This is a genomic window from Sphingomonas sp. SRS2 (assembly GCF_000971055.1).
In the GTDB taxonomy this organism is placed as follows: Bacteria; Pseudomonadota; Alphaproteobacteria; order Sphingomonadales; family Sphingomonadaceae; genus Rhizorhabdus.
The window spans coordinates 1-52,148 of sequence record NZ_LARW01000063.1 but is presented as its reverse complement, the minus strand read 5'-3'; the positions used below and the strand labels follow the sequence as shown (position 1 = coordinate 52,148).

Annotated in this window: 70 protein-coding genes and 5 pseudogenes; 17 read left to right on the top strand and 58 right to left on the bottom strand. The window is 64.5% G+C overall.

From position 1 onward, the window contains the following. Positions 1-49: 49 nt before the first annotated feature. The 4 genes and pseudogenes from WP12_RS25755 to WP12_RS06635 form a co-directional block, all read right to left on the bottom strand. A complete protein-coding gene (locus tag WP12_RS25755) occupies positions 50-193 on the bottom strand; it encodes a hypothetical protein (RefSeq protein WP_007015568.1) in 144 nt (47 codons plus the stop codon). Positions 194-199: 6 nt separating this feature from the next. After that, positions 200-730: a DUF2726 domain-containing protein gene (locus WP12_RS06645; RefSeq protein ID WP_007015567.1), complete on the bottom strand. Its 531-nt coding sequence runs from the start codon at positions 728-730 to the stop codon at positions 200-202. Positions 731-740: 10 nt separating this feature from the next. Then, positions 741-941, bottom strand: a complete 201-nt coding sequence (locus tag WP12_RS06640) for a hypothetical protein (protein WP_007015566.1) — start codon at positions 939-941, stop codon at positions 741-743. A gap of 50 nt (positions 942-991) precedes the next feature. Next, a pseudogene (locus WP12_RS06635) lies at positions 992-1,375 on the bottom strand (MobF family relaxase); the annotation flags it as partial. A 3-nt stretch (positions 1,376-1,378) separates the two neighbouring features. Here WP12_RS06635 and WP12_RS06630 point away from each other — a divergent pair. Together WP12_RS06630 and WP12_RS06625 are read left to right on the top strand one after the other, a co-directional pair. Further along, positions 1,379-2,014 (top strand): annotated as a pseudogene (locus tag WP12_RS06630) (AAA family ATPase); the annotation flags it as partial. 891 nt (positions 2,015-2,905) lie between these two features. Continuing rightward, positions 2,906-3,097: a hypothetical protein gene (locus WP12_RS06625; protein WP_007015559.1), complete on the top strand. Its 192-nt coding sequence runs from the start codon at positions 2,906-2,908 to the stop codon at positions 3,095-3,097. A 14-nt stretch (positions 3,098-3,111) separates the two neighbouring features. On the opposite strand, the gene WP12_RS06620 is transcribed toward WP12_RS06625, so the two are convergent. From WP12_RS06620 to WP12_RS06595, 6 genes are all read right to left on the bottom strand, one after another. After that, entirely contained in the window at positions 3,112-3,678 is a 567-nt protein-coding gene (locus tag WP12_RS06620; protein WP_007015558.1) for a hypothetical protein, read from the bottom strand. A 194-nt stretch (positions 3,679-3,872) separates the two neighbouring features. Beyond that, complete coding sequence (locus WP12_RS06615; RefSeq protein WP_039858629.1) at positions 3,873-4,874, bottom strand: DUF2493 domain-containing protein; 1,002 nt, start codon at positions 4,872-4,874, stop codon at positions 3,873-3,875. A gap of 679 nt (positions 4,875-5,553) precedes the next feature. Then, positions 5,554-5,775 carry a hypothetical protein gene (locus WP12_RS06610; RefSeq protein WP_039858624.1) on the bottom strand — a complete coding sequence of 74 codons (222 nt, stop codon included), beginning with the start codon at positions 5,773-5,775 and terminating at the stop codon, positions 5,554-5,556. A gap of 126 nt (positions 5,776-5,901) precedes the next feature. Beyond that, positions 5,902-6,504, bottom strand: coding sequence for a hypothetical protein (locus WP12_RS06605; protein ID WP_046192925.1), 603 nt, complete (start codon positions 6,502-6,504; stop codon positions 5,902-5,904). Positions 6,505-6,536: 32 nt separating this feature from the next. After that, entirely contained in the window at positions 6,537-6,866 is a 330-nt protein-coding gene (locus WP12_RS06600) for a hypothetical protein (protein ID WP_007015554.1), read from the bottom strand. A 53-nt stretch (positions 6,867-6,919) separates the two neighbouring features. Beyond that, positions 6,920-7,249 (bottom strand): single-stranded DNA-binding protein, encoded by a 330-nt coding sequence (locus WP12_RS06595; RefSeq protein WP_007015553.1) that lies wholly within the window; start codon positions 7,247-7,249, stop codon positions 6,920-6,922. Positions 7,250-7,966: 717 nt separating this feature from the next. On the opposite strand from WP12_RS06595, the gene sciP reads away from it, so the two are divergent. Next, positions 7,967-8,266: a CtrA inhibitor SciP gene (sciP, locus tag WP12_RS06590; protein ID WP_007015551.1), complete on the top strand. Its 300-nt coding sequence runs from the start codon at positions 7,967-7,969 to the stop codon at positions 8,264-8,266. A gap of 268 nt (positions 8,267-8,534) precedes the next feature. Further along, positions 8,535-8,795, top strand: coding sequence for a tyrosine-protein phosphatase (locus WP12_RS23395; protein WP_007015550.1), 261 nt, complete (start codon positions 8,535-8,537; stop codon positions 8,793-8,795). 485 nt (positions 8,796-9,280) lie between these two features. Here the strand turns inward: WP12_RS23395 and WP12_RS06580 are convergent, their stop codons facing one another. From WP12_RS06580 to WP12_RS06540, 9 genes are all read right to left on the bottom strand, one after another. After that, entirely contained in the window at positions 9,281-9,823 is a 543-nt protein-coding gene (locus tag WP12_RS06580) for a DUF736 domain-containing protein (RefSeq protein WP_041565059.1), read from the bottom strand. Positions 9,824-10,028: 205 nt separating this feature from the next. Continuing rightward, positions 10,029-10,442 (bottom strand): type II toxin-antitoxin system VapC family toxin, encoded by a 414-nt coding sequence (locus WP12_RS06575; protein WP_007015549.1) that lies wholly within the window; start codon positions 10,440-10,442, stop codon positions 10,029-10,031. After that, on the bottom strand, positions 10,439-10,699 hold the full coding sequence (locus WP12_RS06570; RefSeq protein ID WP_007015548.1) for an AbrB/MazE/SpoVT family DNA-binding domain-containing protein: 261 nt from the start codon (positions 10,697-10,699) through the stop codon (positions 10,439-10,441). The genes WP12_RS06575 and WP12_RS06570 overlap by 4 nt, the downstream gene beginning before the upstream one ends. Positions 10,700-10,784: 85 nt before the next feature. After that, positions 10,785-11,786 carry a hypothetical protein gene (locus WP12_RS06565; protein WP_235399008.1) on the bottom strand — a complete coding sequence of 334 codons (1,002 nt, stop codon included), beginning with the start codon at positions 11,784-11,786 and terminating at the stop codon, positions 10,785-10,787. After that, positions 11,783-12,478, bottom strand: coding sequence for a hypothetical protein (locus WP12_RS06560; protein WP_007015546.1), 696 nt, complete (start codon positions 12,476-12,478; stop codon positions 11,783-11,785). Before WP12_RS06560 ends, WP12_RS06565 begins: the two co-directional genes overlap by 4 nt. 157 nt (positions 12,479-12,635) lie before the next feature. Then, positions 12,636-12,944: a DUF7673 family protein gene (locus WP12_RS06555; protein ID WP_007015545.1), complete on the bottom strand. Its 309-nt coding sequence runs from the start codon at positions 12,942-12,944 to the stop codon at positions 12,636-12,638. Positions 12,945-12,948: 4 nt separating this feature from the next. After that, positions 12,949-13,350, bottom strand: a complete 402-nt coding sequence (locus WP12_RS06550) for a DUF6915 family protein (RefSeq protein ID WP_007015544.1) — start codon at positions 13,348-13,350, stop codon at positions 12,949-12,951. A 2-nt stretch (positions 13,351-13,352) separates the two neighbouring features. Further along, on the bottom strand, positions 13,353-13,823 hold the full coding sequence (locus tag WP12_RS06545) for a DUF6878 family protein (RefSeq protein ID WP_007015543.1): 471 nt from the start codon (positions 13,821-13,823) through the stop codon (positions 13,353-13,355). Between the two features lie 2 nt (positions 13,824-13,825). Continuing rightward, positions 13,826-14,338, bottom strand: a complete 513-nt coding sequence (locus WP12_RS06540; RefSeq protein ID WP_007015542.1) for a hypothetical protein — start codon at positions 14,336-14,338, stop codon at positions 13,826-13,828. Between the two features lie 240 nt (positions 14,339-14,578). On the opposite strand from WP12_RS06540, the gene WP12_RS26330 reads away from it, so the two are divergent. Beyond that, positions 14,579-14,932 carry a hypothetical protein gene (locus tag WP12_RS26330; RefSeq protein ID WP_039858622.1) on the top strand — a complete coding sequence of 118 codons (354 nt, stop codon included), beginning with the start codon at positions 14,579-14,581 and terminating at the stop codon, positions 14,930-14,932. Positions 14,933-15,419: 487 nt separating this feature from the next. Here the strand turns inward: WP12_RS26330 and vapC are convergent, their stop codons facing one another. The 16 genes from vapC to WP12_RS06450 all read right to left on the bottom strand — a co-directional run bounded on the left by vapC (position 15,420) and on the right by WP12_RS06450 (position 26,063). Continuing rightward, positions 15,420-15,812 (bottom strand): type II toxin-antitoxin system VapC family toxin, encoded by a 393-nt coding sequence (gene vapC, locus WP12_RS06530; protein ID WP_039858621.1) that lies wholly within the window; start codon positions 15,810-15,812, stop codon positions 15,420-15,422. Next, complete coding sequence (locus WP12_RS06525; RefSeq protein ID WP_235399011.1) at positions 15,809-15,970, bottom strand: type II toxin-antitoxin system VapB family antitoxin; 162 nt, start codon at positions 15,968-15,970, stop codon at positions 15,809-15,811. The genes vapC and WP12_RS06525 overlap by 4 nt, the downstream gene beginning before the upstream one ends. Positions 15,971-16,151: 181 nt before the next feature. Beyond that, the gene (locus tag WP12_RS06520) at positions 16,152-16,613 is read right to left on the bottom strand and encodes a DUF736 domain-containing protein (RefSeq protein WP_041565060.1); all 462 of its coding nucleotides are present in this window, start codon (positions 16,611-16,613) and stop codon (positions 16,152-16,154) included. Positions 16,614-16,904: 291 nt separating this feature from the next. Beyond that, the gene (locus tag WP12_RS06510) at positions 16,905-17,231 is read right to left on the bottom strand and encodes a hypothetical protein (RefSeq protein ID WP_007015539.1); all 327 of its coding nucleotides are present in this window, start codon (positions 17,229-17,231) and stop codon (positions 16,905-16,907) included. Next, positions 17,228-17,422: a hypothetical protein gene (locus WP12_RS06505; RefSeq protein WP_007015538.1), complete on the bottom strand. Its 195-nt coding sequence runs from the start codon at positions 17,420-17,422 to the stop codon at positions 17,228-17,230. Before WP12_RS06505 ends, WP12_RS06510 begins: the two co-directional genes overlap by 4 nt. A gap of 25 nt (positions 17,423-17,447) precedes the next feature. After that, positions 17,448-19,109 carry an ATP-binding protein gene (locus WP12_RS06500; RefSeq protein ID WP_039858617.1) on the bottom strand — a complete coding sequence of 554 codons (1,662 nt, stop codon included), beginning with the start codon at positions 19,107-19,109 and terminating at the stop codon, positions 17,448-17,450. A gap of 122 nt (positions 19,110-19,231) precedes the next feature. Further along, complete coding sequence (locus WP12_RS06495; protein ID WP_007015536.1) at positions 19,232-19,711, bottom strand: hypothetical protein; 480 nt, start codon at positions 19,709-19,711, stop codon at positions 19,232-19,234. 77 nt (positions 19,712-19,788) lie between these two features. Beyond that, complete coding sequence (locus WP12_RS06490) at positions 19,789-20,547, bottom strand: PRTRC system ThiF family protein (RefSeq protein ID WP_039858611.1); 759 nt, start codon at positions 20,545-20,547, stop codon at positions 19,789-19,791. After that, on the bottom strand, positions 20,442-21,197 hold the full coding sequence (locus WP12_RS06485) for a PRTRC system protein A (protein WP_007015534.1): 756 nt from the start codon (positions 21,195-21,197) through the stop codon (positions 20,442-20,444). The genes WP12_RS06490 and WP12_RS06485 overlap by 106 nt, the downstream gene beginning before the upstream one ends. Then, positions 21,194-22,018 (bottom strand): PRTRC system protein B, encoded by an 825-nt coding sequence (locus WP12_RS06480; protein ID WP_007015533.1) that lies wholly within the window; start codon positions 22,016-22,018, stop codon positions 21,194-21,196. The genes WP12_RS06485 and WP12_RS06480 overlap by 4 nt, the downstream gene beginning before the upstream one ends. A 7-nt stretch (positions 22,019-22,025) precedes the next feature. Continuing rightward, positions 22,026-22,874, bottom strand: coding sequence for a hypothetical protein (locus WP12_RS06475; protein ID WP_007015532.1), 849 nt, complete (start codon positions 22,872-22,874; stop codon positions 22,026-22,028). Between the two features lie 91 nt (positions 22,875-22,965). Beyond that, positions 22,966-23,187: a hypothetical protein gene (locus WP12_RS25750; protein WP_081474089.1), complete on the bottom strand. Its 222-nt coding sequence runs from the start codon at positions 23,185-23,187 to the stop codon at positions 22,966-22,968. Positions 23,188-23,190: 3 nt separating this feature from the next. Beyond that, the gene (locus WP12_RS06470) at positions 23,191-23,397 is read right to left on the bottom strand and encodes a PRTRC system protein C (protein ID WP_007015531.1); all 207 of its coding nucleotides are present in this window, start codon (positions 23,395-23,397) and stop codon (positions 23,191-23,193) included. Between the two features lie 45 nt (positions 23,398-23,442). Continuing rightward, on the bottom strand, positions 23,443-23,868 hold the full coding sequence (locus WP12_RS06465) for a PRTRC system protein E (RefSeq protein WP_007015530.1): 426 nt from the start codon (positions 23,866-23,868) through the stop codon (positions 23,443-23,445). A gap of 35 nt (positions 23,869-23,903) precedes the next feature. Then, positions 23,904-25,547, bottom strand: a complete 1,644-nt coding sequence (locus WP12_RS06460) for a PRTRC system ParB family protein (protein ID WP_007015529.1) — start codon at positions 25,545-25,547, stop codon at positions 23,904-23,906. A gap of 162 nt (positions 25,548-25,709) precedes the next feature. Next, entirely contained in the window at positions 25,710-26,063 is a 354-nt protein-coding gene (locus tag WP12_RS06450; RefSeq protein ID WP_007015528.1) for a DUF3768 domain-containing protein, read from the bottom strand. Positions 26,064-26,449: 386 nt separating this feature from the next. On the opposite strand from WP12_RS06450, the gene WP12_RS06445 reads away from it, so the two are divergent. The 5 genes from WP12_RS06445 (at position 26,450) to WP12_RS06425 (ending at position 31,574) form a co-directional block, all read left to right on the top strand. After that, entirely contained in the window at positions 26,450-26,905 is a 456-nt protein-coding gene (locus WP12_RS06445; protein WP_007015527.1) for a DUF2442 domain-containing protein, read from the top strand. Between the two features lie 428 nt (positions 26,906-27,333). Then, on the top strand, positions 27,334-29,247 hold the full coding sequence (locus tag WP12_RS06440; RefSeq protein WP_084691000.1) for an FxsB family cyclophane-forming radical SAM/SPASM peptide maturase: 1,914 nt from the start codon (positions 27,334-27,336) through the stop codon (positions 29,245-29,247). Then, a complete protein-coding gene (locus WP12_RS06435) occupies positions 29,247-30,254 on the top strand; it encodes a hypothetical protein (protein WP_007015517.1) in 1,008 nt (335 codons plus the stop codon). The genes WP12_RS06440 and WP12_RS06435 overlap by 1 nt, the downstream gene beginning before the upstream one ends. Positions 30,255-30,366: 112 nt before the next feature. Then, entirely contained in the window at positions 30,367-30,735 is a 369-nt protein-coding gene (locus tag WP12_RS06430; RefSeq protein WP_007015516.1) for a GNAT family N-acetyltransferase, read from the top strand. Between the two features lie 32 nt (positions 30,736-30,767). Beyond that, positions 30,768-31,574 (top strand): glycosyltransferase family 2 protein, encoded by an 807-nt coding sequence (locus WP12_RS06425; protein WP_046192922.1) that lies wholly within the window; start codon positions 30,768-30,770, stop codon positions 31,572-31,574. A 259-nt stretch (positions 31,575-31,833) separates the two neighbouring features. Here the strand turns inward: WP12_RS06425 and WP12_RS06420 are convergent. From WP12_RS06420 to WP12_RS06410, 3 genes and pseudogenes are all read right to left on the bottom strand, one after another. Continuing rightward, a pseudogene (locus WP12_RS06420) lies at positions 31,834-32,208 on the bottom strand (hypothetical protein); the annotation flags it as partial. A gap of 97 nt (positions 32,209-32,305) precedes the next feature. Beyond that, entirely contained in the window at positions 32,306-32,548 is a 243-nt protein-coding gene (locus WP12_RS06415) for a hypothetical protein (protein ID WP_007015513.1), read from the bottom strand. A 31-nt stretch (positions 32,549-32,579) separates the two neighbouring features. After that, positions 32,580-33,359, bottom strand: coding sequence for a Mom family adenine methylcarbamoylation protein (locus tag WP12_RS06410; RefSeq protein WP_041565062.1), 780 nt, complete (start codon positions 33,357-33,359; stop codon positions 32,580-32,582). A 262-nt stretch (positions 33,360-33,621) separates the two neighbouring features. On the opposite strand from WP12_RS06410, the gene WP12_RS06405 reads away from it, so the two are divergent. Continuing rightward, positions 33,622-34,119, top strand: coding sequence for a MucR family transcriptional regulator (locus tag WP12_RS06405; RefSeq protein WP_007015511.1), 498 nt, complete (start codon positions 33,622-33,624; stop codon positions 34,117-34,119). Between the two features lie 426 nt (positions 34,120-34,545). Here WP12_RS06405 and WP12_RS06400 read toward each other — a convergent pair whose 3' ends face one another. From WP12_RS06400 to WP12_RS06345, 12 genes are all read right to left on the bottom strand, one after another. Continuing rightward, positions 34,546-35,349 (bottom strand): N-6 DNA methylase, encoded by an 804-nt coding sequence (locus WP12_RS06400; protein ID WP_007015509.1) that lies wholly within the window; start codon positions 35,347-35,349, stop codon positions 34,546-34,548. Positions 35,350-35,437: 88 nt separating this feature from the next. Then, positions 35,438-36,649 carry a hypothetical protein gene (locus tag WP12_RS06395; RefSeq protein WP_046192921.1) on the bottom strand — a complete coding sequence of 404 codons (1,212 nt, stop codon included), beginning with the start codon at positions 36,647-36,649 and terminating at the stop codon, positions 35,438-35,440. Next, positions 36,646-37,857 (bottom strand): helicase HerA domain-containing protein, encoded by a 1,212-nt coding sequence (locus tag WP12_RS06390; RefSeq protein ID WP_007015507.1) that lies wholly within the window; start codon positions 37,855-37,857, stop codon positions 36,646-36,648. The genes WP12_RS06395 and WP12_RS06390 overlap by 4 nt, the downstream gene beginning before the upstream one ends. A 101-nt stretch (positions 37,858-37,958) precedes the next feature. After that, positions 37,959-38,798, bottom strand: a complete 840-nt coding sequence (locus WP12_RS06385) for an NYN domain-containing protein (protein ID WP_007015506.1) — start codon at positions 38,796-38,798, stop codon at positions 37,959-37,961. A gap of 467 nt (positions 38,799-39,265) precedes the next feature. Next, positions 39,266-39,538 (bottom strand): type II toxin-antitoxin system Phd/YefM family antitoxin, encoded by a 273-nt coding sequence (locus WP12_RS06380; protein WP_007015504.1) that lies wholly within the window; start codon positions 39,536-39,538, stop codon positions 39,266-39,268. A 286-nt stretch (positions 39,539-39,824) separates the two neighbouring features. Then, positions 39,825-40,118: a hypothetical protein gene (locus WP12_RS06375; protein WP_007015503.1), complete on the bottom strand. Its 294-nt coding sequence runs from the start codon at positions 40,116-40,118 to the stop codon at positions 39,825-39,827. 91 nt (positions 40,119-40,209) lie between these two features. Then, positions 40,210-40,536 carry a hypothetical protein gene (locus tag WP12_RS06370; protein ID WP_007015502.1) on the bottom strand — a complete coding sequence of 109 codons (327 nt, stop codon included), beginning with the start codon at positions 40,534-40,536 and terminating at the stop codon, positions 40,210-40,212. A gap of 80 nt (positions 40,537-40,616) precedes the next feature. Next, a complete protein-coding gene (locus WP12_RS06365; protein WP_007015501.1) occupies positions 40,617-41,051 on the bottom strand; it encodes a DUF4262 domain-containing protein in 435 nt (144 codons plus the stop codon). A 28-nt stretch (positions 41,052-41,079) separates the two neighbouring features. Then, positions 41,080-41,616: a hypothetical protein gene (locus tag WP12_RS06360; protein ID WP_007015500.1), complete on the bottom strand. Its 537-nt coding sequence runs from the start codon at positions 41,614-41,616 to the stop codon at positions 41,080-41,082. A 98-nt stretch (positions 41,617-41,714) separates the two neighbouring features. Beyond that, the gene (locus WP12_RS06355; RefSeq protein WP_007015499.1) at positions 41,715-43,049 is read right to left on the bottom strand and encodes a hypothetical protein; all 1,335 of its coding nucleotides are present in this window, start codon (positions 43,047-43,049) and stop codon (positions 41,715-41,717) included. Further along, positions 43,046-43,498 (bottom strand): hypothetical protein, encoded by a 453-nt coding sequence (locus tag WP12_RS06350; protein ID WP_007015498.1) that lies wholly within the window; start codon positions 43,496-43,498, stop codon positions 43,046-43,048. Before WP12_RS06350 ends, WP12_RS06355 begins: the two co-directional genes overlap by 4 nt. Before the next feature lie 11 nt (positions 43,499-43,509). Continuing rightward, positions 43,510-44,154, bottom strand: a complete 645-nt coding sequence (locus WP12_RS06345) for a hypothetical protein (RefSeq protein ID WP_007015497.1) — start codon at positions 44,152-44,154, stop codon at positions 43,510-43,512. Positions 44,155-44,321: 167 nt separating this feature from the next. On the opposite strand from WP12_RS06345, the gene WP12_RS26325 reads away from it, so the two are divergent. Both WP12_RS26325 and WP12_RS26320 read left to right on the top strand, forming a co-directional pair. Continuing rightward, positions 44,322-44,720: a hypothetical protein gene (locus WP12_RS26325; protein ID WP_007015496.1), complete on the top strand. Its 399-nt coding sequence runs from the start codon at positions 44,322-44,324 to the stop codon at positions 44,718-44,720. 5 nt (positions 44,721-44,725) lie between these two features. Next, positions 44,726-44,932 carry a hypothetical protein gene (locus tag WP12_RS26320; protein ID WP_327196194.1) on the top strand — a complete coding sequence of 69 codons (207 nt, stop codon included), beginning with the start codon at positions 44,726-44,728 and terminating at the stop codon, positions 44,930-44,932. 26 nt (positions 44,933-44,958) lie between these two features. On the opposite strand, the gene WP12_RS23970 is transcribed toward WP12_RS26320, so the two are convergent. From WP12_RS23970 to WP12_RS06330, 3 genes are all read right to left on the bottom strand, one after another. Continuing rightward, positions 44,959-45,264, bottom strand: coding sequence for a hypothetical protein (locus WP12_RS23970; protein ID WP_007015495.1), 306 nt, complete (start codon positions 45,262-45,264; stop codon positions 44,959-44,961). 167 nt (positions 45,265-45,431) lie between these two features. Beyond that, the gene (locus WP12_RS23965; RefSeq protein ID WP_039858586.1) at positions 45,432-45,686 is read right to left on the bottom strand and encodes a type II toxin-antitoxin system Phd/YefM family antitoxin; all 255 of its coding nucleotides are present in this window, start codon (positions 45,684-45,686) and stop codon (positions 45,432-45,434) included. A gap of 63 nt (positions 45,687-45,749) precedes the next feature. Continuing rightward, positions 45,750-46,784 carry a deazapurine DNA modification protein DpdA family protein gene (locus WP12_RS06330; RefSeq protein ID WP_039858583.1) on the bottom strand — a complete coding sequence of 345 codons (1,035 nt, stop codon included), beginning with the start codon at positions 46,782-46,784 and terminating at the stop codon, positions 45,750-45,752. 29 nt (positions 46,785-46,813) lie between these two features. Here WP12_RS06330 and WP12_RS06325 point away from each other — a divergent pair, with 29 nt between their 5' ends. The 3 genes and pseudogenes from WP12_RS06325 to WP12_RS25740 form a co-directional block, all read left to right on the top strand. Beyond that, positions 46,814-47,308 carry a hypothetical protein gene (locus WP12_RS06325; RefSeq protein WP_007015493.1) on the top strand — a complete coding sequence of 165 codons (495 nt, stop codon included), beginning with the start codon at positions 46,814-46,816 and terminating at the stop codon, positions 47,306-47,308. Between the two features lie 171 nt (positions 47,309-47,479). After that, complete coding sequence (locus tag WP12_RS26435; protein ID WP_153811645.1) at positions 47,480-47,650, top strand: hypothetical protein; 171 nt, start codon at positions 47,480-47,482, stop codon at positions 47,648-47,650. Positions 47,651-48,054: 404 nt separating this feature from the next. Next, positions 48,055-48,174, top strand: a pseudogene (locus tag WP12_RS25740) (integrase); the annotation flags it as partial. Between the two features lie 706 nt (positions 48,175-48,880). Here WP12_RS25740 and WP12_RS26315 read toward each other — a convergent pair. Together WP12_RS26315 and WP12_RS26310 are read right to left on the bottom strand one after the other, a co-directional pair. After that, on the bottom strand, positions 48,881-49,444 hold the full coding sequence (locus tag WP12_RS26315; RefSeq protein WP_052730253.1) for a hypothetical protein: 564 nt from the start codon (positions 49,442-49,444) through the stop codon (positions 48,881-48,883). A gap of 149 nt (positions 49,445-49,593) precedes the next feature. Continuing rightward, positions 49,594-49,938, bottom strand: coding sequence for a hypothetical protein (locus WP12_RS26310; protein ID WP_007015488.1), 345 nt, complete (start codon positions 49,936-49,938; stop codon positions 49,594-49,596). Positions 49,939-50,115: 177 nt separating this feature from the next. On the opposite strand from WP12_RS26310, the gene WP12_RS06310 reads away from it, so the two are divergent. Then, the gene (locus WP12_RS06310) at positions 50,116-50,574 is read left to right on the top strand and encodes a GNAT family N-acetyltransferase (protein ID WP_007015487.1); all 459 of its coding nucleotides are present in this window, start codon (positions 50,116-50,118) and stop codon (positions 50,572-50,574) included. Positions 50,575-50,932: 358 nt separating this feature from the next. Here the strand turns inward: WP12_RS06310 and WP12_RS06305 are convergent, their stop codons facing one another. From WP12_RS06305 to WP12_RS06295, 3 genes and pseudogenes are all read right to left on the bottom strand, one after another. Further along, entirely contained in the window at positions 50,933-51,439 is a 507-nt protein-coding gene (locus WP12_RS06305) for a thermonuclease family protein (protein ID WP_007015486.1), read from the bottom strand. Beyond that, positions 51,436-51,642 (bottom strand): hypothetical protein, encoded by a 207-nt coding sequence (locus WP12_RS06300; protein WP_041565064.1) that lies wholly within the window; start codon positions 51,640-51,642, stop codon positions 51,436-51,438. The genes WP12_RS06305 and WP12_RS06300 overlap by 4 nt, the downstream gene beginning before the upstream one ends. 40 nt (positions 51,643-51,682) lie before the next feature. Then, positions 51,683-52,024: pseudogene (locus WP12_RS06295) on the bottom strand (DUF6927 domain-containing protein); the annotation flags it as partial. Positions 52,025-52,148: the final 124 nt, after the last annotated feature.

Genomic DNA, 52,148 nt, shown 5'->3' with positions numbered 1-52,148 from the left:
GAACGGCAGCCAGCGAAATATGCCACGACGCTGAGGGCGGGAACTGCCATTACCGGCTGCGCTGCTGTTCGAAGCCATGGTTGACGGGATCGAACCAGGCTCCCTCGACCCGTCCGGCGCGGTCATTCCATCTGGTGTCTCTGGAGCGAGCACGGTAGCGCTCGCGCATATAATCCCGGTCATCCAGTCCCATCGCCGATTATCCTTCGAAGGCGATCTGAAGTGACTCTTCCCGAAGCGGGCCAACCACCCGAAGCACCGCCGGGATGGTGGGCCGAGCCGATGCGGGAATGCGAAAGGTGCGATAGCCCGCACCAGATGTCATGGCGTCGCGGATGCGGTTCCTCGCCGCGCTATGCGACCAGTCATCGACTTCGATGAGAGCAACCACCTTGCCAGTGGTCGGGTCTTGAACCACGAAGTCGACGATCTTTTGCGAGAACGCATTGCGATCGGCTGGCGAAGATCGTCGGCCAGGCCGTGCCGGCGCTTTCAGAAGCGCGCCCATCGCCACCTGCGCATGGAAACGATACATGGGGAAGATCTCCTCGAGCACGACGAGCATGGCCTCCTCGCGCCGGGTCATGAGGGGTTTGGCAACAGGTGCTGGTGGACCGGACAGTCCAAGGGCTCCGCCCAGGATCGCGAACAGGATCGCAGCCGAGCCCACAAGGACGAGCACCGGCACGATCGAACCCAGCATCGAGCCAACGATATTCAGCTTTTCCATGGCCGCGCTCTCAGCCCCAGCCGTCCCGCCTGCCTTCGCCATTGTCTCGCAGGTTTCGCCTGTCGAGCGCCGAGCGGCGAATGTTGAGCTCGATCTCTTCGCCCTTGCGGGTAATCTGGACGTCGCGCGGGTCGATATTGTTTCGTCGGGCATAGTCGTCCGCCGCCTTCTCACTGCCGAACTTACCGGCCTGCTCGAAGTCCCAACCCATTGTTCGTCTCCTTCTCTTCGCCGCGGGCACCACGCCGGCGGTATGTCCATTCACAAGTCGAGCCCCAGGCTGCGCTCCGGCAGCGGCGGCAGTGGATCGCTGCGATCGGACTTCACGTCCGGCGGCGCCTTCGGATTTTTGGCAGCTGACGCCGAGGCCGAGTTGTCGGGCAATGGCGGCAGGTCGGTTACAAGCGGCGGGAGATCCGAGAGGTCGACGCCGTCGATCGGTCCTGGGTCGAATTTCTCGCGGGGCTGAGCGCCGGGTCCCTTTTTGCCGTCGATATCGAGACGGCCGAGCGTCTCGAGCGCGGAGGTCTTATTGCCCGGATTCATGTCGAGCTGACGCTCGAGCTTCTCCTTGTCGTCCACGATCATGGTCAGCTCGTCGCGCACGCGGGTGACGCCGACGTTGAAAAGGCGCTGGTTCGAGAGGTTGACCGCTCGCTCTCTGTCCAGGGCGTCGCGGGTGCAGGCAAGTCGACGATGCTCCAGGCGGTGGCGCGGGTCGCGGAAGCGGAGGGGCAGACGATCACCGGCCTCGCCTTCCAGAACAAGATGGTGGCCGACCTCGCCGAAGGGGCCGGCATCAAGGCGCAAACGATCGCGTCGTTCGTGCTCGCGAACGAGCGCTTCATCAGCGAACGGGACACACCTCGCTACGAGGCAGCGCGCGAGAAGCTCGCCGGCACCATGTTGCTGGTCGACGAGACGTCGATGGTCTCGAGCAACGACATGCTCAAGCTCCACCTGATCACCGCGGCCCTGGGCGTTGACAAGCTTGTGCTGGTCGGTGATCGCCAGCAGCTTTCCTCGATCGATGCCGGCAAGGCCTTCGCCATGATCCAGGCGGGCGGCGGCACCACGGCCCGCATGGACCAGAATATCCGTCAGCGCACCGACCAGCTGCGCACGGTCGCCGCGCTCGCCAATATCGGCAAGGCCGGTGCGGCGATGAAGGTGCTGGGGGATCGAGTGGTCGAGGCGGCCGAGCCAGCCGCCGCCGCCGCCGACATGTGGCTTGGGCTTGACCCGCAAGAGCGCGAGGCGACTGGCGCATCATGTCTTTCGAGATGCGATCCACCTCCTCGCGAAACTGCGCCAGAGCATCCGTTTGTGCGGGTTCTGACAGCGGCGCTTCCTGTGGAGAGTCCGGCTGTGATGGACGCTGTTCGGCTGCGACCTGGTATGTCCTGCCGCAGTTCGAACAGCGGGCGCATTCATCGACCTCGTCATATTGCTCGGGATCGTAGAGCGTCGCGCAGTACGGGCACATCGGAGCGTTGAACAGCGCCCGGAGATCGTCGGAAAGTTTGTCCATAAGAGCCTCCATCAGGATGATGCCGTGCTCCCCATCTCTCATCGATGAGGATGGGCTCATCGGGACGCGGTGTTGAGGCGGTCAGGGACGGCTTGGCCGCCGCGAAGCGGGCAGCGGGGGAACCGATTTTGTTGCCGGGTAGCGGAGCGAAGCGGCGGCAAAATTGGGGGGACCGCTGGTCCTTGACGGGCGAGAAACACCCAGCGTCATGCTTTGGCGATGAAGCTTCGTCTGATGCCGAGATGTGAGAGCGCGCGTGCTTTGTTCTCCTGCCCCACGAGGGTGTTCGGGGTCAACGGCAAAGCACCTTGGTCGAACGTCCGCGAGGTCAAAGTAGCAGGGATATCGGACTTCCCAGTCGAAGGCTTCTTGGTGGGAATCGTGGTCTGTGATAGGGGCCGGGCCGCGCTGCGAAAACGGTGGTGCCGGGGCTCGAAAACCCTGTCGAAGGCGGTACTCGGTGTGAGCTTCACGCCGGGGTGCCTGCGCATATGTCCAGGTACCCGGGTACTAAAAGCGTAGGCGCACTGTTTCGACTGTGTTTTCGAGCCCCGGCTCCCGCGCCCAGTGCGCGGGAGTTTCCGGGGTTTCATATGGTCCCCGTCCCGATGGCCCACGGCTTTTTGACGTATGTCGGAGGGGATATGATCGAGCGGATCGAAGACTTATCGAAGGCTGATCAGACCACGAGGCGAGCGCTCGCTATCGTCCTGATGCGGGAGGTGCTTCCGCTACTCGATATGTTGGGGGAGAATATCGCGGCCGGGCATCTCCAGCTGGCGATCGACACCGTCATGCGGGATGGCGAAAGCGTGCACACGGAAGGATCATGCTAGGCTGACGATGCCTGTCAGGCCCAGGCCAGCCGTGCACCTTCGCCGTCGTTGACGCTTGCGAGGAGACGCTCGATCCGGGGAAGATAGTGATCAACGCCTCGTGCCACCGCGCGGACCGAGGTTTCAGGGTCGGCAAGCCGGTTGCGGAGTTGGTCGAGAGGGATTTCACCGACGCTATCCACGCCGATATCGAGCGCTTCGAGAAGAGCATAGGCGTTTCCGTAAGCGAGATCGAGTTCGAGCCCGCAATCGGATGTAAGCGCGACTCTGATCGTTATTTCGCCCGCGCTCGAACTGTGATGGACGGCGATCCGGCGTCCCCGAAACTGGGCCTCTTCGACGACGCTGATCACAGCCGGATCATGATCGAACTGCGCTGTCACGGCCGCAAGCGCCAGTGGACAGATGCGTGCCTCGAAGCTGTCCCCGAGATATTCGTCGGGTTCGATCAGGGCGATGCCGATCCGTTCTCCCTCGGTGCGTAGATAGCGCCGGAAGGAGGCGAGCTGACGCGCGGTGATGACCGCGTGCGGATCGGTCGTGTCGTCGGCGGGAACAGTGATGCGGAAGAGGACGGACATGGCCTTTGACTCCTTGAGCAAACCGCATGGCTTCACCCCTCTTTTCTTTGGTCGGAGGGGTGCTGCTGAGCGTCTGTCCTGTCGGGCAGCGTCAAGGCGGTGCGCGGGGGGTCGATGCCCCCGCGCACCGCACCGCGCCAAGAAAGGGAAGAGAGGCCCCGGCGGATGCCGGAGCCTCTCGGAATGCACAGAGGTCAGCCCCTGCGCGCCATGCGCTGCGACGAGTGCGGTGCCGGGCGCTGCTGGTCGAGTTTCACGACATGGAGGGGAACGCCTGCCTGCCGCAGCTTCTGTGCGAGGTTCATCTGGATGCCGGAGCCGTCGCAGACCACCGCTTCGACCGGCTTCAGGGCAAGCAGACGGTCGTTGCGAACGAAGGCGGCCTTGGCCCCCAGCCGGCGGTCGAGGCGGAACATGATGACCTTGACGCCGCGCGCTGCCGCCCAAGCCTGGGCGATCGCATCGCACCCTTTGGTCTGGGCGGTGGTGGCGAGGATCATTTCGGGAATGCGGGCCTTGATCGTGTCGAGGCCCTTCCAGAGCATGTCGTGATCTTCCCAGACCTGCCCCCCCGAAAAGGCGACAACGGGGCCTTCGGGCGTGAACTGCTCGCGGCGCTCGCGTCCCCTTGCGGCCAGATAGTCGCGGGCGTCGATCATCGATGCGGTGACGCCGTGAGAGACCCGGCTTCCCCGGGTCGGCGAATAGGGCCGTCCGGTCTCGACGCGATAGACTTCGGCGGCATGGTCGCGCATGCATTCCATCGCATCGCGGCACCCTTGCAGCGTCTGGCAGAGCAGCTGCGCGTCTTCGACCTGCGTGGCGTAGATCTCGCTGGGATCGAAGCTGCGCGCGAGTTCGCCAAGCTCCTTGGCCGCGTCGTCCTCGCGGTCGCTGATCCGCTTCGCGACGACATGGAAGCTGTTGACGAAGCCCCAGGCGAGATCGCTGGCGAAGGGTTCGAGGCGGGTATCGCGGAACACGTCGAACAGCGTCGCCATCACCATCTCGACAGCAGCTCGGGCCTGCTCCGGATCGGGCATTTCGAGCTGTTCGCTCTCGTCGACCGGCGACAGCTTGGCGCGCTCGTCATACTCGATGAATGCGCTCTCGTAGAGCGGGCTGCGCTCGTCGGTTCCGGTTTCGCTGGCGATGAAGCTGGCGAAATCGGCGAAGTTCGAGAAAGACTTGGTCATGTTGGCCTCCATGGCTTTTGAATGTCTCATCCACGCGATGAGGCCTTGCTCAGGGCATGCGGTGGTCAGGGAGGTCGGGCACGTTAACCGGGAAGCCGGCCGCCTGCGGCCGGACCCCGGTTAACGCCGCCGCGCGGGGAGCGGGGGAACCGATTTTTTCGGGTGGGCGCGCCAGCGGCCGCGCGCAAAAATTGGGGGGGACCGCTCATGCTCGACGGACCGCCAACCCCGCATGCCACACTAGGCAGACACAAGAGAGGAATAGGGGTGTACAACCCTCAGCGGGGAGTAACCACGCAAGCGGGATCGTGACCCGGACGGGCGGAGACAGGCCAGGGGCCTGGCTCCGTGAGCTTGGCCGGGGTCCGCTTGCAAAGCGGGCGGCGGCTTAGCGAATAGAGCCCCGGTCCCGTCCGCGCCGAGCGGGCGGGATGCGCCGATCCAGCTGCCACCCCTCCTGGAACGAGCGACAAGCATGGCTCTCTCGGCCATTGCAGGCGCATCGCGCGCAGGACCGCGGCCTCATATCCGCCCGTATGTTACGAGAAAGGATAGCCCGCGGTACAAAGCGCGGCACATGGTGAGACACAACAGTGAAGCACCATGAAACCAACTCGGAGCGTCGTCATTGCGCTGCAATCGCGTGCGTGCGCAGCGGCGCGTGCCCCCGGCGGTCGGTTCAGTTCGGCCCGAAGAGATCCTCGACGGCGAGCGGGCGAAGATCGGGGGTTAGCAGGTCATGGGCGCATTTGATCGCGGGCGCGCTGGCAAAGGAGGCCAGCACCCAGCCGTCCGGATCGCATGGGTTCTCGACAAGGCCGTAGCCATGGTGGCCATGGAAGACGCTACTGCCCCGCACCCATATGCGGCGGGGCCGGGTCTCTTCATCGGGTCTGCACATAGGAACTCCCCTCCGTCGCGTGAACGAAGGGAAGGCCCCTCTTGCCTCTTTCTTCGGCCTGGGCCGCCGCGCGGCCCAGGCGTGGCCCTGCGACCGGAAGCACGGGCCAGCCAAGCGGGCGTGGTTTCAGGTCGGCCTGATCCAGTCCGCTGCCGCGCACCATCCGATGATGTCGCTGCCGCTGTCCGACACAGCATCGCCTGAGATATCGCGCCAGGGCGATCGCGGCCGATAGGTCGGCATATGCCGCGCGGTCAGCAGATCGAACGTCGCGCAGGTGTAGCCGCTCAGCCGGATGGCGAGCACCGGCTGGTTTTCTGGCGGAAGCGCGGTGAAGACCGAGACGAAGCCGCTGGGGACCGGGCGCAGCGTCGCATCGATCATGGTGCGCGCGAGCCGGGTCTCGAGTTCGCCGGGTTCGCTGCCCCAGGGATGGGCATCGATGTCGAACAGATCGGCGCCGCCCATGGTGGGAACGGTGGAGAATTCGCCGGACCAGCAGCGGCTCTCGGGATTGAGCGCGGCGACATCGGCCGCGAGGCCGGGATCGCCGGTCTCGGCGCGGAGCCAGTCGGTCATGCCGGCGGTGAGCTTGCCCGAGAGCTTGCGGGCGCGGACCGGCGCGGCGTCGAGCTCGGGAAACTCGACCAGCCACCAGGCGAGACGATGGTGCATGATGATGCCGTAGCTATGGGCGACGACACATGGTGCGGAAGCGGCTTGGATCATGATGGTGCTCCGTTCGAGGGGCGTGTGACGGGTCAGTGGACCGACCCGTCGTGCGCGAGGATGGTTTCGGGAGTGATCAGCTGGTGCTCGGCGGCGACCAGCGACCAGGCAGCCGCGAGCTCGTCATAATATTCGCAGTCGACGATCGCGTCGGCGCTGGCTTCGCCGAACTGCGCTTGCTCGAAGGCGCGCGTGTGGGCCGCGTCGGCGGCCTCGGTGATGGCCTGGGCCAGGCGGGCGGCGATCTCGTAGCGGCCCAGGCTGTCGGCGGCCCGGCGAATTCGGGCGACCATGCTGGGGTTGGTGACTTCGATCCCGTGGTCGACCCCGGCGATCTCATCGAAGGTGGCGAGATGGAACATTGTGCTGCCTTTCGCAAAAATGAGAAGGGCGGCCCGAAGGCCGCCCGGAGGGATCAGAGGAACTCGATTTCCTCGGCGACGATGTCGGTGTTGTAATAGGTGCGCCCGTCGCGCTCGTTGCGGCTGTAGCGGATCTCGCCGACGACCATGAGCTTGTCGCCCTTCTTCTTGTGGTTGGCGACGGACTTGCCGAGACCGTTGAAGGCCTTGACCGTGTGGAACTCGTCGTAGGTCTCGGTATAGCCATTGTCGTCCTTCTGGACCTGGCCGTCCTTGATCACCGGCTTGGACGTGACGAGGCTGAAGCTGACGCCGCCCTTGCTGTCGGTGCCGAAGCGGCTGATGTCCGACGTGATGCGGCCCGAGAGAAAAACCTTGTTCATGCGCGTAACCTTTCGCGTTGCGCCAGCGGGCCGATCCCGCTGGGATGAACAATCGCGAAGGCCCGTGATCGAGGGGGCGCCGCACCCGCGCCGCGGCGCGGGGAAACCCCCATTTTTCGAGTGGTGCGGGCAGAGGCCGCAAGGCCTCAACACGGTCGGAAAATGGCGGGTTGCGGCGGTCCCGCACGGGCGTAGCGTTCATTCCACCAAGCGGGTGGCCGGATGGCCTGTGAATGTTCGGCGCGGTGATGAGGTGGCTCGCGCCGGCATCTGGAGAGCTTGCCATCGACGCAGCCTTGGCGCGGCGTTGCCCCGCAGTGCGGGCTGGGCCGAGATCATCGGGACAGTGCGCGAAAGGAGAATGGCTCCCGTCAGTCCTTCGTGATCCGCCGTCAGGCGCCGGCCGGTCGCGGCTCGCCAACCGCCCAGGTGGGCGGCAAAGGATTGGCCGCGAAATCACCGCTGCCGCCGCGTGCGTGGGCGTACTGCACCCGCCTGGCATCGCCTGAGGTGCGGGCCGTTCACCGACCCGTCGGCCGGTGGCGGCGCTTCTTGCGAAAACGAGATCGTCACTCTGCGCCGAGCCGAGGCAGAGCATCGACCAGGGCGCCGGCGTTAACCCTGATGCTTCAGGCCGTGACAACCATGACGGCGGCATAACGGGGGGAGAACCATCGGAGAAGAGCTTGCGGGCGTCGCCGGGCGAGAGAGAACGAAATGATCGAGAACCAGAAATTCCGGCCGGCCCGTGTGATTGGACCGCTGGGCGAGCCGCTCACGATGGAGACGCTGCCCGCGCCGGACACCCGGCGCTGGGTCGTGCGGCGCAAGGCCGAGGTCGTCGCGGCGGTCAACGGCGGCCTTTTGACGATCGACGAAGTCTGCGAGCGCTACGGCCTGACGCTGGAGGAGTTCGCAGGCTGGCAGCGCGCGGTCGATCGCTCGGGTATGCAGGGGCTTCGCGTCACCCGTATCCAGCATTATCGCGATCTCTACGAGCGCCAGCAGCGCTATTGAGCGCGCGGGCTTCCGAGATCCTCAAGGCTTGGACGATCATGACGAACCGTTTCAGCCGCCTTGGCTATCATGCTGCTCGGCGGTGTCGCTGGGTTTGCGGTTGCGCGCGTGTCGGATCCCACGGCCGTGTGCGGCGACGGACAGGTTACGCTCCGGTGGACCGCGCCAGCACCGGTCGACGTGCTTCAGGCCAGCGCTGGTGATGTCAGGGTCGCGGCGGCGACGCCGGTATCGATGCGTGACGCGGACGGAACGGCCTCGGTGCGCCGTGGGGCCGAACAATCGCCCCTATTTCCTCCTGCGGGACACGACGGATAGCTCGGTCACGCGAGTCGCGGAACGGCTCGTACCGCTCAAGCTGGGACCGAACTTCCGCGATATCGGCGGGTACGCTGGAACGGGCGGCCGGCATGTTCGCTGGGGCCTGATCTATCGCGCCGGCGCGACGCCGATGCTGTCGGCACAGGATCAGACGCCTGTGAACGGTTTCCACCTGAAGCTCCTGTTCGCGGCCTTGCCGCGCAAGTAGGGCACGTGGCCGATAGCCGGCATCTCCTCGGTGTCGCGGTCCCCCTGGCGATAACCGGGGTGACATGTGGGGCCATGGCAGCTTCGCCGCCCGCGGCCTCGGTTTCGAGCGCTTCGGCGGCAAGGGGCAAGGCCTTTGCCGAAGAGCATCGTTCGGGATGTCGTGCCGTGGTTCCCGAACGGTTTCTCCCAATCCGGACGCGCCGCGCTCCGGGAATGTCGTCGCCAACGTAGGCTTGACGGCCGAAACGCTGACCTAATGGCTGCGGCATTCGCACAACTTCCCCGAGATCATGAATTTCGAGATCGCGGACGATCAGGTCGATGACCTGTCGGCCTATATGCTGATACTCCGTCACCCCCGGCCGGGACGCCGATAGGCTGGGCGAGAACGAAAAACAGGGCCCGCTTCGCCGGGGAGAGCGAAGCGGGCCCTGCGAGGGGCGTGCCCGGCCGGGGAGGCGTGGGACCGAGCACGGCGGGGGTTCAGCTGACGGTTTCGGGCTCCTCCGCCTGCTCGGTCGCGCGCTGGCGGCGCTGCCGGCGGCCGCTTTCCTGCTGGGGCTCACCGCCACCGAACGCGTGTTCGGCGGAGGACTGGCCGAGGCCGGCTTCGGCGCCCTGGCCGCGCTCGGCGGCCTCGTCGGCACCGGGCAGCGGCGGCAGGCCATCGTCGGCCTTGGGCGCCATCTCGGCAGCGAGATCGCGGCGGCGGGTCGGGCGCGACCACACGATGTTGTAGCTGCCGTCCTCCTGACGGAACGCCGAGATGTAGAGCGGCGCGGCCAGGCTCGGGTCCTCGATCTTGCCGTTGAGGAACGCCTCGCCCGTGCCGTTCGAGAACAGCTCGAACAGCGCGCCCACCTGCACCCAAGAGCGCGAGGCCGACAGCGCCAGCACCTCGTACTTCGGCGCCTTTGGATTGGCCGAGTGCACCTCGCGCAGCGCGATCGTCATGGCAATCGTCAGCGTCGCGATCTTGCCGACGAAAATGCCGGCGTCATTCTGCTTGATCGAACCGATGTTCATGGGAAAGTCTCCTGGAAGCTGGTCTCGAACACCGTGTCCGAGCCAAATTCCTCCTCCCCACTCCTCTCCTCGGCCGTTCGGCCGAGCAGGCGCGCAAGCGCCCCATCCGAGGCCCGCGTCCGCGGCCTCGGGATTGCCCATGGCGATATGATGGGCTGTCGTTTTTGGAGCTCGGGTCAGGCCAAAGGCGCGGCCCGGCCATGAGTCAATGGACCCCGTCCAGCCAGTTCTCGACCTTGAGCGCGCGTACCCGCGAGAACTCACCCACATTGGCGGTCACTAGGACCGCTTCGAGGGCATAGGCGTGGGCAGCGATGAAGAGATCGTTGGGGGTGATGGGCTTGCCCGCGGCTTCGAGTTCGGCGCGGATGCCGCCATATTCCGTGTCGGCGGGGACTTGGAGCGCAAGTATCTGCACGCTGTCGAGAATGGCTTCGATCTGAGCGAGCAACCGCGGCGATCCCTTTTTCGCGCAACCGTAACGCAGTTCCGCGGCGGTAATGATGCTGACGCAGATCGTGTCCGGCCCGACATCCGCGATCCGCTTCGCGACGGCGCCCTGGGGATTGCGCGCAAGGTCGGACACGATGTTGGTGTCGAGCATGTAGAGGTTGGTCACAGGACGATGGCCTTGGCTGGCAGCAGCGAATCATCGATATCGGGGAACTGATCCTCCGCCCCAAGGGGTTCCAGTCCGGCCAGCACTTCCAGCAAGTTCTTGCGGCGGATTGGCTCGATAATGAGCCGGTCGCCCTCGCGGTGGATCAAAACGCGGTCGCCGGGAAACTCGAAGTCGGCTGGTATTCGCACCGCCTGGCTTTTGTTGTTGCGGAAAAGCTTGGCCTCTCGAGCAGGGGTGAGGTCGGATTGTGCCATGAGGGCCTCCTTGCATATACATTAGCATATACATGCTCCATGGGGTACATTCAACCGATCCGGCGTAAGGCCGCTGCTTGCGCGGCTACACATCGAGATAGCAGTCATGGGCGAGCAGGAAGGCCTCGGCGAGGGATTCGCCTTCGGCGAGCAGGCGCGGCTCGCGCGAGCCGGCCCAGATCGGACGGGGCAGATCGTCGCCCATGGCGAAGCGCCAGCGGGTGAGGCCATTCGCTGCTTCCAGGACGAAGCCGGCCTCATTCGCATCGAAGCGCTCTATGGTCGCTTTCTCGTTACCGAAGTCGGGCATGTCGAGGATCTGATCATGGCCGGCATAGCGATGCTCCCACGGTGTGAAATCCGCAAGCTGATCGGGATGCACGCCAAGAATGCGCTGGTCGATGACGGCCTTGAGCGACCGGAAATCCTGGGCCGGCTCGATCTGCTCGCGAGTGAGCCAGATCCACCCGTCCGAGCCCGTGAGCGGCAGGACGATCCATGAGCCGCGGTTACATTGCCACCCGGAGAGCCCGACTCCCCCCTGCCCGTAGCTGCCGAGGTGGCTCGAATAGCCCGTGAGCATGCGGCCTTCCGGCCATTTCGGCGGCATGGGACCGATGACGCCGCTGCTCCTGATAGTGCTGAACGAGCCGCGATCCCACAGGCTGTCAGGATTGAGCACACGCCGTTTGGGTCTGCCGGTGCGAGGAAGGTCGAGCACGCGGCGCGCCTTCTCGAGCGGATCGTCGTTCTGGCGGGCACTGATAGCAACCTGCAAGGCGAGCGATCCCGTTGCCGGGCTCGGGCTGTTCTCACAGTTGAGCTCGAGAACGGCTTCGTGCCGGACGGGAGACTGGCCGCTCTCCGGCACGACGGTGCGCTTGGCGGTCCAGTCGATGCGCCGGCGGTCGTACCAGCTTTGGGAGAGAATCCAGCTGCGCGCGCGACGCGCATCCTCGGCCTCGGCTTTGGCGAGAATCCGGTCGGGGACGGGCGCCGTGAAGACGACGTGATAGGTCGGCATGGAGATACTCCGGCTTGAGGGGCCTGAGCGGCGCACTCGACGGCGTCCGCCCAGTTCGTTCACGCAAGCGGTGCCGGCATGGCCAGCCATTCGGGCTGGTCGTTCGCGATCGGCAGGTCGTAGTTCGCGGCCTCGGCCTCGGAGAACACGGTCGCGGTCTCGAGCGAGCCGAAGCCTGTCTTGCTGTTCCAGAACAGGAGGCCCTCTTCGGCATCGCGCGTGGCGATGATCATACCGTTCTCGGGCTCGCCGACGCGGCGCGTCAGGGCCTTTTCGAGGCCTCGGGCCGAGCTGGCGAATTCGATGTCGTCCTCGCGGATCACGACGAAGCCGCCGCCGAATTCGCCGGGCCGCATGCGACCGCAGTCGAGCGCATATTCGAACGCGAAGGGTAAGGTGGATCGCGCCGCCGCCTGGATAAGCGCCGCGGCGGCCTCGATGTCGACCTGATCGCCGTGGATCCAGACGCCGACTGTTTCATCGTCGCCGGCAGGGTCGACCTGCACGGTGAAGCCGAGCCGCGGACAGTCGGGGTCGGGGAAGATTTCGAGGAAGCCCGAGAACGGCTCCTCGTCGGTCGGCGGAAAGGCCGCCTCGAAACCCGGCCCCAGCGCGGCGAACCGTGCGGCGCGCTGATCCGGGTCGAGCGAAGTATCGTCGAGCGCCTCGATGGCGTCGTCGATCTGGCGGAGGACGTCGGCCTCGGCGGGCGTGACGGCGAGCGTGAAGCTCGCCTTGGTGAAGTGATTGGCCATGGAGGAAGCCTCGTGGGGAGGGCGCGCGGGAGCGCGCCGCGTGGGCGGCCTCGGTTCATCCCGGGCCAGCCGCTAAGCTCCCCCTTCCCTTTCATCGCGATCGCCGCGAGGACGCAGTGGCGGCTGGCCGAAGGCCAGAAACCGGCCGGCGCTGTCGTCAATCGGTCTCAAAGTCGCGCCAGCGATGGACCAGTTCGATCATCTCGGCCTTGCGATCAAAGGCATCGGGATAGATTGCCCCCTCGTGCTGGCCGAGGAAGCCGACGATGGTGGTGATATGGGTAGCGATCGTGGGATCGACGCCGAACAGATCGGCGATCGGGAAATGGCCGCAATCCTCACCGTTCCACCAGGCAAGGAGGAAGTTCGCAACGCGGCGCGCCTGGCCCGTGTCGGATCGGGCGATCTCGATCAGGCGGTCGAGGGCATTGCGCGCGGCGGTTTTGCTGAAGGGGCCCCTGTCCATGCGATCAGGCTATATCAGGGATGGCGGCGCGTGAACCGTGAACAGGCACGACAAGATCGGGGTCGAGCCCGGGCGAACCCGCCGGGTTCCCGCGCAGGATCCAGGGCATGGGCTGGATGAGCCGTGCCCAGTCGGCGAACGACGGTATCCGACCGAGATCCTCCTGGACATGGAGTTCGCCAATTAGGCGGACCGGGACATCGCGGCCATCGCTGTTGCGGATCGTGACGCCGAAGATAGCCTCCAAGAGGAAGATACCCTCAGCATGGTGGCGCAAAGCGCGATGGCGCGGATCGGCGATGATCTTCTTGGATTCGTCGAACCATTGGTGGAGCGGGAGATAGTCCTCCGGATCGCCGCCCCATCGCCGAACCGAGCTCAGCGCATGATAATAGCAGTGTGACATGGCTAGATCTCGGCCTCGGTGGTGTCATAGTCAATAAAGCGGCAGTTATGCGTCAGCGTGACGGCGCCGCTGGCGACCTCGATGGCGATCGTCCCGCATGCGCCCTCGCCGTCTTCCCAGCCGGCGTGCCGCGCGCAGACGGCATTCTCGGCAAAAGCGGCGAGCGCGTCTTCGAGGGCGATGGTGCGGGTCGAGGCCTGCCCGTTATATTCGAGGCTGTGATGGTCGCAGAGGATGGACGGGAGCGCGGCGTCTCCGTCCTTATCATAGGCGTGGACCTCGCCGACCGTGCCTTCGTCGCCGCCGCCGTCATAATGGATTTCAACGCGGGCGATGCCATGCGCGTTCAGCAGCGGGAGAAAGGCCTCCTTGCAGCGCGCCTCGACGCTTTGGACGGCCAGGCGCGCCGCCTGCAGGTTGGTGTCGATCGGATCGGGCGTGGCAGAAGCGGCCGCCAGAGTATCGGCGTTCATGGTCAAATCTCCTCGAGAATTTTCTGGGCGGCCTCGGCGCTGGCCGGATAGGCGGCGGCGAGGTTGCGATGGAGGATCTCGAAGTCCGGGATGGCAAAGCGCCCATCGCCATTCGGCCGCGTGGCGATGAGCGCGCCTGTCACGATGTCATCGATCCGGTCTCGGTCGATCGTCGGGGCGTTGCCGTCCTCATAGCGCACGGGCGGAGCGAAGCCGGCCTCGGTCCAGCTTGCGAGGCCATCCTGCGCGGCCTCGGTGTAGGCGGCGACGGCTGGGTTCCGCCGATAGGCGCCGGCATCGACCTTGAGACCGAGCGAACAATAAACGCCGAAGTCGTGGCGGTTGGTGACCGTTACGAGCGCGCAGCCCTCGGGCGGCGGCCCGAAACGGGCGATGATCGCGGCACGGTAGGCGGCAACCTCGAGCCGGTTCAGCCGCTCGAAGTGGGGTGTGTGGCCGAGTTGGGCGCAATCCTCGTTGGCGGGGGCGCCGCCGAGGTCGATGATGTCGGACATTCTGGTCTCCCGTCGCGAATGGACAGGGATCCTCAACCCCTCTTCGCTTTACGGCCGCAGGCCGGTGAGGGATTGAAGCTGATAGCAAAGGGCCCCAGCGTTAGACAGGGCAACAGTCCCGAATAATCTGGGCAGACGTTTCGCTTTTGGCAACCATCACGCTTGTCCTGACATTGCTGTTCACCGTCGTGCCGAGTAGAATGCCGGCCCGTCTTTCGCCATTTTCAGTGCCGCGGCCGCTTGTCCAAATCTCTTGGCTCCGTGATCGGGGTGGTCGCCGACTGGCGGGTGATGCTCGATCCGGACATCGTCTTCCTTCTGCTCCTTCCGCCACTGTTGTTTCTCGAAGGGTGGCGGATCTCGCCCGACGACATGTTCGAGGATGGCGCGACCATCCTCGAGCTGGGGCTGGAGTTCGTCGAGGCGCGCGGTGATGCAATGGCCGTCACGCGCGTTCGCCGGACCACGATCGGGGATCTCATCCAATTGACCGCGAACGGGATCATCGTCGTGATGCCGGGTGAGCAGTTACCCACCATCCAGGCCGGCGCCGCGGACTCGATTCGCGTGACGGGCCATCACGAGCCCGGGTAGCTCGCCATGACGGACGACGGCCTTTCCGGCGCGCGACCTCGCCATCCTGCTCGCGATGGGCGTCATCGTCCTGTCGCTGGGCGCGGCGGCGATCGACTTGCCCCTGATGATGCGCGGCCTCGAGATGCCGGCCGAGCCGTCACGCGACGCCGAGATCGAGGCGGCCCACAGCGCGGTGGCCGAAGCCACGATCGCGAAAATCGAAAGGGTGCAGCATCAGCTTGCGGAGGGCCGCAAGGATGCCGACCTCCATGTGCAAGCTGCGTCGCGGCTGATGGATCTCTCACGCAAGCGCATCAAGCGCGAACTGCGGCTGGCCGCGCGCAAGGTGGAGCGCGCGGAATTCTTCCGACGGGTGAGACGGCGCAGGTTTGGCATCGAGGCTGCGCGAAACTCGTTCGCGACCTCGACCGGGCGCAAGCGCGGCTTGCCGGCTGATCGCCGGTTTGAGGCGCCTGGCACACGCGGAGCTGCCAGATTCGGACGATCAGGAAAGGACCCTGAGACCCAGATGCTCGACGAAGGGGTCGAAGTCCCGATCGTTATGGAGGAGGGTCAAGCCCGAGACGATGCACCGGGTCGCGATCAGCGTGTCGATCGTTTTGCGGACGGTGACACCTTTTGCTCTCAAGGTCCGAAAGTTGCGCGCTGCCTCCACGGCAACATCAGGACCATCGATCTCAATGAACTCGAGCGACTGCAGCAGGGCATGGCCACGATTGAAATCCCGGTCGCTGGTAAAGCCCTGGAGAACTTCCGTAAGGATGATATCGCCGATCAGGAGCGGCTCGTTACCAAGCAAGATTTCGAGGCGGTCTGCCTGAGGCGACGGCGTTCCGCGGAAGAAATCAATCCAGGTGCTGGAATCGACAAGGATCATAGGTCCGTCCGCATGGCGTCGAGGTCGCCATTCCATTCGAACTTGCCGCGGGCCGAGCGCAGCTGGACCTGGGACTGGAGCCTGAGGAGGAGACGCAAGCCGGCTTCCACCGCCTGCTTTTTCGTCTTGAGGCCGGTCACCTGAAGGGCCTGGGCCATGAGTTTGTCATCGATTTCGATATTGGTTCGCATGATGTGTACCTTTTGTCACTTTCTTACACATTAGTAGTTGTCCGGGGATCGGGCAATGCTGTCAAAGTCCTGCGGCAAGCTGACTCTCGGAAAAGAAAAAGGCCCCCGCTCGGATGAGCGAGGGCCTTGATCAGTCACTACTCGAGCTTCAGGCCGCGAACGCGTGTTCGGCGGAGGACTGGCCGAGGCCGGCTTCGGCGCCCTGGCCGCGCTCGGCGGCCTCGTCGGCACCGGGCAGCGGCGGCAGGCCATCGTCGGCCTTGGGCGCCATCTCGGCAGCGAGATCGCGGCGGCGGGTCGGGCGCGACCACACGATGTTGTAGCTGCCGTCCTCCTGACGGAACGCCGAGATGTAGAGCGGCGCGGCCAGGCTCGGGTCCTCGATCTTGCCGTTGAGGAACGCCTCGCCCGTGCCGTTCGAGAACAGCTCGAACAGCGCGCCCACCTGCACCCAAGAGCGCGAGGCCGACAGCGCCAGCACCTCGTACTTCGGCGCCTTTGGATTGGCCGAGTGCACCTCGCGCAGCGCGATCGTCATGGCAATCGTCAGCGTCGCGATCTTGCCGACGAAAATGCCGGCGTCATTCTGCTTGATCGAACCGATGTTCATGGGAAAGTCTCCTGGAAGCTGGTCTCGAACACCGTGTCCGAGCCAAATTCCTCCTCCCCACTCCTCTCCTCGGCCGTTCGGCCGAGCAGGCGCGCAAGCGCCCCATCCGAGGCCCGCGTCCGCGGCCTCGGGGCGACCGGCTCAACGGGAGGCCGAAATGTCGGGCGAGCCTTGCCCCCCTCGCTTCTTGAGCGGCAGCCCTGTGTCGCGACCAGCTTGTGGGCCTCGATCCATGCCCCGATTTGCATAAGTGGACTTCGGGTTTGCCGTGCGAAGGGTCTGCGACGAGGTCTAGTGGATCGAGCCGAACAGGCGTTTCTTGGCCTCGGCCTGGTGGGCGCCGTCCTTCACGCCGACGGTGGCATCCATATCGGCCGCGAGATCGGCTGCGAGCGTCAAGGGAACTTCGGCATAGACCGCAACGACGCGGACGGCGGCCTCGGGGCTTGGAAGCTCGCCCGGTTCAGTGCCGAGCCAGATCGTTGCCTCGCCTTCCTCGGGCTCTTCCTCGGTAGGCGTGAACACCTGGGCGAAGAAGGTCTGGAGGGGACGGTCCCAGCCGATCACGGCCTTGATGACGCCGTTTCCCGCCCTCGGCTTCAGTTCGTAACGGCTCATCCCTGGCTCCTGCGGATGCGGTGGCCGACACGCCGGGCCGCGCTTTCCGTGCTGCGCAGCGCCTGGCGGACCGCCGCGGCGGCGCGGAGCGCACCGCTTCTCGCAAGAAGGTGACGCGCGCTGCGCAGATGGTCAATCGCCTCGTGCACGGCGGCGCGGTCTGCCGGGCGGGCCGCCCTGATCGATCGCATAGAAGGGTCCTTTCTAAAGCCGCGGTCAGGATGCCGGCGCTGGGGTGACGGGCTCGATGCGGATGTCGATCGCGTTGCGCCCGATGACCGCCGCGAACTGCCGCCCCTCTGGCACGAACCATTGCGCCCTGTAGGAAATGATCGCGCGCAGCCGTTCGACCAGCGCTGCGTCGTCGCCAAGAAGCAGGCGGGTCGCCATTTCCCGTGCATCAAGGAGGAAGCGGTCGTTCTGCGTCTCCCAGCTGTCAGCCTCGCGATCGTCGCTGGCGCAGAAGCAGGATGCTTCGAGCAGCTCGACAAGCTCATCCGGGGAGATCGCGTCGCGCGAGGCGAGAAGGATGTTCGCCTCCTCGAAGCCCCAGTGATGTGCATCGTCATAGTCGATGACGACGGGGGCCGCGACGGTCAGCGTCTCGGGCCGCGAGCCTGTGATCTCGACCACGAGCGCGAGCCGGTCGACCGTCCCGCTTTCGAGGTCAGACAGGGTATCGCTGTCGAAGACATGGGCGGCGCCGTCGCGCTCGATCTCGAACCTCAGCACTGTGATCCGTGGCAGAGCGTCGTACCAGCCATATCCCGCCATCGCATCGTCAGGGTCTGCGAGGCGGCCTTCGAAGCGGCCGTCGCGGGCGAGCGCGAAGGCCGCGCATTGCTCGAGCGGCGCACCGAAATGCTCCATAAGGACGAGCTCGCCAGCTGGTATCAGGCCGGAACCATCGCTCACGCTGTTGAGATCGGCCTTGGCCGGTGTCCATCCGCGAAGGAGCGGCGTCGCCTCGGGCAAATCAACGCCGAGCTGCCGGGCCTCGGCCCATTGGGCGAAGGGCAGGCGATGGCTGCCGAGCGAGGCGATATGGCTGTAGATGATCTTCCGGACGGTATCGCGAAGCGCATCGAGAGCATCGTTCTCGACCATTTCGCCTCGAGCGGGGAGCACCAACTGCAGGGCGGGTGCGTCGACGATGTCTATCCGTGCCCACCAGCTCCGCTCCTTTTCGTCGACCGAAGGCAGGGTGCAGGGAACGGTGAGGCCGTGGAAGTTGATGAGCGGCTGATAGTGGGCCGCGCGCGTTGCGTTGAAGAGGCCGATCCGGACCCCGTCGGTCTCGACGATGACGGCTGCGTCGGCGAGCCAATCCGACTGCGCCAGCTGCGAGCCTCTGAATCGGATCGGCGTCGGGCAATAGCGGGCCGCACCGATGGCTGCAACTTCGAGCGTCTTCGCCCATTCGTCATCCAGAAGGAGCCGGATTTCGGTGCCGAAAGGTTGGTCGCAGCGGGCGACCGGGATGGGAGTACCCGATTCCCAGTCGCCGGGCGCGATCGAGACCTGCCAGGCTTCACCACCGGCGCGCGGATGCGAGCGGATTTCGACCTGGCGGCCGGCGAGGCTGAACACGCCCATGCCGGCAGGGTCTTCGCGGGCGGCGATCTCTTCGTCCCAGCCGGAACGGCCGAGCGCGAGGATCACCGCGGGATCGGCGATCCCGGCGCCGTCGTCGGCGATAACGAGCCATTTCCCGTCCTCGGCCTCGGCGACGTCGAGGTCGATACTCGTCGCCCCGGCCCTGCGCGCATTCTGGACAAGCTCGGCGAGCATCGTTCCGAGCGTGTTGTTAAACAGGCGCGTCACCTTGGTGATCGCGGCCGGATCCACCTGGCTGTGGATGACATTGGGAAGGGGCATCGGGGTCTCCTGGGCAAGAGCGAACAGGCTCACCCCTCCCCTGCCCTTCTCCTCTTTCGCTCGGGCCGGCGCACACACGGACGGCGTCGGCGCAGAGGAGTGAAACGGCCGGGGAACCCACGCTACGCGCAGCGACGTTCCTTCTCGGCCGGCGATTCGATGTTGACGTAGCGCTGGCCGCCCCTGCGGCGTTTGCGGATGCGGCCATCGACGAACGCCTGGGCCCAGCGGCTGGCTTCGTCCGCGCGGGCGGCCATGGCGCATTCATCAGCCTGTTTGAACAACGCATAGGCGAGCGCATATTGGGCGCGCTCGGGCAGGGCGAGCAGCGTCGCGGTGACGGGCAAGGCCCCCTCGTAGAATTCCAGGATATGACGGCCGCCACCATGGTGCATCAGGATGGCAAGGAGGCTCCTGCTTCCAGGACCGGTCGGCCTCGCGATCTGAATGTCATGCGAGCCATAGGTCACGGAGGTCTGGGACGCCCCGGGCTCGCCGCGATGGAAGACGCGATCCTCGCGGTCGGGCAAGGGGTGGGCGAGCACCTCGTAGCCGTCGAAATTGTCGGCGCCGCGGATGCGATTATGTCCGATGACGGTCATGGCAAGTTCTCCTCATCCCCGGGCGAAGGTCGCCGGGTTTGGATGGGCACGGGATGGGCGTGGTAGTCGGTCGGGCTTCAGTCGCCGCGCGGGAGCGGGATCGGCACGGCCTGGCCGCTGGCGAGGTTGATGAAGGCGCCGGCGTGGCCGATGGAACCGCGACCGAGCAGATCGAACAGCAGCGCGAGCGCGTGACTGGCCAGCACTCGGTTGACGAAGAGGGACTGGCGTTCGAGCGCCTCGGCCACCGAGCAGGAGGGAGCATCGTCCTCAGCTAGAGTTTCGTCGGCGAGCTCCGGGAAGGCCTCGAGCACGGTCGGCAGGCGAAGCTTCACATTGCCCGTCGGGCGGCATGGGCAGCCGATCAGATATTGTCCGTCGCTGGCGCGGTTGCCGAGGTCCATCCAATAGGTCGGCACGGTCCTGCCATCGCCAAGGACGGCGCCCAATTCGCGGCGGGCCGAAGCGGTGTCGACGCAGGTGATGAGAATGTCGGTGCCGTCGATTTCGACCGCATCGGGGGCTCGCCCATGAACCGCCTTCCAGGCCAGGCCGTGGGCGAGGTTGATCCGTTCGGTGAGGGTGCGCGCCTTCGAGTTGCCGACATCGCAGCGATAGAAGGGCTGACGGCCGAGATTGGCCTCGGTTACAATGTCGTCGTCGACTACGGTGACCTCCAGCGAACGCGAGGAGATCGCGCGCAGAGCCGTGTCGAGCGAGGCCAGGCCCATCAGCATCTGAGCTCCATTGCCGCCGCATCCCACGAGCAGGATCCGGACCGCGCGATTGTCGAAGATGGCGGGAAGATAGTGGCGCTGGGGCTTGTCAGGCTGCATGGAACATCTCCCGAAAATGGGCTGCGCGGCACGGCGAGGAACATGCCCCCGGCGCAGAGCCGGGCGGCCATTACCGGCCCCGCCGGATGGTCGAGCCGGCCGACGACGAGCGAGATCTTGGTGGCATGGGTATCGTCGGCATCGTCGGTGGCGCTGAAGAATGCGGAGCCCCGCCCGTGGCTATGGATGTCGCAGACCATGTGCCAATCGGGCGGCAGCACCGGGGTTCGGTAAACGAGGCGCGAGGGCGTCGCCTCGTCGACATCCGGAAGATTCACCGCGAACTCACCGCTCGCCTCGTTCCACAGTATGAAGGCGGCCGCTTCATTGGGGAGCGCTGCGCGGAAGTGGTCGAGGATCGCGGCCAGATGCTCGCCTGGGATCAGTCCGCAGCGCAAGTCGGCCTTGGGTTCGCCAATGCTGCCATAAGGGATATGGGCGGCGAAGGGCGGCGAAAGGGGAGCGTCAAGCGCCAGCCAGGGGCGGCGCAGGATGAGCATCACGCCGTCTTTACCAACGGCCAGGCCATGCCCGGCGCGACCGTCACGAAGCGCATCGAGCGCGGGCGATCGTCCCGTGGACGGGACCGGATAACAAGGAGCGGCAGCGATCAGCGCCGCCGCGGTGGGATCGTCGGCGAGCATGGTCATCTCCCGGCAGCGGCCGCAATCAGTCTGCCCACGGTGACGGCGTTAGCCGGTGGGCGAGCCTGTCGTGGTCGGGCGGCAGGATGGAAGGGCTTGAGACGTCGGACCGGGAAACGACTGGCGCCGCGTGCGGCGAGATCATCCCAGAGCCTGACGAGGCCGCCCTTGCCGGTGACGGTGTGCTCCTGGCCGGGATTGGGGTGGGTCGACCAGGAGTCGAACACGGCCCGCTCGTATTCCGCGATGGCGGCAACGCCGAGGGTCTTCGGCCTCGGGATATTGCCCCAACAGAGCCCGCCCTGGATGAAGACGTTGAGAATGGGTGAGTGTAGCACCGGTGTGTCGGCCGCCGGGCGCTCGCTTGACGGGAGCGCGTAGACGCCAAGGCCAGTGCGCGCGGCGATGAGAAGATGCGCGGGATAGGGCACGGTGACGGTCGTGCGTCGCGCGAGCGCACGAAGCCCCTCGGGTGGCGACGACAGCGCGAAATAGGCGGGGCGCACCTGTGCCGGCACCCACCAGGCGAGCACGTCGGGATGGGACACCAGCACGGTGTCGGGCAGGATCTCAGGGACCGCCGTGCGGCCAAGGGCCTCGGTCCATCGGCGCAGCTGCGCGCGCGACAAGGGCACGCCGGCGGCAATGGTCGGATGGCCTTCCGCATCGTGCTCGACGGCATGCATGCTGGCGAAAGCCATCGTATCGTTCCTGGGCGCACTGTAGGCGTTCGGAATCGTGGACGTTCCCGCTTGATAGAGCAGGATAGCGTTAGTCAGGAGGAGACCGCCGCCGGTGGCTTCGAAGTGGCTGCTGTGGTCGGACATGAGGGCCTCACGGGTTGGGCGGGTCGAAGCGGACGAGGTGCTGGGCGGCGAGCAGAAACTGGACGCCGAGCCGCAGGCTCTCGAACCAGTCGTCGATCCGACTCACCTCGGGCAGCGGGCAGATGCCGCAGACATCCATGAAGCCCATCTCCATGCCGTGGCGGGCAACATCATCGAGCTCGCGCGCGAACTGCTCGAACGGAACGAGCGTCAGCGGTGGCAGAGACGAACATTCCTCGATGCCCGGCACATATTCGTAGAGAATGTCGGTATCGAAGTGCCAGGCGTTGCGCTCCGAGGCGAGGCGGTCGAGCGCCTTGTGCCCATCGCGAAGTCGGCGCAGAGCGGCGCGAAGGGTTTTCGGGAGGCTGGCGGCCTTCGCCGCGTTCGTGCCGATCATCCAGTCGGGGCGGCGCGCGTTCATCTCCGAGGGCAGTGTCTGCTCTGCGAGTTCTTCAGCACTGAGACCGTGATAGGCGGTCAGGCTTTGGCGCGCGCTCTCGTCGTCGATCTCGCCGTCCCAATAGTACATGGAGATTTCATCGAAGAGATCCTGATAGCCGAAGACCGGAAGCGCGGTGCCGAGCGTCTCCCCGAGGGCCGCGTAGGCGGCGGCGCGCCAGGGAACGGGCGCGTCACCGGTTTCGATCCAGCCTAGATCCAGCTGCCCCAGGCTCTCGCAGACCAAGGCGATTGCCGGCGGATTGTCGTTTTCGCCGGCGAGGACGGCGACCCGCAGATCGACGAGTTCGATTGGCGCCAAGATTTCGAGCACCGCGGCATTGAAGACATCTTCGATTCGCTTGCGGGCGCCGACGCGCGTGTATCGTCTGGTCGTTCCTTCCCGTGCGGCCACCCACCGGCCCATCAGCTTGTGATGATTGCTGAGCGGCTGATCGAAGGTGGCGGGGATGTCTACGGAGAGCGCGACGGACCGGCCCGCGAGATCAGCCGAGCGGGGCGAGCCTGAGACCGACAGGGGGCTGAAGCGGCTCCGCCGCTTCGCCCTTATGAGGGACTTCGGGGAGGATTCGCGCGTGAAGGGCGAGGGCCTGGGCGCTGCAGGGAAGCTGGGGGAAGCCGGTCGTGTTGCCATCGTCGTGCTCGATCCATTCGAGGAGCGTCTTGCGCGGTGCGGCGGGGATGGCCGCGCTCTGGGAGCGGGGCACGGGTCAGCCCTTGGTGCCGACGGCGCGCCGATACTCGATGACATGCGCAGCGCCCGATACGCCGGCGTCGACAATCTCGGCGTTGAGGATCGGCGGATAGAGGGTTGCATGGTAGGCACGCAGGCCGGCGGCATCGTCAGCAAGATGCGGCGGCACCGGAAGGTCGATGCCGTCATATCGGTAGGTTCGGGTCAGGTGGTTGATCTGCATGGCGGCCTCCTGGGCGTGGGTTCGGGAGAGGTTCGAGGGGCTGCCTCACCAGAGGCTGGCGGGCTCCTCGGCCTTGGCGTCGGCGGGCGGACTGGCGGTAGCCGGAACCTTCGCGGCCGTGGAGGCGGGCTTCGGCGTGGACGTTGCGGCCTTAGCCTTGGCGGCCTCGGCCGCGGCGGTGCGGGCGGCATCAGCGGCCTCGCGCTGTTCGGCGAGCTGGTCGGCGAGTGTCTTGCGGATCGTGATGAGCTGTCCGAGCGCGCCGTCTTCGCCCTTGGCGAGTTCGGCATCGATCTCCGCGGCGCTGGCGGTGAGCGAGATCGGGCGGGTCTCGCCGGTCTCGAGCTTGTGCGCGGCGCCTTCCACCTTGCGGGGAATGACGGTCAGGGTGACCGTGTCTTCGGGGCCTGCCACGAGATCGAAGCCGAGCGAGTAGCGCGCAAGCAGTGGGAGCAGGTTGGAAATCAACATGGGTCCAAATCCTTGTCTATGTGAGCGTTGGGGGGTTATGCGGCGAGCTGCTTGATCGGGGCGGCGGCCGGCGGCGCGGCCTTCACCGGCGGCGGCCCATATTGACCGTCGAGCGTCATCGAACTGGGCAGGCGTCCGGCCCAGTCGAAGCCGGGGCGGTTGAGCATGCCGGCGATGAGGTCTGCCTTTTTGGCACTGAGCAGCTTGGCGAAGCCCTTTTCGCCGACATGCGCGACCAGGCCGGATTCCTGGGCGATGAACTTGAGCTCGTCCTTGGTGTAGCGCTCGAGAAAGGCCTTATCGACCTGCCAGACGTCGCGCAGATCGACGTCGAAAGCGCGGGCGAGGTCGGCGACATGCCCGAAGGTCAGCACGTCCTTGGCATAGGCGGCGCCGACAGCGGACAGCACATTCGCTGCCTGCGGCTCGGACAGCGCTCGGATTTCTGTGATCTTGTCGCCATAAGAGATGTCCGGGAAGGAAGCGCCCACGAGGAGGCCGGCACGGGCCTTCAGGGTCTCCGCCTTGATCTGGGGAAGCGTGCCCGACATCGCGGCGACGAGAATGGCGGTATGGGCATGGGCGACATTGGCCGCGAGCGCGCGGGCCACCGCAGTCCGCCAGGTCGCCTCGCGCAGGTCGCTGGTGCGCCCGGCGATCGATTTGACGGTGACGGTCGACTTGTGAGCGCTCGAACCGCCGGCGGTCGATGGCAGCGGGGTCTGCGGAGCCAGGGGGCGGGGTTCGGTTCGGCCGGGGGTTTCGGCGCGATCGACGGACGAGACTTCGGTTTCGGACTCGCTGTCGTCGAGACCGTCATCCGCTTCGCCGTCACCGTCGTCTTCGTCGGCAGCGGGCGGAGCCGCGGCCCGTGCCGCCTTTTCGGCGCGCTCCTGCTCTTCGAAGCGGATCGCCTCGGCGGTCTGGGTCTTCAGCTCGAAGCATCCGGGATTGGTGCAGTGCCCGTCGTCGACATGGGTCTCGAAGAGAGTGCGCTGGGAGGCCGAGTTGAACGGACAGGTTGTGCATTCGGTTTTGTCGAAGCAAGCGGCGGCGAGGTTCTGCGTGACGCGCATGAGGAGATCGCGCGTCTTGCTGACGTCCAGGCCCGAGGCGAGGATCGTCTCCAGGGCCTTGTCCTGCTTGTCGGCGGGGATTGCGGCGAGAAGCTCGGCGTGACCGACCTTGATCCGGCGTTCGTCGAGCGCAAGCTTCACGGTTTCGGACAGCTCCGCCAGCGCCAGACGGCGATCGAGCTTGCTGCGTGACCAGCCGAGCCGCCTGGCGGCTTCGGCGCGATCGTTCTGGCACGCCGCGAGGTAGCGGACGGCGGCATCGGCCTGTTCGGTTTCCGAAGGATCATCGCGGTCGTCATTTTCAGCGATGGCGGCGTCCAGAGCCTGCTGGTCGGTCATCTCCCGGACGATGACGGGAACCTCGGCATCCGCGCCGTAGGCTTCGAGAGCAGCCCGATAGCGGCGCTCGCCCGCGACGATGGCAAAGACGTCCTCCCTGCCGGGCGCGGGGCGAAGCAGGATGGGTTGCAGGATGCCGCGCAAGCGGATCGAGGCTACGAGGTCGTCATGCTTTTTCCTGTCGAAATAGCGACGGGGATTATCGCCCTTCACGATCAGGGAAAGCGGCAGCGTGTTGACGGGGGTCGGTTGCGGAGCGGTCAAGGCGGATCTCCTCGTGGAATGCGGCAGGCTCGCCCTTTCGGCCGCGCGCCTTCATTCTGGCGAGCCTGATGCTCGCCTTCCCCCTTGCCTTTCCTGGCGCTGAGGACCGGAAAGGTGGTGGCGGTGGCGTTCGAAGGAGCAGTCGTGTTGGAGCCGGCGGGCTCAATAGTCTTCGGCGAGCATGACGGTGAGGACGCGGCGCGTGATCGAGGCGTCAGAGGGATCGTCCGAGCCAAATTCCAGCGCCAGGTCGTAGTAGTCGATCTTGAAGAAGATGCGTTCGCCCTTCAGATCGAAGCCGCCGAAATCCCGCTCGGGCCCGTCTCCGGGCTTGAACGCATAGCGGCGCACGGCCGCAAGCAGTTCGGCCTGGGCGAGGACTTCCGCGATTCCGACATCGTCGCCGGTCAACCGGGCGAGGCAGTTACGGGTCACCATGATGCGAGCGTTGGGATCGAGGCCCTGCCGGCAACGGTCGTTGAGCCTGGCGATCCGTTCAATTGCGGGAATTGTCATGTTGCCTCCAGCAAGCCGAGGGCGTGATGGCCGATCTACGCCCTGGGATAGCCAGGGGCGACCCGGTCGAGACGGCCATTCCAGCGCCAATGATCGTGACTGATTTTCGCATGTTGCGCTGCTGCAATCTTGGTTCTGCAGCGCCTGAGACGCTGATCACCGCGAGCGACCCGGTTGGCCGGGTCGTTGCTTTCGGAAACGCTGGTCGAGCCGCACTAGCGAGGCGGTCGATGTATATTCGACGGCGGATGCCGTCGTTTTTTGCGACGCTCTTCGTTACATAATCCAAAGGAGGCGACAACGGGTTCGGATCAGCTAAAAGGACGGTTCGCAGCCGGCTCCCTGTGGACCCGACGCATTGCCGCGATGGCTAAGAGGGCGTCGGCATGAGGATTACTGAGGACGAGACGGCGCAAGCCGGTAAACGGATGGCGACGCTTCGCGAAGCCGGCCATGCGGTGTCGGCGCGTTATGATCGTCGCCGCGCCCGTGTGGTCGTTGGCCTCAATACGGGGGTTGAACTAACGTTTCCGGCGCACCTGGCCGAGGGCTTGGCCGACGCCTCGCCGGACAGTCTGGCTGTAATCGAAATCAGCCCTGCGGGCCTTGGGCTTCATTGGCCAAAACTCGACGCCGATATCTATGTCCCCGGCCTGCTGCGAGGTGTGTTCGGTTCGAAAAAATGGATGGCCCACCAGCTTGGATCCGAGGGCGGAAAGGTACGGACCGCGGCGAAGAATGCCGCGTCGAGCGCCAATGGCCAAAAGGGTGGTCAACCGCGAAAGCTGGCTGATGCCCCCGATCCGATCGAGGCTGAGAATGTTACAAGTTCAGGCCAGTAGCCCGACACGCATAGCCTTCAAGCTCTGGGCCCGGATTGCCATCACCCCCGAACCGACCGGGTTTCGTCGCCACGCGCTTTGCTGCTTCTAAGGCTCGCGTGCCAAGCGCGCGCGCTGCGCCGATCTGTCGCCTGACAGTGTTGATCGGGCGCGTGGGTGGGTACCCCCTGAAGCCTTGTTCCTGATTCCCCGAATTCGGGACGGCTGTTCCTGAAACCCCGATTAGTCATGCACTGTTCCTGAAACCCCGAATCTGGTGTGTGATCTCCCGAACGACTGGCTGCTACCTTAGTACCCTCGGGGCGAGTTCGACGGATGGTAGGTTCGGTGGGACACTTGATTGGCTATCCGATCGGTTCAATATTTTGTTCAGCATTTAGGGGTTGAACCGCTGGTACAAAAGTCGGGCCGATCAGTCCCGTCCGCTCATGTATTTCCTTGCGGATAAGCTGGCGGCGTTTGCCGCCCAAATCCGTGCCGCGACAACCGCGAAGGTTGATGTCGGGCTCCAGACCAACGGGCTGCTGCTTGACGATGCCGCGCTCGATCAACTTGAGGCAGCGGACATCGGTGTCTCGCTGAGCTTGGATGGGCCGCGCGCGGCACAAGACAAGCATCGAACGACGCGCAAGGGGCGCTCGAGCTTCGATAAGGTTCTCGCTGCGCTGGAGCGGCTCAAGAAGCGCCCCAGGCTATTTGCAGGCGTCATCGCCGTCATCGATACCGCGACCTCGCCGGAGGATCTCTTCGCCTTCTTCGACGCGCATCATCCGCCGAATCTCGATTTCCTGCTACCCGACGCCCACCATTTGCGCCTCCCGCCAGGCCGCGCGCTCGATCCCTCGCTCTATGAGCGCTGGCTGATCGGCGCATTCGATCTGTGGCTCGACCATTATCCGCATTTGCCGGTGCGAACCTTTGAAGCTTTGCTCGATGCCGTTTCCGGGCTGCCTTCCCGGACTGACGCATTTGGCTTCGGGGACGTCAGCCTTATCTCGATTGAGACCGACGGAAGCTATCACGATCTCGACGTGCTCAAGGTGACCCAGGACGGAGCGACCAGCCTTGGCGGTTCGGTACGGGATACGCCGATCGCAGACATAGCGACCTCGCCCCGGATCGCAGCGCATCGCGCGCTGCTCAGCAAAGCAGGACTATGCCGCGAGTGCCAAGCCTGTCCGATTGTCGAAATCTGCGGGGGCGGATCGCTCCCCCACCGCTTTGGCACCGACGGCTTCAATCATCCGACCGTTTATTGTCGTGAGATGCTCGCGCTGGTCGAACATGCGCGGGTCCGCCTCGCGGAACTGCTCTTGCCCTCGGATGATGCGCTGGATTCGGCCCTGCCCACTGGCACCGACCTAGCAGCGTTCGATCTCGCGGAGAGTGCCACGGCGATGATGGACGATCTCTGCGCCGGTGCGCGGTCAGCCGCGCGTGACGCGCTGCTGGGGACGGTCCGCGAGTTGCGTGCCACCCACCCCGAACTCGGTCCGGCGATCACGGCGTTCGATGCGCTGTCCGTTTCCGAGCAGGAAGAACTGGCGAGTGCTCCGGGCGCCATCGCGTGGCGGCACACACTCGACATTCAGACCGCCGCCTATGAAGTTCAGGCCGTCGACGGCGCAGCAATCCAAGCCGACGCATCCTATCTGCAGGACTTGCTTGCCCAGCCATCACGCGACGGTTCCGGCTTTCAGATCGGTTTCCCCGATCCCTGGCTTCGCATTCCCTTTGGCGAGGCAATCTATTTTGAGGATGAGGCGACCACCGCTAAGGTCAAGCCGATCGTTGAGGAGGCGCTGCAGATCATTGAGCGCTGGCGCCCGGCAATGGCGCGCGAGATGAGAATGGCTTGCGGCGCAATCCAATTTATCCGCGATCCGCTTGCGCATCCCGACAAGATCGTTTCGTTCAGCGACAACTCGGTCCCAGGTGCTCTCTATGTGTCGGTCCTGCAGGGCGACGATCCGATCGACGCCTACGATCTCGCCGACTCGTTGTTGCACGAGCACCGGCACCAGAAACTCTATCTCCTGGAGCGGCTTGCGCCGACCGTGGCTTCCACCGCGGCGCTGGTCTCCTCGCCGTGGAGAGAGGATCTTCGCCCACCTTCAGGCCTGCTTCACGCCGTGTTCGTCTTTGTCGAATTGCGGCGTTTCTGGCTTCATGTCAGGGACGAAGGGCCTGCCCGCCTCCACAATCGGGCGATCAATCAGCTCCGTGACACCGAGGAGAATCTTCGCGACGCATTCGTGACCCTCGATAGCTGTCCGCTGACCCCACTGGGACGCGAACTGGTTGCTGTCCTCAAAGCCTCCGCCGAACGCGAATTGGCCTGATGCCCGACAATGTGATCACCCTTCCTTTCGATCGGCTTCCGGGAACAGCAGCCGAGCGTCATGCTACGCTGCGCGACTATTTTTGTGACAAGGATGCCTGCGTTAAACGGACTACCGGGGGCTGGGAGCTGACGCTCGGTTGGCCCAATGATGCCGCGCGGCATGTCGATCCCAAATTGTCCGCCGGACTCGCGTGGTGGGGTGAGGGCCTTGAGCGTTCCGATATGGCGCTCTCGATGCGCCGTAGCGGTCGCATTCTCAGTACGCTCTACGACAGTTGGACGCTTCTCAGCTGGAGCGAATGGCTGGAGCGGGCCGGCCTACAGGCTGCGCCGATCGTGGTGCTCCATGTTGACGATCACCGCGATCTGGGCGCGCCGCGGCTGTTCGTGGAGCAGGCGGGTTGGCGCGATCCTATGACTGGCCATCTCGTCGACCTTGCCCAGCCTAATAGCGTTGCAAGCGCGATACGAAGTGGTGCCATCGGCATGGGCAGCTTTCTAACGCCGTTCCTCCACGCATTCCCGACCACCGAGGTTCGCCATCTTTGCCAGCCGCCGAAAGCGGTCGATACTAGAGACTTTCGTGTCGAGCTGACCGAGGAGCAGGACACGCTGCTCGACCCTGGCGCATTGCGCCCCGCTGTCGATCTCGTTCCGGTCGCGCGCGAGACCGGTCCGGGGCGATATCGCATCACGCCTGACCTTGGAGATTGGCTGCAAGGGATCGGCCCTGGACCGATCCTGCTTCACATCGACATGGACTATTTCAACAATCGCTATGATGGCGACAGCGACTGGCTCGACCGGCGCCGAAAGCTCGACCCTTCGCTGGCATCGGTGCTTGATAAGGTCGATGCCCTTGCCGATGCGCTGCACGGCGCCAGGCTCGCATCGCGGCTCGAAGATGTCGTAATTGCCTATTCGCCGGGCTTCTTCCCCAGCGAATATTGGCAGGCGGCGGACGAGCGTTTGCGCGCGGCCTTTGCGCGGCTAGATGTCCGTTAAGCCCTCATCCGCCAAGCAGAGGCAACGGCGCCGAAGGGCCAGCCCGACGCCGAAGCCGCCTCCTGTCGTTGCGCATTCGCCGCTCGGGCCGATCGATCCGGAGAAAGTACGATTGGTCCCGAGCAAAGGCACGCCCAAACGCGGCGGAGGCCCAGGTGGCGAGGCCTGGGCTATCGAGGCCGACGGCGAGCGCGCGGGAACCGTCTTCATCAACCTGATTGAAGAACCCCCGATCGGAAAACATGCCTCGCTCCAGATTTTTCTGAACCGGGAAAGCCAGGGGCGTCAGATCGGCCGTCTCGCCTATCGTGCCGCGTGCGATGCAAGCGAATATAATGTCGTCTACGCCCATATGCGCAAATCCAACATCGCTTCGCGGCGCGCCGCCGAAGAAGCCGGCTTTGCGGACGTGACGCCAGCAGGTCACTCTCAGTTGATTATGAAGCATGTTCGTCGTGAAGGGTCGTCGACCGGAGGCTGAGCGCGACCGCACCGGAATTCTGAAAGGTCCGAATGCGCGCCTATATCGTCATGCCCTGCCTTAATGAGCAACGAGAGCTAGTGGCGACCTGCGCTTCGCTCGGCTTTGGCCCGGGCGCGGCTACGGATAAGCCGGACGGCACGCTGGTCCTTGTCGACAATGGATCGACGGATCGCACGTTCGAACTCTCGCGCGATATCCAGCAAACCTCGCCACCCGGTACCGTGGAACTCACGTACGAACCCGAGCGCGGATACGTTCCCCCGCGCCGGCGCGGCATCGATCTCGTCGCACAGTTGGCGCTCGAGGAAGGGGTGGTCGCCGAGGATGTCCTGATCCTGCAAGCGGACGCCGACACACAATATCAGCCCGGCTATGTTGCCGAGATGCGCGCGGCGGGTGAGACGGCGGGCCCGCAGACGCTGCTCGAAGGACGAGCGGAGGCCGCTCCCGAGTTCGCCCTCGAGCATTCGGCATATCAGGCGCTTTGCGAACAAGTGAGTGCCTCGGTTCGCGCGCTCTGCGTCGCCGAAGCGGATGATGTCATCGTCGACGACAAAATCTGCGCCTTCCGTCTCGCCGACTATCGCGTGTGGGGCGGACACGAGCGGGAGTATGATCCCCATGGTGAGGAGATCCACGCCGAAACCTCGCGCCTGTTTCTGCGGGCCAAGTCCTACAACGCCAGAAAGATCATAGTTGAGAGGGCGACAGCCCAGCCTTCGCGCCGAAAGTTACGCCACACACCCGGGCTTGTTCTCCACACAGCATTGCAATTGATCGATACACAATTGCCGCAACTGAAGAGCTATCTGGCGGAAAATACAAACCTTGGCTGATGGTGCCTGGCGGCCGTTCCGCTTCTCAGAATAGGGCGAAAGGCAGTGGCTCGCTGTCGTCGCTACGCGTGCCCTCTTTGATCAAAACGCAGCTTTTGAGATCAACTGCCGGCGCTCGCCTCACGGATCGCCGATCCGATACCTTAGTGCTTAAGTGAAGGGAGGACAGGCCGGGCGCCGCCAGCTTTTTGGATTAGCGCGTCGCCCGGCCTGTCCTCCCTTCACGGCGAACTAACAGGACACTAGCTAAGCCCAGACCTAAGCTGCAGCTATGGCGCCCCAGCGAGATGCTCGGCAGCGTCGCATTTGTAAGGACGTTCGCCAGGAGGTCGTAATAAGGCGGCCAGTGCTTGAACCGCCGCGGCGTGTAGCGCACAGTCTCGTAACGGATGCCCCGCGCGCCCATCCAGGCGGCCATCATCTCCTGATAGGCGTAGGTCTCTGGCTTCTCGACACCGGGGTCGCCAGTGATCACGAGGTCGGGCGGCGTTCCTCGTGCATCCAGCTCGATGAGCAAGGCGGTGCTGTCGACGCCGATGCCATAGGCGAGCACGATCGGCGGCGGTTCGGACACGCGGATATAATCGATTTCACGGGACTCCGCGGTCAACGCGGAACGATCGGTCGCCAGCATGGAAGTACTCCGGTCTCGCGCAGCCAGTCTGCGCACCGAACCAATCCCACTCCACCTTCTTTCTCGGCAGCATCGGCCGCGAGCGCGCCGGCTCGCGTCAGGCCCTGTCTTGCAGACTGGAGTCGCGGTCGTCGAGGTCGAGGTGGATTCCGAGTTCGGTTCCCTCGGCAATGGTCAGGTCGCGATGATCATCGCTCTCCAGCGCGCTCGCCATTTCGATAACCGGATGGACCGAGACCACCTCGCCCGAAGGAAGTCGGAAAAGGTTCGCCAGGCCTTCAACCGCCTGGGTTCCAACCGGAACGGCGAAACTGCCGCTGATTTTGAATGCAACGTACATGACTATACTCCTTATTGGGACGGATGCGCGCTCAGGTGGCGATGGGCAGAAGCTTCGGATAGGGCAGCCGCGGGAGGTCACGGCCCTGACGGCGCGCGGCGCGCGTGAGTTCGAAACAATAAGTGAAGAGGCCCGAATGCCGATGGCGCGTGAGGAGACCTTCAGTCTGGAGGCGTTGGAGCCAGGCTTCCGGTCTTTCGCGAAGAGCGGGAGCGGGAAGACCGAGCCGGACAATCTGGTCGATGGCTCCGTCCATTCCGCGCTCGCGGAGGCGGATTTTCGACAGCGTACGGTCGGAAATCGTGCGATCGCCAGTCCGAAGGACGATACGCGGACGCGTAGTTCCGCGGTGCGCTCCCGACAAGGCGGCGTAAACCCGGCCAATATGGCCAGCCTCGGGGTCGCTATAGGAGACGACAGCCTCGATCGCGGGGCGGGCCTCTCGAAGAAGCCGGAACGCGCGCGCGCAAAAAAAGCTCTCGCCGTTCTGGGGGACGCTGTCGAGAAGGATCAGGCGAGCGAGGACAGTGCCTTTGGTAGGGTCCAGAAAGCCGGTGTGTCGGGTGATGACGGCGTCAGTCGCCGGCACCGCGAAGACGCAGACGCCCTCGAGAACGGCGCGGCGTCCGAAAAGACCGATGGCGACTTGCGCAGCTGGATAGTTGGGCAGATAGTGATGCTCGGCGATGAAAGCGCGCGCCATGCGGTGCTCGATGAGATCGACCGAATAGGCTCTGGGGTTGATGGTGCGGAAGTCTGTTGCCCACAAGGCGCGTCTTTCCCGCCAGCGCTGGCTGCGTGAGGTTTCCATGTCCGGCCTCGGGTTGAAGGGACGTCGGCGGCTCTAGCCCCTCCGACTTGTCCTTTCGGCCCATTCCCCTCTTCTTGTGACATGGATTGAACTGGTGGCAGTTCATGGAATATTTGCTTTACGGCGATAGGAGTGGCGCGGGGCAAGCCGTGCGCAACTGGCAACTGCGTTTTCGACGCGCCGGAAGCTTCACAAGCCGCTCCGTTCCCGGTAGCGAGCAGTTTTCGGGACTCCTCTGAAAATCGAAGGAAAGCAGATCATCATGAGCGACTTGTCGGAAGGCGATAGCACGCTGATTACCCTGACCGCCGACATCGTCGCGGCTCATGTGACGAACAACAGCGTCGCGGTCTCGGATCTGCCGCTATTGATTCAGAATGTTCATGCGGCGCTGAGCAATCTCGGCAAAACCGAGGCCGCAGCGGTAGTGAAGCATGAACCGGCCGTTTCGGTTCGCGCCTCGGTGAAGCCGGACTATATCGTCTGCCTCGAGGACGGTAAAAAGCTCAAGATGCTCAAGCGTCACCTGATGACACACTATCAGATGACGCCGGCTGACTATCGTTCGAAGTGGAATCTTCCGGCCGACTATCCGATGGTCGCGCCCAATTATGCCGAGCAGCGCCGTACGCTCGCAAAAAGCATCGGTCTCGGCCGCAGGCCCAAGACGGCCAGCGCAGCCGCGCCGGCAAAGACGGCGAAAGCCGCCCCCGCTCGTCGCGGACGCGCAAAATCAACCGAAGGGCCGCCTGCCCAATAAAATCATCTAGGCAATTCCTCTCGAAGAAGGCGGGCTTGGAACAGGGACAGTCAGATCAAAGTGCGTCGTCGCGTCGCTTGACAATATTTGCCTAGCAAATCGAGGCGAGCACCCTGCCCTATCTTGGTGCCGAAACAACCGTTGGCATCGTGATGACCCCGCTGTGCACCCTTCAATCGATCGAAAATTGTTGGGCGGATTGCAGCATGATCTTGCCTAACGCACCCGACTGGCGGTCGAAAAAGGGCTTTCCTTCTGTCGATGCACCGCGGAGCATTTGATCAGGTTGAGTGATCAATGTGACTATCTAGTGGTGAGACATAGTCCCGAACAGCTCTCCGACCCAAAGTTTAAGGTCTATTGGTGACTAGGAACTCATCTTGCGGTGAGATGTTTGAAAGCGAGCCGCGAAGGCCCTGCAGCCAATCAAAACAGGGTAAACTGTTCTCCAATCGTTCGGGGCTTTGCGTCCGGCGGTGGCGTGCAAGGAGATGAGCGATCCCCGGCCCTCTGTGGCGCGGAACGCGGCGGCGGCTCGACTACGCGAGGCTGATTTGCAAGCTTCGCACTCCAACCTCCCAGAATGTGAGCCGGGGTGAACCAATGTTCGCGAACGTCGTTGCTCAGGGAGTTGCCGACCATGAGATGGGCCGGGATGTGCAATAGCGAGAACTGGATATAGGCCATGTGCACCGCGCGCGGGTCTATATCGACCGCTGTCACGTGGAGATGGCGTTGGTAGTTGATGTCGGCTGCGAGCATTGCCTGGGCAAGCGCGATGACCATGGCGCCGGCGCCGCAGGCGGGCTCCATCGCGCGGACATAGCCCTTGTCGGCGATCAGCGCCCGGGCGCTCTGGGCATCGCCGAGCGTGACCTCGGCCATCATCTGGCAGACCGGATAGGGCGTGAAGAACTGGCCCCGGCTTTTGTTGTGGATCTCAAGCGCGGTGAAGATGCTGCCCAGAACATCGCCCGGCGCGGTTTCCAGCGCCATGGTGATCTCGCCCAGGATACGCGGGAACATCTCGATCGTAGGGCGATCATAGCGGCCGACGATCTGGAGATAGCGTGCCTCCCGATGGTCGCGCGAACGGATGTCGACGCTGTTCGAGATGCTGATCGCGATGAGCTCCATGCAATCGGAGAACAGCGTGTAGCGATCATGGCGATGGCCATGGGCCTCGAACAGCTTGAGGACGTTCCTGATGTATCGATCCTGGGGCGGCATGAGGGTTTCCCGAGCGCAGGCCGGCTGGGCAAGCTGACGCGCTTTGTCTGAGTGAATGGTTCGAGAAAGCCGGCTGGCGGCGGCGGAATCACGCCGCGGCGAGCAGGGCCTCCAGCGTCACGGTGCGTCTCGGCCTGCGCCCGAACTGGTAGCCGTGGTTGGTCGCATATTTGCTGAGCGACATGGCTTTGCGGTCGAGAGCGACGGCGAGATCCGCGATCGAAACCCCGGTGCGGAAAGCGATCTCGAGGGCGCGCGTTTCCTCGACGCTGAACGGCCGGATGTAGCCGTGGACGAGGCCGAGGCTGTTTGCCCGCGAGGTGAGCGCAGCCTTGGTCCGGCCCATGCGCGCGGCAAGAAGCTTGGTCGGAACACGGCCATAGTCCGCGCGCAGCCGCGCCTCCTCGGCCTCGGTCCAGTCCGGACCAATGCGCCATCCGTTGCGGTTGGCATGACGACCGCGCAGCTCCAGATATTCGGCGCGGTGGCGCAGCGAGCCGGATGTGCGGCCGAGCTGCCGCCGCAGCGGCGTCAGGCTGGTGCCCTCGCCATAGGCTTTCTGGAGGAGGGCGTCTTCTTCGGGCGTCCAGGCCCGGCCCCAGCCCCGGCCGTATCCGAGTTTGCGGATCGCGAGCCCGAAGCCCCGGATGGTGCGCTGCGGAAACCCCTCCCTGGCGAGCATGTCAACGATCGCGGTATAGCGGTGGCCTGCTTCGGCGAGCTCAAGCGCGCGTGCCGTTTCCTGCGCGGACCAGTCGGGCGGATGGTTCGCGTGGACGATGCCGAGAGTGCCAGCCCGGCTCGACAGGCCGCCAAAGGGTCGGCCGATCAGCGTCGCGATCTGGGCAAGCGGCACGCCGCGGCGATACCCTTCGACGAGCTGGGCATCTTCCCAAGGCGACCATTCGGGAGGATTGCCCTCGGTCAGGTCGAGAATCCGGGCACGGGCATAGACGGCCGAGCAGGATCGGCCGAGATCGGAAGCGATGGTCGCGGTCGGTTCGCCGCCATAGCGGCGGGTCAGCTCGGCATCGTCGAGTTCGGTCCAGGCCCTTGCCGAGTTGCGACGAAGCCCGAGCAGAGCGATCCGTTCGGCGACCGCCGCCCTGCCCCGGCCGAGCGCAAGCGCCATGTCGGCGATCGCGGTATCGTCGAGAAAGAGCGTCCGGAGCCGTTCACTCTCGGCCGGCGTCCAGGCATCGGCACGAAAGGCCATTTCGCGCAGCGGCTGGGGTCGGGGGAATGGGCCCGGTGCGGGGGCGAGCTCGACGACATCTGCGCCCAGATCGAGCGGCTTCATGCGAGCGCCACCACGGGTATGTCGCTAATCTTGGCCCTGAGCCGTGCATGCAGCCGGGCGATGCGGTCCTCCCCGCGCGGCATGGTATCGACCGCCGCGATCGCAGCCAGCATGTCGAGCGCATTGTCGATGGCCTCGCGTGGGCAACCGAGGTGGCCGGCAAGATCGTCGGCCGTGGTTGCGTTGGGGGCGATGCGCTTGAGCGCGCCGATGATCGAGGCCGCGTGCGGCGCGGACGGATCGAGGAGGAACGCGTCGAGCGCCCGCGTGCCCTTGAGGGTCAGCGTGGTGTCCCGGCCGCCGCTCGAAACCTCGCGCAGGGCGGAGAGATCGAGCAGTCTTTCGGCTTCGTCGCTGTCGATCGCGGCGGCGGCGGTCAGCCGGGGTGTCGCACCGAGATGCTCGGTGATCGTCTCTTCCATGTGGGCCAGGACGGGGAGCGGCGACATGGCCGGCCCCATGGCGAAGAATTCACCGGGCGCGAGTTTGCGCAGCCGGTCGGCTTCCTTGGCGGAAAATCCGAGCAGGTCGGCGGCGCGCGCGATGTCGCGGTCGAAGACGTTGAGGCCGACCAGGAAGTTTTGCAGCTCGGAAATCACCGAGGAGGAGAGCTTGGCGAGGCGCTGGGTGGCGATGACCGGCGCGATCCCGCGCTTGCGGCCGCGGGCGCAGAGGTCGGTGAGGGTTGCGACGCCGAGGCGGCGGGTCTCCGCGTCACGGGCCGATCCTGCGTGATGGGGGGCGAGCAGATGGCCCTCGTCGATGCAGACGAGGACGGTGTGGCTCCAATGCTCGCGCGGCGCGCCGATCAGCCCGGCGAACAGGGCGGCCGCCTTGATGATGCGCTGGTCGGGGTCGAGATCGGTGAGATCTACGTGGAGCGAGAGCCGGTATTGCCGGGCGCGCGCGGCGGCCGCCGTCAGGCCGTCCGACGTCAGTTCGCAGCCCTTGAGCGACGTCGCGCCGATATGCGCGGCGAGATTGCCGAATTCGCCCTCGGGATCGACGAGCACGATGGTCGTGAAGTCGAAGGCCTCCTCGATGATCTTGCGCAAGGTTCGGCTCTTGCCCGCGCCGCTGCTGCCCTGGATCAGCAGGCGGCCGGCGAGCAGGCGCTCGAGATTGAGCATGAGCGCGCCGCGGCTGTGCTTGCCGATCGGCACGGACCATTGATCGGCGGAAGGGTCGATCGAAACGACTGTTGCCATGATGGGATCTCCTGGGCTCGGCCTGTCTGGCCACCGCCCACTCGATCCCCCTTCCCTTTGCTCGTCCGGCCCCTGTGTTCGCTATCGGCGCGCCGGGAGCATCACCCGCCGGGACGCGGGGTGCGATCCTTGTTGCGCTTGTCGGCGACGTAGCTCTGTCCGTTCTCGCCTTTGAGGATCTCGAACAGCCCGGTCGCGGTGAAGAGCGCCGTGAAGTTCTTCACGCCGTAGTTGCGAGGATCGATGGGGGCCTGGCGCTTCGCAGCGCTGCCCGCCGCGGACATGAGCGCCCAGCCGTCCTCGCGCGCGGAGGCTTCGACGGCACCGCGCAGGATCGTCACGAGCTTGGTGTTCTGTGCCAGGGTCTTTTCCGCGGCCTTGGCGGCCGAATGCTTGGGCTTTGCCTTTGCCTCGGCCTTGGTTTCGGTCTTGGCCGCGACAGGCGTGTCGGGAGCTTCGCCAGGTGCCGCTGGCTGGCTCGGATCCTCGAGACCATCGAGATAGAGGAACGTGGTGCAGGCGTTGACGAAGGGCGTGGGCGTCTTGCGCTCGCCGAAGCCATAGACCTCATGACCATTGGCCTTGAGCTGCATGACCAGCGGCGTGAAGTCGCCATCGCTCGATGCGATGCAGAACGCGTCGGGCCTTTGCGTATAGAGCAGTTCCATCGCGTCGATGACGAGCGCGATGTCGGTCGCGTTCTTGCCCGTCGAATAGCTGAAATGCTGGATCGGCCTGATGGCGAAGTCGTGGAGCTTGTCGGTCCAGCCTTTGAGGCCCGGCTTGGCCCAATCGCCATAGGCACGCCGAATGTTCGCCGTGCCGTATTTGGAGAGTTCCGCGAGCATTGCCGCGATCTTCGTGTGGGAGACATTATCCGCATCGATGAGAAGCGCGATGCGCCGATCCGATGTGCCGCGTCCACGATCCTCATTGTCCACGTTCAGTACCTCCCCAATTTGTTTCTTTGCAGCCTTTCATCGTCGTGCGCGGCGCAGGGTCTCAGAGATCTCGATCGACAGGTCGTCCGATCGCCGCAGCGATCAGGGCATCGCGGATCTGTCGAAAGAGTCCCGAGGGGAGAAAGCCATGACTTATCGACGGCTCTCGGCCGCGCACCGGCCGTATGTCGTAACCAGGCCAAGTGAACCTGTTCCATTCGGTGACGATGACCCATGAGCGTTCGCCCGAGAGACCAAGCTGACGTCTTACTGCCTGGGGGACTTCCACCGCTTGCTGACCACGGGTGGGAGGCCGGGTCGTCATGGGCACGACATGAACTTGATCGAACCCATCATCGGATTGGGTGACTAGCACGACGGCAACGGGGCGATCTTTGACGCCCTCGTCGCGACCGTCCTTGTATTCGTACTCCCAAAGATAGCTGTAATTGATAACCTCGCCCGGCTTAGGAAGCGCTAAGTCGAGCTTCCGCTTCGTCGCACTCGGGCGCGGGCTCGACGGCCCGGATCGCGTCGAGGGTTTCTTCATCCAAATCCTCCGCACGGCCTGCAACTCGTTCACGGCGACGCAGGCGCTCATAGTCGTCAATAGGAACCATGACGAAACGCAACCGCCCGTTCCTGCTGACGCCGACGGGACGGATCATCGCCTCGTCAGAGTAGCGGCCGAATTGTTTCTGCAATTCACCTGAAGGAACGATTTCCATGCTCTTCGCCATGAGCTTTGGGCTCCAATCTCTACGTCCGGAAGTGATGCCTGTGCGAAAATAGGTTCGGATATAACTACCAACGATTTAGGCCGAATTTTCTAATCCACCGCTTGGGATATCTGTCGCGCCTTCGTACTGATTTTACCGTCCCGACTATATTTTACGATTTTCCCGGATCATGAGGGCTCGTATTTGCCCGATAATATGGAACATAGGGAAAACCCGGGAAATCGTCAAGATGCGGGTTTGTAGAACCTGCCTGCCGCTTTGGCGGGAGAATGTTGCAGCTTTCTGGTCATTCGCTCGAGCGGCTACGCATGCCCCAGTCGGGCGCATAGTCCTGGCCATAGTTCGCGCTGCGCAGGTATTCCGTGTCGCCGGCCTCGTCGACGAGATAGCCGGTCACTTCCTCGGCATAGTCGGCGTCGAGCGCGCCCTCGGCGGTGGGGATCAACCGCACGCCGAACCTTCTGGCGAACAGGGCCGCGTCGGCGGCACGCATGGCGTCTTCGTGGCTGGCGGCCGTGACGGCGAGCTTGACGCGAACGGTCGCATAGACTTGAACGAAATGGGTGGGCTCCGACATCATCGGTCTCCAGATGAGGAATTGGGGGGTGTGGGCCAGGGTCGAAGCGTTCGACGACCCTTGTCCCGGGAATGCTGCACTGATCGGCCTAGGATTAGAGATCCATGATCGCGGCGCCCAGGACGGCATAGAGGCCGACGTCAAAGCGAAGTTTCTGCAGCGCTCGAAACTTGGCGTCGCGCCGAGCCTCGACATGGAACGCGCTGCGGCCGGTGTCGGCCTCCTTGATGCCGGTCGAGAGCGTGGGGTAGGTCTTGCCGGCACGTGGACCGGTCATGATCTGGGCCGTGGACCGGCAGTCCAGCGTGCGATCGAGCGCATAGCCCAGACCGCGCAATTGCGCTTTGATTTCGCTGAGCGTGACGGGATGCCAGCCATCGGCGGCGCGGGCGGCCAGTTCATTGGCGAGAGCGGGGTTCATGAGCGAAGCTCCTTCGCATTTGCACCGACGGATTCCTGTAGGTCCTCGGCCAATCGTTTGGGGGTGCCGAGCGGCGAACCTCAGGCCAGCGGCACGTCGTAGGCGGCCGCGCAGCCCGGTTCGCCTGGATAGACCCCGTCCGGATCGCACAGTAGCACCTGCAGCACGTCATATTCCTCGTGGCGAAGGTAGCGCCCCGCCTGGAGCGTAAAGCGCTGGCGCGCCTGGGCCGAGGCTTGCCGAACGCGGGCAGGAAAGCGGCCGCCAACGTCGATGTCGCCTTCGAGCGGCCGGCGCGCGCCGCGCATTTTCCGGCCGAGCTCGTTGATGATCGAGCCGGCGACGCGGGGCGAGTAGTTGCCGATGAGCAGGAGTTCCGGCAGGCCCTGCAGCGCGTTTCCGATGGTGTAGGCGAAGGCGGGCGTCTCGCCGTCGGCGAAGATCAGGAAGAGATGCTGACCGCTCCGCGTGATGTTGCGCTCGATGGCGGCGTAGAAGTCTGAAGCATCGATCATGAAATCCTCCTCCGCGATGGGAGCGAATTCAGGCGGTCGCGGGGTGAGTCAGGACTTCGAGATAGTCTGTCTCGACCAGCTCGGTCTTCTGGCTGCGCTCACGCGGCGTCATGTCGAGCTTCACGTAGAAGCCCGCGAAATGCGTCTTCACGATAACGCCGTCGCGGCCGGCATAGCGGTCCCCCCCGACGCGCGGACGTCGGCGGAGACGCACACGCGCACCGATCTCGGGCTTGAGGATTGTTTCGACGGGCGTCGCGCGCTCGGCGAGAAAGATTTCTAGACGCGCCCTGTCGTCATGTTGGTCTTTGGCCTCGCAGCAGGCGCGGGCAAGGATGATCCAGCCGCGCAGGCTCATCGCATCGCCGGCGAGAGGGCGGTCGCGCGGCTCGTGATCATCCGCCGCCAATTGGCCTGCTGACAGATGCGCGTCGGGATCGAACGCGAAAATTGTGGCCGCATGATATTCGCTCTCGCTGAGTGCGACGAAGAGGTGCTCGAGTTGCGGGAGGAGCTTGGCGGCGGCGCTGGCGGCAGGGAGTGAGACGACATTGGTTTCGGGCATGGATCGGGTTCCTGTAAGTGGACGAAAATGCGGGCACCGGCCGCTCAATCCGCCGGCACATTTCCCGGACACCCCCTCCCCCTTGCACGCGCGCGGGATCAGGCCGTGGCAAGGTCGAGGAGATCAGGCGCGCGATTTGCGACAAGCCGCGTGGCTCCACCGAAGGCGCGCAGGCGGGAAGCCATCGCCTTGCGCAGATGAGCCCGGTTGCCGATGACGGTCTCGGGGGACAGCGGTTCGCCGCGGGCTGATACATAGCCGCTTGCAAGCTGCCCGTCCGGCGTCTCGACGGTGATGCGGTGGCCGCCGCCGGGCTGCTTCCCGGCATAACGGGCCGTGAATTCGCCGAGCTTGCCGGTGAGACCCTTCACCGCCTTGCCCCAGCGGATGTGGCCGGCGCCCAGGCTTTCTCCCGGCATGAGCCCGCGATCCAGCCAGATGCGGAAGTGGGCGCGCTGCTGCAGCAAGGTGTTGCGGGTGCGCTCCATGGTCCGGCAGAGCGGCAGCGCCACCGCATGCAGGTCGAGGAGCGCAAGATAGTCGCCTTGGGCGGCGATCAGGATATCGTCAAAATCTCGGCCAGCGAGAAGGCTGCGAAGCTGGTCTTCCAGTCGGGGATCGAACGAGACAGCGTCGCCGCTCAAGGACTCGATCGCGGCCGCGTCCGGCATGGAATTCTGGAGCGCATGGAAGCCTGTGCTCGAAATCACGACGATGGCGAGTTCGTCTTGCCCCTCGCTCGCCTGGAGAGCTGGGAGCAGGAGCGGGGACTCGATCTTCGCGGCCGCGCTTTCGCGGATCCATCCCGCTTCGGGCGCGCCGAGGATAAGGAGGCGACGCGCCCACCGCGCGGGGACCGGATCGTCGGTCGGCTTGGGCCAGGTGCTCGGCAGCGGCCGCCCTGTGGTGGGAACCGGCTGCGCCTCGGGCAACGAAGCTGCGTCGTAGGCGCGGCGCGCGGTATCGAAGAGGTCGTCGCGATTGCCGCCGCCATCGGCGAAGCCCTCCTCGTAGGCCAGGGTCGCGGGCGTCTCGCCTTGCCCTCGCCGTGCCTCCGGCTCCCACCCGGCGGTGGCGGCAAACCATCCCGACGCGTAGCGGACGGCCCGGTCCCAGTCGTAGCGATGAAGGTTGCGCGCGCGCAGGATGGCGCGATCGCGATCGTCGCCCTTGCCGCTGGCAATCCGCGTTTCGGTGAAGGCGAAATTGCGGGCCTGCCGCTCCGCATCGGCGGCTTTGGACATGGCGTCCATGACCGGACGCAGCGCGAGCGCCCGCTGCCGCATCCGCGCGCGCCTGGCTTCCCGATCGGCGTCGTTGGGCAGGTCCGGGAAACGCCGCCAGGCATCGGCCAGGATGGCGGCGTGGTCCGGCCGGCGGCCACGAGCGATCCAGGTGGCCTCATCGGCCGGATCGAACGGCTCTGAGATCATCGGTCGCTCTCCCGGTGAAATCCGAGGCCCTCAGCGGTGAGGTTCTCCAGCGCACGCGAGAGCGGCTCGTAGCGTCCCGACAGGTTGTCGATCGTTGCAAAGAGCCGTGCATTGGCGGGGGCGGCCGGCACGCTGAGACGAAACTGAACGGGTTGCTCCGCCATCTCGGGAAAGACCTGTCCGAGCAGGATCGCCCCCAGGCGATCGGCAACGCCGTCGATGCGCTTGCCAAGGTTGTGCTTGTCGAGGCCCGGCGCGGATCCGAGATGCGACATCGGCGCGATGACGTCCGGAAGCCGGGCAAGGAGGCCGGCACCCATGCCGTAGTCTGAGTGCATCGAGATCAGCGCTTGGCGCTCGAGCGAAATCTCTGTGAAGGGGACATAGACCCGGAAGGAGTAGCTGGGTGGTTCCGTGCCGATCCGGGTGCGGGTGAGGAGGATACGCATCCGCGCCTTCCTCAGGCGACCAGCCGCGGCGCGGCGGGGGTGGCGGCGGCGAGATTGAGATCGCGGCGGATGCGCGCGGCGAAACGATCGGGCTCGACCAGTTCCCGGACCGACGCCCAATGGTTGCGTTCGCCGATATGATCCTGGCGATTGCGGACTTTGCGAAAGCAGACCTCGCGGTCGGGCCCGAACGGTCCTAGCGAGAACTGGACCCAGAGCATGTCGGCATGCAGCGTGATCTCGCCCGACACCGCCGGCCCCGCCTTGTTGGAGCGGATGTCAAAGCTTCCCTCCTCAAGGCCGAGCGCGTCGGCAAGGCGGCGCATCGCGGCGCGGCCTTCGGAATGGAAGAGGCGCTTGGCAGGTTCGTCATAGGCGACGCCGCGCAGGGCGAGCGTCTTGAGCATTGGCCGGTTTCTGAGGTCCGCGATCCGCGCCATGCAGTCGCGGCGTAGCTCCGCATCAGCTGGCCGATCGGCACAGACCTGCGAGAAATGGCGCACGAGCAGAATGACGGCGGGGTCGGTTTCGACCTCGATGCCTGCGTTGCGGCAATCGGTGATCGCTGCCTGAATGGCATGGAGCGTCGTGCCGATGGTGATCAGAGCGCTGGGGTCGAGCGCCTGGCCGTAGCGAAATGCCACATCATAGCTCATGGGGTCCTCCGGGAATCTCGAGCGGTCATTCCGCTCGCGCTCCCAGCCCCGCTTCCCTCTTTTCTGCCCGGCGGGATGGAAGGGCACGTCGCCGAAAGACGACAGCAAGCGATCGAGAGTGTATTGCGTCCTCGCGAAGCGAGGAGCCGGGGCGACGGAGGAAATGGATGGAAGATATCGCGGGTTGGATCGCTTCGATCGCAACGATGATCGCCGCGATGATGACCGCGGCCAATCTCGGGGCGAAGGTCACGGGCTCGGGGTTCCTCGTATTCACGATCGGATCGATCTGCTGGTCGCTGGTGGGTCTCTCGACCGGGCAAACCAATCTGCTCGCGACGAACGGCTTCCTAACCGTCGTGAACATGGTGGGCGCGTGGCGATGGCTGGGTGAGCAGCGCAGATATGAAGAGGGCGGCAAGTCCGCCGATAGGGCCAGCCGCCGCTGTCGAGCGATGAGCTTTTCACCGCGACCGGTCTTGCCGGCATGGAGATCGATGACTGCCACGGACGGCGTCTCGGACGCGCGGTCGAAGCCTTGGTCGAGTCCTCCTCGGCGAGGATAAGCTATGTGGTCATCTCTCGGGGCGGAATTGGCGGGATCGACGAGACGCTGCGCGCCGTTCCTTGTGACGTCGTCTGCTTCGGCGCGCAGCGACTCTCCCTCACGATCGATCTCGCGGGTTTCGAGGGGCCACCCGTCCTCGAAACAGGAGATTGGCCCGCGGAGGCGCCCCGGATGGTGTCAACCACTGACGGCAGCCTGCAGAGCGCTTAAGGTGTGCAATCGAAGCGCCCTTGCGATCATCCCCGCCTGGCTGATCGGATTCGGCCCGCGCCGGGTCCGATGGCGCGGGCAATGTGACCCGCATAGACACCGCAGGCCGCCCAGTACGAGGCGAGGGGCGGCTTGCGGCTGCGCCAGCTCGTTTCTGCGCGCTGCCTCGCATCCTGCTGCAATTCGAGGAGCAAGTCCTGCAGCAGTGCGCGCGTATTAGGGTCGAGCGCCCGCAGCTTGGCAACCGCAGGCAATGTGAGGATCGGATTGCGGACCTCCGCGCGATTCGAGCGTACGGGTATCCGCTCGGTGACGATGAAGGAGTGGGGCATGGGGGGCTCCTCGATCTGCAGGAGCTCTAACTCCCGTCAGGTTGCCCTCGCATCCCCTCTCTTCTCTGGCTGCGGGCCAAGACGCGCTGGTCTCGTCAGCGGGGCGCTGTCGACGACAGCTAGAAGCGACATGGTGACGTAAACGATATCGGTGATGAGGAGGAACATCAGTAGGAGGAAGTCGGGCGGCGTGTCCCCCGCCCCCTTGGCGGAATAACGAGATCGCCACGTCCGCTGGGCGCCAGAAGGAGTTCCTTGAGTGTCGGCCGCACGCGGCGTTGAGACCGATGCCACTCGGCGGCAGGCACCAGAACCGCCGCCTCGATACCTCGCTTGGTGATCATCTGGGGTCCGTTCACCGTGCATGCTTGAAGCATCTCGTTGAAGCGCGCCCTTGCGTCCTGAATCGTCCAAGCCTGCATAATGTTTTCTTCCGCATTGGTCCTCTAACGCGTTCTCCAGCTTTTTTCAGTCCCAACCGAGGCTCAGCCCGTCATGCGCTCGCGATAGATGTCGGCAGCCCATTGCTCGATCCACTGGGCGGTGGTCTCGTCATGATCGAGTTCCCCGGATTCGATGAGTTCGCGGATTTGCTGCCGCGCTTCGGCAATCGCGGCCTCCCAGGGATCGTCGGGCGGCCCGGCATCCGGCGTCAGCGGCTGCATGGGAAGCTGGCGCTGCGGCTGGCGCAGGCGCGCATGCTGGGTGTGGACCCAGTGCTCCATATGATCGGCGACGACGGCGTCGGTCTTCGCGAGGTTATGGCGCCTTGCCGCGGTCCTGGCTGCGACCCCGTAAGCCTGGCTGTCGATCGAGGCGACACGGTGGCGGAAGGCTGAAAGATAGGGGAGCGCTTCCCCTTTCACGCCGAAAAGGTGCAACCGCGTAAGGCGCGGGAGCACGCGGTCGAGATGATCGACGACTGCCATCAGACCTTCGGGCCCGTGGATAGGGCGCCTGCACATGGATCCGACGCCGACCAGTCCTGCCCGCTCAATCGTCAAGGACAGGGCCTCGGCGCAGCGCTCATAGTCGGACGGCAGGCGCCCCTGGATGACTGGCATGAAGGTGTCGAGAATCCCTTGGTCGTCGCCGCGCAGGCGGCACTCGATATTGGCCCGGATCGTGCGCGAAATTCGGTCGAGCACCTCGTCGCGGTCGCCGGCGACCTGATGCTCGACGCAATAGTCGAGGCTGGCCCACCAGCCGAACGGATAAGCCGCCGCAAGGCGGATATAATCGTCCACGGTCCACGGATATCCGCCGTAGGTGACCATCGCACTGAACCCGGCGCTGTCGAGGCAGAGGCTGTGGAGGCCCGCCGCGTTGCCGAGCGGGCGAAACGACCAGCCGGTCCATTCCCGCCAGCCGCGGCGCCTCGACCAGCGCGACAGAGCGTTCGCCGAAATGAGGACGGGCTGCTGGAGCCGCCTCGCCCGATCGAGCAGCTTGCCCTCGGACAGATGGGGCAGCCCTATCATGACCGCGATCGTACTCGGCTTGACCCTACCCGTGTTCATATTACGTTCCCTACGAAAGGAGATACCCGATGACCGATTCCGCCGCCCGCTATCTTGACCATTTCGATCTGGACGTGACGCTGCGCGATGCGGCCCTGGACGAGCAGAACCGCCCGACCCGGCGGATGATCGCCAATGCGGCGATCGGTATGCATGTCGAGGACGCCTTTTATTCGGTCCGCGAACTTCGCGAGGCGGTGAGCTGGATCCACGAGGGCGAACAGGGCGGCAAGCGCAAGCTGGCCTCGATCCTCAGCAATCCGGCCGGCGATGACTTCCAGCGCTGTATCTATTTCTGCCTCGCGGGCCGCGGCGTGGTCGAGATGATCGACGATCTGATGTGGCTGGAAGAGCTGCTCGAGGCGCGCGGCCGGATCGCGGGCGAGATGCGCCGGCGCAAGCTCAAGGCCCGGGCTCTCGTACGTCCCTATGTGGCGGATGAACCCGATGGCCCGGTGGTCTCCATGTCGGAGGATTTTCAGCAGGGTCAGTCCTGGTGGGCCGATCCCGGGCTGAGCGCCTGAAGCACGCGCGGCAGGCGCCTCGGTCGCGCGCCCTCTTGGTTTATCCCTTGTCCGGTGCCGGCTGTCTGGTGCCCGCCTTCAGCGTTCGCAGGTTAGCCTCTCGGCGCGTCGTTACTGCGCCTCGGCGAACGCGTCGGTGTAGTGCGCCGAGCCTTCGTGATGGGACCTCATATGTTGCGGACGATTGACATCCATTCTCCTCAGCGAAGCGCGTTCACGGTGCGTTGGCATGCCGGCGCAGCCGGGATCGAGACGGCCGTGGCGATGGCGAACCACAGTTCTCCCAGCACTGCCGAGCTCCATGATCACCGGCCCGACGACGTTACGCTGGACAAGGTGTAGCGGGTGTTGATCTAGGGTGACGGAAATCCCTCGAAATCGGGTTGCCGGACACTTTCCCAATCCGACAGTGTTTTTCGCGCAACCGGATTGAGGCAACGGTGTGCCAGTGATCGAGATGGACCATCAGCGGCGCGATTCATGTGTGTGTCGTCATACTGATTGCGAAGCAGCCATCACGCGACGGTTTCCACGCCATGTTCGCTCAGGCTCAATCAAGTAAGGCCTGACTGCTTAAGCACATTCGCCAGTTCGTCGGAAATGAACGGGCCGCCGTTCGACAAATGTTTGTCGCTCCACATTTGCGCGCATATTTGGGAGAGGTTGAATACCATCTCACCGTCCCGAATAACGAGTGGTGGGACAAAGCCGTCATTCAAGCTTGTAGTCAAGAATTACGGCCATTGACGGGAAATCTGCGGGCGGTCCAAATCCTTCTCGGTCATAACAAGATAGAAAATACGGTGCGCTATCTCGGGATCGACGTAGAGAACGTGCTTGCCCTTGCCGAAAACACTGAGATCTGAGCCCAATCGCGCCCGTTTTCGGGAAAGAGCCGAACACGGGCGTCTGGAACGAAGCAGTCGTTCGTAAATGTAAGGCGTAACGGCGGCTTATGGTGTTATGTGACGTTTCGCTCCAACGAACATGACCCAGGAATTTGGGCCTTCAATCGCGTATCAAGCGCAGGTCGACACTGTCGCACCACTGATCGCCTAGCCATGACGGGATTGGGGTGCTCGTGGTGGTTCCGACCATGACCAGAATGGGGCGCGTAACCGAAAGGTGCCCTTGACCATATCAACCGGCAGCTCTTGTCGGGGCCAAACATCGCCTCCTCGGATGCGAACGTCTGCGTCAGATCGGCAAGAGCTCCAGAAGCCACTCCTGCGCGTTCTCGTCGGCAATCCTCTCGCAGATGCCAATGTCGCGATAGGAGAATGACCATGGAGATGCCTGAAACCACACCCAATGCCTAAGGCCGGCTTTTCGGCGTGCCCTTCGCCATTTGAAGGGTGACCTTGTTGGCTTGGTTGCTCAAGCTCCTGTCGCCGTTTCATCCCACTCCGGATGGCAACAGTCGCCAAACTGCTCACCATCTTTCGCGCATGACTGGATAGCGTGCGGAATACGGATCTGTCGGTAAAAGCCGGTGAGCCAATCAAGCGAGACGTGCATCCGGATCATTGGCAAACGCGCGATTGGTTGCCAGCTTTTCTTCAAACTCGGCTTTCACCTTGACATCTTGTTCCAGAAGCCGGTCTGCCATTGGCGCGAGAACAGAATCCTCGATGCCCGGCCCCGGCTGCAGCGCAGCATGGAAGAGGCCCCATGCAAACAGCGAATCCTGACTTTCGGTTCCAGAAGTACGGCCGCAAGGAGGTCAAGCGGCTGATCGCTGGGCACCCGTAAGGTGCCGGCCGGAAGTGTCGTGGTGCGATCTTCGTGCACAAGGCGGGCTTCAACCGGTATCCGCCCTTCGCTCGTTAGCTTCAGTTTCGGATCGAGGATCCGGACATGGTCGAACGTCAATGTGCGCGGCCTTGGGATCACCTCGAAGCGGATGCCGTGCAGCGTGAGCCGTTCGACGACCTCGGTCTGTCCCGCGAGCACCCACCATGCCGTGGGCAACTTCGCCTGTTCGGTCGCGGTCTGGCCGATGATCGGCATTCTGAAGTGGATCGGGCGGCCGAGCCAGCGCTGTTCAAGCCGGCCTGACGCGGGGAAGCGATAGGTTTCGAACGCCACGCTCTTGAATGCGTCGATGAAGCCGACGGCTGCTGCGCCGGCTGCCACCGGGTCATCAGTTCGGCCTGGCGAGCGGAGCGATCCGTCGCCTTGGCGTCGGCGATGCGCTGTGCGTCCTCGCCCGCGAGGCGCAATGCTGCCTCCATCAATACGTAGCTGCCCAATACACGCTGGCGATACGGCTTCAGCGCATGGTTCTAGACCAACACGGTCGGCACGCCGATGAAGTCGCCATAGCCGGTGGAATAGCGCGGCCCTTCCGGGCTGAACCGAATGCCCTTGGCGGGATCATGGGCATCGACCGCGCTGGGATAAACGCCGGGGATGTGCCCGGCGCGCCGAAGGTCATCTCTGACGACTGGGTCGAAGCGCTGCTCCAGCCAATCAGCCGTAGCGCGGTGCCGGGCATATTTTTCCCAACCCGCATAGGTGAAGGTGATATCATACTGGTGGTCGAAGCCATCGCTAACGTGGAAATCCATGTCGAGCGCGGGATCAAGATCGCGCAGCAGCCTCACGATCGCGCGCGTTTTCCGGCGCATCGAGCTTGGCATAGTCGCGGTTCAGATCGAGATTGCGATATTACATATCTTCCCACAACAGGGGAGGTGTTACGAAACACTTCCCGGGTCGTGGCGTCGAAGGGGTGGTCATCGGCTTTTCGTCCGCTAAGCTGGGCGGACAGCAATCATAATCGTAGCCAGTTTTGAGGGTTTCTCGTGGCTGAAATTATCTACCGACGAGCAACCTCTGTCGATCTTCCCGCAATAATCGATCTTCTAGCCGATGACATCTTGGGCGCAGGGCGGGAAAGCGCGGGTAACGGAGTATCACCTCAGTACACATCTGCGTTCGCGCAGATCGAGGCTGATCCGAACCAGCTTCTCGTCGTCGCCGACGACGAAGGTGCCGTTATCGGCACGCTCCAGCTTTCCTTCATTCCCGGATTGTCACGCGGTGGTTCGATGCGAGGCCAGATTGAGGCCGTGCGCGTCGCAAAGGAGCGACGGAGCGAACATATCGGTGAGGCCATGTTCACATGGGCGATCGAAACCTGTCAGGAGCGTGGCTGCACCCTCGTCCAACTGACCACAGATAAGGCCCGGCCGGATGCACATCGTTTCTATGATCGATTGGGATTTCAACCCACGCATATAGGTTATAAGCTCTATATCTGACTGAGCAGCGCGTTCGCGTGCCGCGTTTGCGAGAGCGCTACCGGCGCCGACATGCCTCTCAAGAACGGAGAGCGAACATGCTCACAGGGCCTGCAGCTTCCTGGCAGCCCGCTCCGAAGCATTCCATCGGCAGCTTCTGTTAGGAGCAGACGTAGAAGATGGTCGATTTGAACGACCGGGTCTGGTCGGCTGCCGACCCCCGCGCGAGCGTCGGTTGTCCCCGCGACCCGGCTCCAATCCGGACATTCGCCTATCGGCCCGAGCCGGTCATTCCGCAGTGTGCGAAAGTCAGGCGATTCCCGCTCGGCGCCTTGTTCGGCCCTATGTGGCGATCGAGCCGGTTGTCTTGTCCCCGCCCTCACCGTTCGCAGGTTAGCCGCTCGCCGCGCCGCCACCGGGCGGGTTCCAGCCAGCTTCCGGCGAAGGCTCCGGCGCGTTGCCGCTGCGCCTGGGCGAACGCGGCCGTGTAGCGCGCGGAGCGTGCGGGATCGGACCGCAGATATTGCGGCTGCGGAATGGCGAGTCCGGCGGAGATCATGACTTCGCCGAGGTCTCTACCATCTATCGAGACGGTGGCCACCGGGCGGCCATAGCTCGAGCGCGAAGACAGGCGGATCTGCGCGTCGCCGCCTCGTAAGGTGCGCGCGGCGAGATCCTGCGCGGCCTTGCCGCATTCCCAGCAGGCGCCGGCGCGTTCGCATAGCTGACGCCGTTCGAACGCATCGACGCCGAGCAGACGGAAGTCGGTGGCGACCGTATCGCCGTCGAGGGCGCGCGCCTTGGCGCTGAACGAGGTGTCCTCGGCGGCATCGCTAGGCGTGCTGGCGGCCGCCAGCAGAAGCGCCAGGACGACAAGGCGGTTCATGCGACCATTTCGAGCACGATGAGGCCCGGCGTCGCCGGGTCGGTTGATACACGGAAGGGTTGCAGCGGGTCCGCGGTGCGCAGGATGCTGACCCGTTCCTGGGAATGATCGAAGATCCGGCCCGCGACGCGCATGGCGTTCTCGCGACTGCAGAGCAGTCCGCGCTTGGAGGAGAGGCCGTTCCTTTCGATGGCGATTGTCATGACATGATCCACTTCATCACGAGGATATACGGATTGATGCTCAGGCGAACACCGTCTTGTGGATTTTGGTGACGGGCACGATCGACCAGGCCCGCTCCATGAGCCGGCTGATCCGATAGAAGCAGCCGTTGGCCGGGTCGCGCAACATGAGGCTGCGTTGGCGCTTGCAGACCACGAACTCCTGCGCGACGTGGCCGTCGCTGAAGGTGACCGGCTGCTCGAGCCGGATGCGGTCGCCGTCCGAGAGCTTGCGCGCGCGCCGGGCGATGTTGGCGCGGCACCGTTCGCGCCAGTCGAGAGCATGCTTGTTGTCGGTCGGCGAGAGGAGGTCGAGGATCGAAGCAGGGCAGTCGGCCTCGCACGGTCCCATGTTTTCGCTCAGTCGGGTAGGATTGGTGCTGCTCAGAGAGTCAGCCCTGATCCCCCCGCCGAACCGCACGTGCAGCTTTCACTGCATGCGGCTCTCCGCTGCGATAATACCATCCATATTCCGGCTATCGGGCAGG

Excerpts from the sequence above, each read along its gene's own strand:
- WP12_RS25755 (WP_007015568.1), bottom strand. The coding sequence starts at position 193 with ATGGGACTGGATGACCGGGATTATATGCGCGAGCGCTACCGTGCTCGC.
- WP12_RS06645 (WP_007015567.1), bottom strand. The coding sequence starts at position 730 with ATGGAAAAGCTGAATATCGTTGGCTCGATGCTGGGTTCGATCGTGCCG.
- WP12_RS06640 (WP_007015566.1), bottom strand. The coding sequence starts at position 941 with ATGGGTTGGGACTTCGAGCAGGCCGGTAAGTTCGGCAGTGAGAAGGCG.
- WP12_RS06625 (WP_007015559.1), top strand. The coding sequence starts at position 2,906 with ATGATCGAGCGGATCGAAGACTTATCGAAGGCTGATCAGACCACGAGG.
- WP12_RS06620 (WP_007015558.1), bottom strand. The coding sequence starts at position 3,678 with ATGTCCGTCCTCTTCCGCATCACTGTTCCCGCCGACGACACGACCGAT.
- WP12_RS06615 (WP_039858629.1), bottom strand. The coding sequence starts at position 4,874 with ATGACCAAGTCTTTCTCGAACTTCGCCGATTTCGCCAGCTTCATCGCC.
- WP12_RS06610 (WP_039858624.1), bottom strand. The coding sequence starts at position 5,775 with ATGTGCAGACCCGATGAAGAGACCCGGCCCCGCCGCATATGGGTGCGG.
- WP12_RS06605 (WP_046192925.1), bottom strand. The coding sequence starts at position 6,504 with ATGATCCAAGCCGCTTCCGCACCATGTGTCGTCGCCCATAGCTACGGC.
- WP12_RS06600 (WP_007015554.1), bottom strand. The coding sequence starts at position 6,866 with ATGTTCCATCTCGCCACCTTCGATGAGATCGCCGGGGTCGACCACGGG.
- WP12_RS06595 (WP_007015553.1), bottom strand. The coding sequence starts at position 7,249 with ATGAACAAGGTTTTTCTCTCGGGCCGCATCACGTCGGACATCAGCCGC.
- sciP (WP_007015551.1), top strand. The coding sequence starts at position 7,967 with ATGATCGAGAACCAGAAATTCCGGCCGGCCCGTGTGATTGGACCGCTG.
- WP12_RS06580 (WP_041565059.1), bottom strand. The coding sequence starts at position 9,823 with ATGAACATCGGTTCGATCAAGCAGAATGACGCCGGCATTTTCGTCGGC.
- WP12_RS06570 (WP_007015548.1), bottom strand. The coding sequence starts at position 10,699 with ATGGCACAATCCGACCTCACCCCTGCTCGAGAGGCCAAGCTTTTCCGC.
- WP12_RS06560 (WP_007015546.1), bottom strand. The coding sequence starts at position 12,478 with ATGGCCAATCACTTCACCAAGGCGAGCTTCACGCTCGCCGTCACGCCC.
- WP12_RS06555 (WP_007015545.1), bottom strand. The coding sequence starts at position 12,944 with ATGGACAGGGGCCCCTTCAGCAAAACCGCCGCGCGCAATGCCCTCGAC.
- WP12_RS06550 (WP_007015544.1), bottom strand. The coding sequence starts at position 13,350 with ATGTCACACTGCTATTATCATGCGCTGAGCTCGGTTCGGCGATGGGGC.
- WP12_RS06545 (WP_007015543.1), bottom strand. The coding sequence starts at position 13,823 with ATGAACGCCGATACTCTGGCGGCCGCTTCTGCCACGCCCGATCCGATC.
- WP12_RS06540 (WP_007015542.1), bottom strand. The coding sequence starts at position 14,338 with ATGTCCGACATCATCGACCTCGGCGGCGCCCCCGCCAACGAGGATTGC.
- vapC (WP_039858621.1), bottom strand. The coding sequence starts at position 15,812 with ATGATCCTTGTCGATTCCAGCACCTGGATTGATTTCTTCCGCGGAACG.
- WP12_RS06525 (WP_235399011.1), bottom strand. The coding sequence starts at position 15,970 with ATGGCCCAGGCCCTTCAGGTGACCGGCCTCAAGACGAAAAAGCAGGCG.
- WP12_RS06520 (WP_041565060.1), bottom strand. The coding sequence starts at position 16,613 with ATGAACATCGGTTCGATCAAGCAGAATGACGCCGGCATTTTCGTCGGC.
- WP12_RS06510 (WP_007015539.1), bottom strand. The coding sequence starts at position 17,231 with ATGAGCCGTTACGAACTGAAGCCGAGGGCGGGAAACGGCGTCATCAAG.
- WP12_RS06505 (WP_007015538.1), bottom strand. The coding sequence starts at position 17,422 with ATGCGATCGATCAGGGCGGCCCGCCCGGCAGACCGCGCCGCCGTGCAC.
- WP12_RS06500 (WP_039858617.1), bottom strand. The coding sequence starts at position 19,109 with ATGCCCCTTCCCAATGTCATCCACAGCCAGGTGGATCCGGCCGCGATC.
- WP12_RS06495 (WP_007015536.1), bottom strand. The coding sequence starts at position 19,711 with ATGACCGTCATCGGACATAATCGCATCCGCGGCGCCGACAATTTCGAC.
- WP12_RS06490 (WP_039858611.1), bottom strand. The coding sequence starts at position 20,547 with ATGCAGCCTGACAAGCCCCAGCGCCACTATCTTCCCGCCATCTTCGAC.
- WP12_RS06485 (WP_007015534.1), bottom strand. The coding sequence starts at position 21,197 with ATGACCATGCTCGCCGACGATCCCACCGCGGCGGCGCTGATCGCTGCC.
- WP12_RS06480 (WP_007015533.1), bottom strand. The coding sequence starts at position 22,018 with ATGTCCGACCACAGCAGCCACTTCGAAGCCACCGGCGGCGGTCTCCTC.
- WP12_RS06470 (WP_007015531.1), bottom strand. The coding sequence starts at position 23,397 with ATGCAGATCAACCACCTGACCCGAACCTACCGATATGACGGCATCGAC.
- WP12_RS06465 (WP_007015530.1), bottom strand. The coding sequence starts at position 23,868 with ATGTTGATTTCCAACCTGCTCCCACTGCTTGCGCGCTACTCGCTCGGC.
- WP12_RS06450 (WP_007015528.1), bottom strand. The coding sequence starts at position 26,063 with ATGACAATTCCCGCAATTGAACGGATCGCCAGGCTCAACGACCGTTGC.
- WP12_RS06445 (WP_007015527.1), top strand. The coding sequence starts at position 26,450 with ATGAGGATTACTGAGGACGAGACGGCGCAAGCCGGTAAACGGATGGCG.
- WP12_RS06440 (WP_084691000.1), top strand. The coding sequence starts at position 27,334 with ATGTATTTCCTTGCGGATAAGCTGGCGGCGTTTGCCGCCCAAATCCGT.
- WP12_RS06435 (WP_007015517.1), top strand. The coding sequence starts at position 29,247 with ATGCCCGACAATGTGATCACCCTTCCTTTCGATCGGCTTCCGGGAACA.
- WP12_RS06425 (WP_046192922.1), top strand. The coding sequence starts at position 30,768 with ATGCGCGCCTATATCGTCATGCCCTGCCTTAATGAGCAACGAGAGCTA.
- WP12_RS06415 (WP_007015513.1), bottom strand. The coding sequence starts at position 32,548 with ATGTACGTTGCATTCAAAATCAGCGGCAGTTTCGCCGTTCCGGTTGGA.
- WP12_RS06410 (WP_041565062.1), bottom strand. The coding sequence starts at position 33,359 with ATGGAAACCTCACGCAGCCAGCGCTGGCGGGAAAGACGCGCCTTGTGG.
- WP12_RS06405 (WP_007015511.1), top strand. The coding sequence starts at position 33,622 with ATGAGCGACTTGTCGGAAGGCGATAGCACGCTGATTACCCTGACCGCC.
- WP12_RS06400 (WP_007015509.1), bottom strand. The coding sequence starts at position 35,349 with ATGCCGCCCCAGGATCGATACATCAGGAACGTCCTCAAGCTGTTCGAG.
- WP12_RS06395 (WP_046192921.1), bottom strand. The coding sequence starts at position 36,649 with ATGAAGCCGCTCGATCTGGGCGCAGATGTCGTCGAGCTCGCCCCCGCA.
- WP12_RS06390 (WP_007015507.1), bottom strand. The coding sequence starts at position 37,857 with ATGGCAACAGTCGTTTCGATCGACCCTTCCGCCGATCAATGGTCCGTG.
- WP12_RS06380 (WP_007015504.1), bottom strand. The coding sequence starts at position 39,538 with ATGGCGAAGAGCATGGAAATCGTTCCTTCAGGTGAATTGCAGAAACAA.
- WP12_RS06375 (WP_007015503.1), bottom strand. The coding sequence starts at position 40,118 with ATGATGTCGGAGCCCACCCATTTCGTTCAAGTCTATGCGACCGTTCGC.
- WP12_RS06370 (WP_007015502.1), bottom strand. The coding sequence starts at position 40,536 with ATGAACCCCGCTCTCGCCAATGAACTGGCCGCCCGCGCCGCCGATGGC.
- WP12_RS06365 (WP_007015501.1), bottom strand. The coding sequence starts at position 41,051 with ATGATCGATGCTTCAGACTTCTACGCCGCCATCGAGCGCAACATCACG.
- WP12_RS06360 (WP_007015500.1), bottom strand. The coding sequence starts at position 41,616 with ATGCCCGAAACCAATGTCGTCTCACTCCCTGCCGCCAGCGCCGCCGCC.
- WP12_RS06355 (WP_007015499.1), bottom strand. The coding sequence starts at position 43,049 with ATGATCTCAGAGCCGTTCGATCCGGCCGATGAGGCCACCTGGATCGCT.
- WP12_RS06350 (WP_007015498.1), bottom strand. The coding sequence starts at position 43,498 with ATGCGTATCCTCCTCACCCGCACCCGGATCGGCACGGAACCACCCAGC.
- WP12_RS06345 (WP_007015497.1), bottom strand. The coding sequence starts at position 44,154 with ATGAGCTATGATGTGGCATTTCGCTACGGCCAGGCGCTCGACCCCAGC.
- WP12_RS26325 (WP_007015496.1), top strand. The coding sequence starts at position 44,322 with ATGGAAGATATCGCGGGTTGGATCGCTTCGATCGCAACGATGATCGCC.
- WP12_RS23970 (WP_007015495.1), bottom strand. The coding sequence starts at position 45,264 with ATGCCCCACTCCTTCATCGTCACCGAGCGGATACCCGTACGCTCGAAT.
- WP12_RS23965 (WP_039858586.1), bottom strand. The coding sequence starts at position 45,686 with ATGCAGGCTTGGACGATTCAGGACGCAAGGGCGCGCTTCAACGAGATG.
- WP12_RS06330 (WP_039858583.1), bottom strand. The coding sequence starts at position 46,784 with ATGAACACGGGTAGGGTCAAGCCGAGTACGATCGCGGTCATGATAGGG.
- WP12_RS06325 (WP_007015493.1), top strand. The coding sequence starts at position 46,814 with ATGACCGATTCCGCCGCCCGCTATCTTGACCATTTCGATCTGGACGTG.
- WP12_RS26435 (WP_153811645.1), top strand. The coding sequence starts at position 47,480 with ATGTTGCGGACGATTGACATCCATTCTCCTCAGCGAAGCGCGTTCACG.
- WP12_RS26310 (WP_007015488.1), bottom strand. The coding sequence starts at position 49,938 with ATGCGCCGGAAAACGCGCGCGATCGTGAGGCTGCTGCGCGATCTTGAT.
- WP12_RS06305 (WP_007015486.1), bottom strand. The coding sequence starts at position 51,439 with ATGAACCGCCTTGTCGTCCTGGCGCTTCTGCTGGCGGCCGCCAGCACG.
- WP12_RS06300 (WP_041565064.1), bottom strand. The coding sequence starts at position 51,642 with ATGACAATCGCCATCGAAAGGAACGGCCTCTCCTCCAAGCGCGGACTG.